Here is a 56,901-nt window from a genome sequence, read left to right as displayed (position 1 = left end):
AGCAGGGCACCGCGCTGATGATCGTGGTGCTGCTGGCCGTGGTCGTGGCGCTGCTCGCGCGCACGACGACCACGCCCGCCGCCGCGTTCGCGCTGCTGGCGATGGCCGGGATCGCGCTGCTGCCGCCCCCGCTGACCGGGCACTCGGCCTCGGCGGCCAACCACGAGGTCGCCGTCACCGGCGTGGCGCTGCACGTGGCCGCGGTCGCGCCGTGGGTCGGCGGCCTGGCGGTCGTCGGCGCCCACGCGCTGCTCGGCCGCGACAAGCTGCCGATCATGGCCGAGCGGTACAGCCGGGCGGCGCTGTGGTGCTACCTCACCGTCGGCGCCAGCGGCCTGGTCAACGTGGTCTCCCGGCTGCCGGACCCGTCCGAGCTGCTCACCACCGACTACGGCCGGCTCGCGCTCGGCAAGATCGTCGCGTGGGCGGTGCTCGGCTGGTTCGGCTGGTGGCACCGCGAGCGGACGCTGCCGGCGCTGCACGACCGCAAGCCCCGCGCGTTCGCCCGCTTCGCCACCGTCGAGGCCGCCGTCATGGCCGCCACCATGGGCCTGGCCGTCGCGCTGGCCCGCACCGCGCCGCCGCCGGTGACCGGCACCGAGTCGGCGATCAAGACGCAGCTCGGCTTCGACATGCCGCCGCACATCAACCTGGAGCGGCTGGCGACCCTCTGGCACTTCGACCTGTTCTTCGCCGTCCTCGTCATCGTGCTCGGCGGGCTGTACCTGGCCGGCGTGCTGCGGCTGCGGCGGCGCGGCGACGCCTGGCCGGTCGGCCGCACCGTCTCCTGGTTCTTCGGGCTGCTGACGATCGTCGTCGTGACCCAGACGGGCGTCGCCCGGTACGCGCCGCTCCTGTTCAGCGTGCACATGGCGCAGCACATGGTGCTGAACATGCTGACGCCGATCTTCCTGGTCGTCGGCGCCCCGACGACGCTGGCGCTGCGCGCGCTGAAGCCCGCCAAGGTCCGCGGCGACCGCGGCCCGCGCGAATGGCTGACCGTGATGCTGCACAGCCGGTTCGTCCGGTTCATCGCGCATCCGGCGTTCGCCACGATCCTGTTCATGGGCAGCACGTTCGCCCTGTACTTCACGCCGCTGTTCGAGGACCTCATGCGGGACCACCTCGGGCACATCGCGATGATGGTGCACTTCCTGGCGTCCGGCTGCCTGTTCTTCTGGGTGCTGCTCGGCGTGGACCCGGCGCCCCGGCAGCTGCCGCACCCGATGCGGCTGCTGCTGCTGTTCGTGACCATGCCGTTCCACGCGTTCTTCGGCATCGCGCTGATGAACATCAACCAGGCGCTCGCGCCCGGCTGGTACAACGCCGTCAACCCGCCGTGGGGCACCACGATCCTGCACGACCAGCACACCGCCGGGTCGATCGCGTGGGCGTTCGGCGAGGTGCCGACGTTCGTCGTCCTGCTGGTGATGGCGTTCCAGTGGTACGCCGACGACCAGCGGCAGGCCCGCCGGATGGACCGCAAGGCCGACCGCGCCGCCGAGCGCACCGCCCGCGGCGAGGTCGGCGGCGAGGAGGACGAGCTCGCCGCCTACAACGCGCGGCTGGCCAAGCTCGCCGAACGCGACCGGCTCGCCGCCGACCGCGCGCGCAGGCCCGCCGGGCGGGCCGCCGAGCCCGCCGCCGAACCCGCCGCCGACCAGCCCGAGCCGTGACCCGGCCGCCGGCTCCCCCGCACGGGGGAGCCGGGCCGGTCGCGCGGGGGAGTGCCCGGCGCCGGCGCTCTGCCAGGATCGGGGTGTGTCCGGAGTCCTGCGCCCGCTGATCGAGCGGACGACCTGGCGGCGCTGGTCCCACCTGGTCGTGGGCGGCGCGCTGCTCATGCCGTACTGGTTCCTCGGGCTGAGCCTGTCCCCGTTCGTGGCCGGCGACGGCGCCATCGCGGCGGCGCTGATGCTGCTGCTGTTCCCGGCCGCCGCCACGTTCGTGACCGGGCTCGTCCCGACGGTGCGGCTGCTGGAGAGCTCGCTGGCCAAGGAGCTGCTGAAGGGGCCGTCGGAGGCGCTGGTGCCCGGGTCGGCGGCCACCCGGGAGAGCCGGGTGCGGGCCGGCGCGTGGTTCACCCTGCACCTGTTCGCCGGCGTGGTCGTCAGCGGGCTCAGCCTGGTCGTGCCGCCGCTGGCGTTCGTGCTGGTCATGGCGCCGGTCGTGGACTGGGACGAGCGCTTCCTCGGCGGGTGGGCCCGGCCCGGGACGTGGCAGGAGTGGGCGGCGCCGCCGGCCGGGATCGCCGCGGTCGCCGTGCTGCTGGCCCTGATCGTCGGGTCGGGCGCGCTGCTGGCGCGGCTGGCGCCGCGGTTCCTCGGACCCACGGCGGCCGAGCGGCTCGCCGAGATGGAGGCGCGGGCGGTCCGGCTCGCCGAGCGCAACCGGCTGGCGCGCGAGCTGCACGACTCGGTCGGGCACGCGCTCAGCGTGGTGACGCTGCAGGCGGGCGCGGCCGGGCGCGTCCTGGACACCGACCCCGGGTTCGCCCGCGAGGCGCTCGGCGCGATCGAGGAGTCGGCGCGCGCGGCGCTGGAGGACCTCGACCACGTGCTCGGGCTGCTGCGCGAGGACCGGTCCCGGCCCGCGCCGCAGCCCACGCTGAGGGACCTCGGCCGGGTGCTGGAGCAGACGCGGCTGGCCGGGGTGAGCCTCGACGCGCGGGTGGACCCGCAGGTCGAGCAGGTGCCCGCGGCGGTCTCCCGGGAGGCGTACCGGATCGTCCAGGAGGGCCTGACGAACGCGCTGCGGCACGCGGGCAAGGTGCCGGTGCGGCTGCGCCTCGGCGTCGCCGGGGACCGGCTGGAGATGGAGATGAGCAATCCGCTGGGAGCGCGCGGCGCAGGGAGGCGCCACGGCGGCGGCCGCGGGCTCGGCGGCATCCGCGAGCGCGTCACCGTGCTGCGCGGCGAGATGACCGCCGGGCCGGACGGCGACCGCTGGCGGGTGCACGTGTCGCTGCCGCTGACCACCGTCCAGTGAGGCGCCGTTCGGTGAGGCGCCGTCCGGTGAGGCTGGGTGGCGGCGGTGTTCCATGGGCGTGCGGGTATTCGTGAGAGGGTCCGGGACATGACGATCAAGGTGCTGCTGGTCGACGACGAGCGGCTGATCCGGGCGGGGCTGGCGGCGATCATCAACGCCGAGGACGACCTGGCCGTGGCCGGCGAGGCGTCCGACGGGGCGGAGGTGCCGGACGCGGTGGCGCGGCTGCGCCCCGACGTGGTCCTGATGGACGTGCGGATGCCGCGCCTCGACGGGATCCAGGCGACCCGCCACGTCCTGGACACGGTCCGCGAGCCACCGAAGATCATCGTGGTCACGACGTTCGAGAACGACGAGTACGTCTACGACGCGCTGAAGGCCGGCGCGAGCGGGTTCCTGCTGAAGCGGACGCGTCCCGAGGAGATCCTCCAGGCGATCCGGATGGTCGCCGGTGGCGACAGCCTGCTGTTCCCCGCCGCGATCCGGGAGCTGGCGGCCGTGCACGCGGGGCCGTCCGGCGGCGGGCGGGCGGCGCGCTGGCACGGGCAGCTGACCGAGCGGGAGGCGGACGTGCTGCGGCTGGTGGCCAAGGGGCGCTCCAACGCCGAGATCGCCGGGGAGCTGTTCGTGAGCCCGCAGACGGTGAAGACGCACGTGGGCAACATCCTGGCCAAGCTCCAGGCGCGGGACCGCACGCAGGCGGTGATCTTCGCCTACGAGACCGGCTTCATCACCCCGGGCTGACCTGCCGTGCCGTCCGGGCGGCGGGCTCTTCTAGAGTGGAAGAACGAGATTCTAGAACGAGCCTCCAAGAAAGGACGGCGATGGGCGCGACGTCTTCCGAGCACACCCGGCACTGGTTCGCGGGTGTCCCGCACTCGCTCGACTACCCGGACGTCCCGGTGGGCGCGATCCTGGCGGGCGCCGCGCGGCGCTGGGGCGACCGGACGGCCCTGCACCACGCCGGGCGCGACCTGTCGTTCGCCGAGCTGGCGCGCGCGTCGGCCCGGTTCGCGCACGGCCTGATCGCGCGCGGCATCGGCCGCGGCGACGTCGTGGCGCTGCACCTGCCGAACGTCCCGCAGTTCGCGATCGCCTACTACGGGACGCTGCTGGCCGGCGCGACGTTCTCCCCGTGCAACCCGCTGCTGCCGCCGGACGAGCTGGCCTTCCAGCTCGGCGACTGCGGCGCGGTCGCCGTCGTCACGCTCGACCTGCTCGCCGGCTCCGTCGCGGAGGCCCTCGACCGGACGAAGGTCCGCACGGTGGTAGTGGCGGGCTCGGGCGGCGGCCCGGCGGACGTGGCCGGGCTGTGCGGCGGCGCGTTCGCCGAGTGCGGGGTCGCGTTCGAGGAGGTCGGCGCGGGACGGCCCGAGGAGTTCCCCGAGGTCGAGATCGACGCCCGCCGCGACCTGGCGCACATCGCCTACACCGGCGGGACGACCGGCCGGTCCAAGGGCGTCATGCTCCCGCACCGCAACGTCGTGGTGAACACGCTCCAGTTCGCCTGCTCCGGCACCGGATCGGTGCCCGAGCTCGACGGCCACGGCGGGCTGACGGTCCGTTCGGTCGGCCCGGACGGGGAGTACCCGACGCCGCTCGGCGAGGGCGTCATCGTCAGCGTCGCGCCCTGGTTCCACGCGATGGGCACGGTCGGCTACCTGAACTCCCAGTTCATGACCGGGACCACGATCGTCAGCCACCCGCGGCTGGACGTGCCGGCGTTCCTGTCCGACATGGGAACGTGTACCCGCGCGAGCTGGAGGAGAAGCTGCTCGCCCACCCGGCCGTCGCGGGCGCCGCCGTGGTCGGCCGCCCCGACCCGAAGGCGGGCGAGCTGCCCACCGCGTTCGTCGTCCGCTCCGGCGAGGTCACCGCGGAGGAGCTGATGGAGTACGTCAACGCCGCCGTCGTGCACTACAAGAGGCTTCGCGAGGTCCGCTTCGTCGACGAGATCCCGGTCTCGGCCGCCGGCAAGATCCTCAAGAGGGAGCTGCGCGAGTCGCTGTGACGGTGATCAGAGCCGGAACACCCGGACGATCAGCGGGGTGTTCATCACCGTGTGCGGGACGAACGCGTGGTACGCCCAGACGTGCACCCACGCGTTCCCGGTGCGGACGGTCGCCCAGGTCTTGAACATGCCGGGGCCGAAGTAGGTCGCCAGCAGGAAGATCACCGTCAGGGTGCCGTGCGCGGGGCCGTCCCACAGCGTCCAGCCGTCCCAGACGTGCAGCGCCGCGTAGGCGACCCCGCCGAGGATCACGGTCGTCGCGGTCGAGCCGGTCAGCAGCGCGATGCGCGGGACGAGGACGCAGTAGACGAACACCATCGCGGGCAGCACGGCCCCGGCCAGGTACAGGGCGAACGTCAGCGGCAGCCCGGTCGCCAGCTGCCGGGCGCCGAGGTGGAACGTCTCCGGGTGCATCGCCAGGTACTGGACGGTCGCCTCGATGGCGAGGACGGCGACGATCACCCTGGTGTCGCCGCGCCGGTCGGAGGAGACGAGGTTGAGCGACCGCGCGGGATACCGGCGCAGGAAGAACAGCACCGGGACGACCGCGAACACGACCAGGCAGTAGGCGGCCCAGATGATCGCCTCGGCCGGGACGACGCGGTCGCGCGTCCCGTACATCGAGCCGTCGAGGTGCAGCGAGAACGGGTGGTATCCGAGGCCGCGCCCGAGCGCGTAGCCGCCGATCAGCCCGGCGACGCCGTAGGCGGTCAGCCAGAGCGTCTCGCGCAGCGCGGCCGGACGGGCGGGGGCCCGCGACGCCTGGTCGGGGATCGGGCGCTTGCGGGTCAGCCAGTACACGACGCCCATCAGCGCGAAGACCTCGACGAACCGCGTGTTGAACTCCACCAGCCGGTGCCCGGTGGCGCGGTCGGGGTCCATGGGCCAGTCGAACGGGACGGTCCCGCCCGCGATGGCGACCGCGGCGGCGTTGGCGGCCGCCCAGCAGACGAGCGCGATCCGGACGCTCCGCTCGCGCAGCAGCCGGAGCGGCCAGGCGGGGCCGGTGGCGCGCGGGGGATCGGTCGGGCCGGTTCGGGTGAGGGTCATGACCGCCTCCGGAGGCGCGCTGGGACGCGAACGATGTAGCAGGGGCGTGCTAACAAAAGCCAAGATAACATGGCCGTGCTAAAAAAGCGCCCGCCGGATCCTCAATCGCCGCTTACACCTTGTTTACCTGCGAGTAGCTACAAAAGAGGCAAGAGATGCGAAGGCGACGATCGGGGGATCATGGACGCCTCGACCCTGTCCGAACTGCGCAAGCCCCGCAGCTATCCGGCCGTCTCGGTGCTGATGCCCACGCACCGGGCCGCGCCCGGCAACCGCCAGGACCCGATCCGGCTCCGCAACCTGCTCGCCGAGGCGCGCCGCCGGCTGCACGAGGACGTCCGGGTCACCGGCGGCACCGCCGACCACGTGGTCCGCGCGCTGGAGCGGGCCGCCGGCGAGATCGACCTGCGGCACGCCGAGGACGGCCTGGTCCTGTTCGCCGCGCCGGACGGCGAGCACCACGCGTTCACCGTCAGCCAGCCCGTCGACGAGCGCGTCGTCGTCGACACCGGGTTCGCCACCCGCGACCTCGTCGCCGCCTACACCCGCGCTCCCCGCTACTGGCTGCTGTCGCTGTCGGACCAGTGCACCCGGCTGTGGGACGGGCGGCGCGAGGAGCTCACCGAGCACGTCCGCGACGGCTTCCCCATCGCACCCGAGCCGCTCGACGAGGCCGGCGCGGGCCGGATGGACCGGCGCAGCGCCCGCGACGGCGCGGACGAGCCGCACCGGCGCGCCGCGCGCGACGCAGCGCACGCCCTCGGCCGCGTCCTGGTCCGCGACCGCCGTCCCGTCATCGTCGCCGGCGTCACCCGCCACCAGGCGTTCTTCGACGAGGCCGCCGGGCCGCACCTGCACGTCGCCGGGCGCGTCGACGGCAGCTACGAGGGCGCCGCGCCGAGCACCCTCGTCGAGGCGGCCCGTCCGGCCCTGCACGCCTACGAGGACCTGCGCGAGGTCGGGGTGCTCGCCGAGTTGGAGGCGGCGCGCAGCATCCAGCGCTACGCCGCCGGGCTGCTCGAGGTCGCCCGGCTCGTCGAGGAGGGCCGCGGCGAGCACCTGGTGGTCGAGCGCGGCTACTACGCGCCCGCCGTGCGGACCGACGGCGAACTCGTCCCGGTCGACGGCATGCCGGGCGTCCTCAAGGGCGCGGACGTGGTCGACGACGTCGTGGACGACGTCATCGAGACCGCGCTGGAGTACGGCGGCGAGGTGACGTTCGTCTCCGACGGCTTCCTGATCGACCACGACCGCATCGCGCTGGTCACCCGCTACTGACCGCAGGACGGGTCGTGCCAGGCGACCCAGCCGACCGGCGACCGGCTCGCGTACGGGCGCCAGCCCGCCGGGTGCGCGGGCCAGGTCGCGTCGGGGGACGTCCCGTTCGGGCGCGCCACGACGACCGTGCAGACGCCGGGCGCGGGCCGTTCGCGGCGGACGTCGATCCGGCCGACGCGCGTCCACCACACCGGATGGACGAGCATGGTCCGGACCGTCCAGTCGACCGAGGCGTCCGCGAGCACGCCGCCCCTCGGCGCGCCGGGCAGCGGCGAGGCCGGCCGGACCCGGTCCGGCGCCGTCCCGAACAGGAACGCGAGCGCCGCCAGGTTCGTCACCGCCAGCGCGCCGGCCGCCGCGACCACCCCGGCCCTGGGCAGCCGGACCAGCACGAGGAACCCGCACAGCAGCCCCAGCGCGGCGAGCGACGCCGCCGTCAGGTGCAGCGCGCCGCGGTCGCCCGTCAGGAACGACGTCTCGGGGAAGTCGAACCCGATGAACGTGTAGGTGCGCAGCCGCTCGCCGGCGTAGAGGTGGACCCACAGGCCCGTCGCCGCGACGACCGCGGCGGCGACCGCGACCAGCCCGGCCGCCCGCCGCAGGCCCGCCCGTATCAACGCCGCTCCACCGGCCAGGGCGTAGACCAGCGCCACGCACGACAGGTACCGCCCGTACGCGTAGTTGCCGACGCGATGCTCGTCCGGGAGCGCGGCGGACGAGGCGTACGCGATCCCGAACGTCACGGCCAGCAGCACCGCCGCCATCGCGCGGTCGGCCGGGAGCGCCCGCCGCCGCACCAGCACGGCGATGACGGCGACGAGCCCGATCGCGCCGAGCCCCCACGTCGAGACGGCCAGGTACCAGATCTGCCCGGCCGCCCCCGACAGCGCCCACGCCTGCCCGTCGCCCGTGGTGAGCCGCCACTGGAGGATCGCGCCGAGATTCCGGATGCCCGACGGGTACAGCGTGGCGCGGAGGTGCCCGTTGAGGGCCGACGCCACCGCGTAACCACCCGCAACGACCGCCAGCCCCGCGGCCCCCGCGGCGACGACGGCCCGCCGCCGCCGGACGGCACCGACCACCGTGAGCCCCACCAGCGCCGCCACATGGACCGCCAGCACGACCTCACCGCGACTGTGCACGCCCACCGCGAAAGCCGCGACCCCACTAGCCAGCCCCACGTCCCGGCCGATACCGGCCCCGCTCAGCCGACCAACGGATTCCAGGTACCTCGCCCCGCGAACCGGACCCCCCAGCGAGTTCAGCCGCTGCGATCGCGAGCGAAGCCAAGTTCGAGCCTGCGAGAACTTGATCGCGGAGCGAGGCCCCCAGGGCCGAGCCGGAGCGATGCAGCGATCGCGCGCAGCGCCCGCCGAAGGAAGGCGCTCCAGCGCCTGACGCCAAGGGCGCTGCAACAAACACAGCCATGCCAGGACGATGGTCGGGAGGACGGCGTCGGCGAGCGCGAACTCGCCGAAGAACGTCGTGGCGGGCAGCAGCGCGGCGCCCCAGGCGAGGGGGAGCGCGGCGCGGCGGGACAGGCCGAACCGCCGGGCCGCGAGGTGGCCGAGCGGGAACAGCGCCGCGCCGATCACCGCGTTGATCGCCAGGACGATCGTGTAGACGGTCGCCGGGTCGTGGGTGAACCAGTACGCCGGGGTGAGCAGCAGCGGGTATCCGCCCTGGTAGAAGGTGTGCCCGGACAGGTCGCCGCCGTGCCCGCCGGCCAGCAGGCGCGCGGCCAGCAGGTAGCCCGTCTCGTCGGGGTTGGCGACGGGGCCCGTCCGCGCGCGGCCGAACCACAGCCGCACGCACACCTGCGCGGCGAATCCGGCGGCCATCAGCCACGGCGGCCACCGCCGGGCCGGGCGGCGCCGGGCGCGCGGGGGAGCGGCGGCAGCGGCGGGGGCGGACCGCCGGACCGGAACGATCTCGAGCGTCATGCGTCCCACGCTGGCGACCGGACTTCATGACCTTGTCCATGAAATGTCCGGATCTCGTGACACGGCTTGGGGGCCGGTGCCCGATAGGCCCAATAATGTCCAGGTGGCGAGCATTCTCTTCGTGGAGGACGATCCCTCGGCGCGGACCGCGCTGGAGCTGGCGCTGACCCGCCAGGGACACCGCGTGACCTCGCGCGCCACCGGGGAGGACGGCCTGGAGACGCTGCGCGCCCGCCGCCCGGAGATCGCGATCCTGGACGTGATGCTGCCGGGCATCGACGGCATCGAGGTGTGCCGGCGGATCCGCCGCACCGACCCGCTGCCGGTGATCCTGCTCACCGCGCGCGGCGACGACCTGGACGTCGTGCTCGGCCTGGAGGCGGGCGCCGACGACTACGTGGTGAAGCCGGTCGAGCCGCGGGTGCTGGACGCCCGGATCCGCGCGGTGCTGCGCCGCGCCGAGCAGACCCGCGTCGACCGGTCCGCCTACGGCGACCTGGTCATCGACCGGGCTTCGCTGAAGGTCACCAAGGCGGGGACCGACGTCCGGCTCACCCCGACCGAGCTGCGCCTGCTGCTGGAGCTGGCCCGGCGGCCCGGGCAGGCGCTGACCCGCCAGCACCTGCTGGCCGAGGTGTGGGAGCACACCTACCCGGGCGACTCGCGGCTGGTGGACGCCTGCGTGCAGCGGGTCCGCGCCAAGATCGAGGACGAGCCGGCCGAGCCGCGGCTGATCGAGACCGTCCGGGGCTTCGGCTACCGGTTCACCGCGCCGTGAGGCGGCTGCGCCGGCTCACCGGGCTGCGGGTCCGGCTCGCCGCGGCGTTCACCGCGGTCGCGCTGCTGTCGTCGGTGCTCGCGTCCGGCATCTCCTACGTGCTGCTGCGGCGGGTGATGCTGCAGCGCGCGCAGGACGCGGTCCTCACCGACGTCCGCAGCGTCCTCGCCCAGCGGACGCCGAGGAACCTCCCGCCCGACACCGAGCCCCTCCTCGCCGCGCAGCTGAAGGACGCGCTCGCCGGGCCGGGACGCAAGATCGCCGCGGTGCCCGTCCCGCTCGACGGCAGCGCCGCCATGCCGCGGCCCGGCTCGCTGGACGTCCCGGTCAGCGAGGAGTTCGCGCGGCGCGCGATGCGCGGCATCGTCTTCCAGCGGCTGGTGCGCAGGAGCCGCCCCAGCCTGGAGGGCATGCCGTACCTGCTGGTCGGCGCCCGGGTCCTCGGCTACGAGACGACGGTGGACGAGCCGGAGCGCACCACGCCGCCCATGGTGTTCGTCTCGGTGAGCCTCGCCCGGGAGGCGGCGGATCTGCGCACGTTCACCCGCGTGCTGGTGGTCGCCGACGTCGCGGCGCTGGTGGCGGCGCTGCTGCTCGCGCTGCTGGCCACCCGCGGGGTGCTGCGGCCGGTGCGCCGGCTCGGCGCGGCGGCCCGCGCGCTCGGCCAGGGAAGGCTGGACACGCGGGTGCGGGTGCGCGGCAGCGACGAGCTCGCCGACCTCGCCCGCACCTACAACCACGCCGCCGCCGCGCTGGAGCGGACGGTCACCGAGCTGCGGGCGATGGAGGCGGCCTCCCGGCGGTTCGTCGCGGACGTCTCGCACGAGCTGCGCACGCCGCTGACCTCGATGATCGCGATGACGGACGTGCTCGCCGAGGAGGCGGGCGACGACGGGGGAGCGGCGCGGCTGGTGGCCGAGGAGACCCGCAGGCTCGGCGGCCTCGTCGAGCACCTGATCGAGATCAGCCGGTTCGACGCGGGCGCCGCCGCGCTCGTCCTGGACGACGTGAACGTGGCGGACGCGGTCGCCGGGACGCTGTCGGCGCGCGGCTGGGCGGACCGGGTGGCGGTCGCCGGGCCGGCGGACCTGTTCGTCCGCGCGGACCCGCGCCGGCTCGACGTCATCGTCGCGAACCTGGCCGGCAACGCGCTCAAGCACGGCGGCCCGCCGGTGTCGGTGCGCTTCGGCCCCGCCGCCCGGGACCCCGGCGGTGAACCGGGCGTGCGGATCGACGTCGCCGACCGCGGTCCCGGCATCCCGGACGACCTGCTCCCGGTGGTCTTCGACCGGTTCGTCAAGGCGGAGGCGGCCCGGTCGCGCAGCGAGGGCAGCGGGCTCGGGCTGTCGATCGCGCAGGCGAACGCCGTCCTGCACGACGGGACGCTGGAGGCCGCCAACGCGCCGGACGGGGGAGCGGTGTTCACGCTGTGGCTCCCCGCCCGGCAGGCCGCGGAGGAGGAACGCGATGCGTGACCGGCTCGCCTGGACGATCGCGGCGGCGGCGCTGGCCGCGGCGGTGACGGCGGGCTGCGGCGTCCGGCCGACCGGGGTCATCGACGCGGGCCAGCCGGTGGAGGCGGCCGGCAACTCCGGCACGATCACCGTGTACCTCGCGCAGGGCAAGAAGGTGGTGCCGGTGGTGCGCCCCGGGCTGCCGGGCAACCCGTACCTGGGGCTGAACCAGCTCAGCGTCCGGGTCACCTCCGGCGAGCGGCTCCAGGGTCTGCACACCGAGGTCGACCACCCGCTGGAGGGCCGCCTGATCCGCATCGTGTCCCAGCCCGACGACCCGGGCCGGCTGGTCGTCGACCTGCCGGACACGGTCCCGCACCGGCCGGTGCACTGGTCGCGGACGGCGCTGGCCCAGATCGCCTGCACCGCGCAGGCCGTGCCGGGCGTCAGCAGCGTCGAGCTGTGGAGCGCGCCGGGTGCCGACGGCAACGGATGGGGAACCGTGCGGTGCGGTGACTTCGACGACATGCGCTGACCGGGGCCCGCCCGGCCGGCGTCAGCCCCGGGTGAGCCAGTTCGTCGCGACGTCGCCGAGCACCGACCGGACCGCCAGGATCGCGATGCCGAGGATCAGCAGCGGCCCGACCACCCAGTGCTCGACCTTGCCGTTGGTGCGCGGGATCAGCGGCACCTCGATCCGCCACGGCAGCGGCCAGAACACCGGGCATCCGCGCGGTGTCAGGCAGTCGCCGGCGACGTGCGCCAGGCAGCCGAGGGTGACCGCGAACCCGACGAAGCTCATGTCGATGTTGTGCATCAGCCAGACCGCGATCAGCGCGAGCGCGCAGTCGGCCAGCGCGGACTGCGGCTCGCGGCCCTCGAAGTCGAGGCCGACGCCGCGCAGCCCCAGCCCGACGATCATGAACAGGCAGGCCCACCACGCGTACACGTAGTGCGTGGCGAGGGTGTCCATCGCCCACCCGATGCCCACCGCGAACAGGATCGAGTGGGTGGCGTTGCGGTGCCCGCCCGACAGCTTCCCGATCCACTTGCACATGTGGTGGGTGATGGGCCCGTAGGTGTTGGCGATGCGCCCGTTGTGGTGGTCGACGTCGGGCAGGATCGCCGCGCCCGCGCACACCACCGCGCCCGCGGCGATCTGCTCGGGCGACAGCGACACCGCGTGGTCGCCGAGCAGGCTCTCCTGGGCGATCACCGGCACCGCGGCGAGCCACGCCAGCGCCCCGCTCAGCGCGTGCGTCTTCCCCATCATGGCCGTTCCCCCGCTTTCCGCACACCGTCCGCCGCCCGGTTCAGGGCGGGACTCTAGCCCGCTACTGATCGTTTTCAGCGGCGGCGCGCCGAAGCGGATGCCACGTCCCTTTGATGCGGAATGCGGGGCGGCGGTTCCGCCTCAGGCGGAGAGATCGTCGTGGCGGGCGCGGGCGGTGACGACGGCCGCCACGTTCTCCTCGGCCCACTCGGTGACGGCCTGGATCGGCTTGTGCAGGGACATCCCCAGGGGCGTCAGCGCGTACTCGACGCGGGGCGGGACCTCGGCGAAGACCTGCCGGGTGACCAGGCCGTCGCGTTCCATCGTCCGCAGCGTCTGGGTAAGGACCTTGGGGGTGACGCCGCCGATCAGGCGGCGCAGCTCGGTGAAGCGGCGCGGCCCCTCGGTGAGGCAGAGCACGACCAGCACCGACCACTTGTCGCCGATCCGGTCGAGGAGGAGCCGGGTCGGGCAGCCGGGATCGAACGCGTCGCCTCTCATGGTTTCCAGAGGGTACCAATGGCACGTTGAAGTAACCGGTATCCGATGGATACCTTCACGCTCGGCACGGACATTCGAGGAGGACGACATGAGGATCCTGCTGATCGGCGCGACCGGGATGATCGGCCGCCGGGTCGCCGACGAGGCGCGCCGCCGCGGCCACGAGGTCACCGGCGTGACCCGGAGCGGCGCCGAGGGCACGCGGACGGCGGACGCCGCCGACGCCGCCGCGGTGGCCGCGCTCGCCAAGGGCCACGACGCGGTGGTGGTGGCGATCTCGCCGCCCCGCGACGGCTCCGACCCCGAGGGGCCGGTGCTGGAGGCGGGACGCGCCGTGCTGGACGCGGTGCGCCGGGCGGGGGTCCGGCGGCTGGTCGTGGTCGGCGGCGCGGGCAGCCTGGAGGTCGCGCCGGGCGTCCGGCACGTGGACGAACCGGGCTTCGTCGAGGCGTACAAGCCCGAGGCGCTGGCCCACGCCGCGCTCCTCGACGTCATCCGCGCCGAGGCGGACGACCTGGACTGGACCTACGTCTCGCCCGCGGCGGTGATCGAGCCGGGCGAGCGCACCGGCACGTTCCGCGTCGGCGGCGACCGGCTGCTGCGCGACGCCGAGGGCAACAGCCGGATCAGCGCCGAGGACTACGCGGTCGCGCTGGTCGACGAGCTGGAGAAGAACGAGGCGATCGGCCGCCGCATCACGGTCGCGTACTGAGCCGTCGCGTACTGACTCGTCGCGTGCCGGTTCTCAGCGCTTGCGCGCGGGCGACTCGATCAGCCGCCAGGCGCCGGACTCCTCGCCCGGCTCGTACGGGGAGTCCAGGCGCTTGGCGACGACGCCGGGCAGGCCCTGCGCGGCGGCGGTCTCCCGCACCGCGTCGCCGTCGCCCGGGTACCACGGCGCCGTCTGCCACCGCGGGCCCGACAGCTCCAGCCCGTCCAGCCGCTCCCGGCGCTCGCGGTAGGGGACGCCGAGCAGCGGCCGCCCGTCCAGGTGCGGCACATCGAAGATCATGTAGGTCTCGCGGCCGTCCAGCACGGCCAGCTCGCCGTCCAGCACCGCCGGGCGCGCGCCGAGCTGGCCGCCGAGCCGCGGGCCGAGCCCGCCGGGGCCGTCCACCGCGCGGCCCCGGCCGTCGGTGAACCGCGTCCGGCCGCCCTCCACGTACGCCAGCAGCCGCTTGCCGCCCCACGCGAACTCGAACCCCCACGCGTCCTGGTCGCGCGGCAGCCGGGCCCTGGGCGCGGGCCGCATCGGGCGCAGCGCCTCCGGCAGCGGCTCGGCGTCCGGGTCCGCCGGCGGATCCATCCGGTGGATCATCCAGTTCCTGCCGCCCGTCCGGAACAGCACGTACCGGCCCGACACCCGCGAGCCGTGCACGACGACCTTCACCTCGCGCTCGGACCACTTCTCCGTCTCGTACGTCCCGCGGTCCCAGATCGTCACCTTGCCGCCGCCGTACTCGTCCTGCGGGATCTCGCCCTCGAACGTGGCGTACTCGAGGGGATGGTCCTCGGTGTGGACGGCCAGGTGGTTCGTCTCCGGGCTCCATGGCAGGCCCTTCGGCACGGCCCAGGACACCAGCACCCCGTCGCGCTCGAAGCGCAGGTCCCAGTGCAGGCTGGACGCGTGGTGCTCCTGGACGACGAAGGTGTCGTCGTCGCCGTGCGGGAGCGCCTTCTCGTTGGGGACGGGCTCGGGCGTCTTCCGGGGGTCGCGCTTGCCGCGGTACTCGGCGAGCCGGTCGCCCTTCCGCGTGCCCTTCGTGCCCTTCTTCTCCGTCACGCCCGCCACATACCCGCGATCAGCGGATGAAGACGGCGTAGTCGGCGAGGTCTCCGGTGAGCTGCGGCGGCAGGCCCGCCACCACCGACATCTCCTCGGCGGACATGAACCCGCCGGTCTCGGCCCGCACCCGCTCGATCTTCTCCGCCAGCTCCGGCGTGATGCCGGGCAGCAGCTCCAGCGCCTCCGCCGGCGCGTGGTTGACGTCGACCAGGCCGCCGTCCTTGTACTGGCGCGGCAGGTCGGGGCGGCCGATCCGCAGCTCCTTGGCCAGGCCCGGGTCGGCCGCCGCCAGCTCCCGCGCCTTCTCGCGCAGCAGCCGCTGCCGCCGCACCCGCTCCACGACGGCCTCGTTGTCGATGCCCGACAGCCCGTGCGGGTCGAACACCCGCCGCCGGATGAGGAACGCGTGCCCGCAGCCCACCACGGCGAGGACGAACAGCAGCACGCCCACCGCCTGCTGCGTGCCGTCCTCCTTGCCGATGTCGGGCAGCAGGTACAGCATCAGCGCGAACACGCCGATGTAGACCGCCGACGACACCAGCAGGTGCGCGCTGCGCCGCCACAGCGCCGCGGCCGCGAACGTGAACGGCGTCGCGTACCCCAGCGTCAGGAACGGCAGCGCAGCCCATGTCACGCTCAGCGCGGCCCGCCCCGGCGGCATGCTGTCGGACGGAACCCTCGGCTCGTACGGCGCTGGCGCGTTCATCTGGCGGATTCTCCCGGCCGGGTCGCAGGCTGAACGGGACTCTAGGTCGACGGTGGGGTCACGGGAGGGTGAGGATTTCGTTGCCGTCCTCGGTCACCAGCAGGGTGTGCTCGAACTGGGCGGTGCGCCTGCGGTCCTTGGTGACGACGGTCCAGCCGTCGTCCCAGATGTCGTAGTCGTGGGTGCCGAGGGTCAGCATCGGCTCGATGGTGAACGTCATGCCCGGCTCGATGATCGTCGTGGCGTTCGGGTCGTCGTAGTGCGGGACGACCAGGCCCGAGTGGAACGTGGTGCCGATGCCGTGCCCGGTGAAGTCGCGGACGACCCCGTACCCGAACCGCTTGGCGTAGGACTCGATGACCCGCCCGATCACGTTCAGCGCGCGCCCCGGCTTGACCGCCCGGATGCCCCGCATCGTCGCCTCGCGGGTGCGCTCCACCAGCAGCCGCGACTCCTCGTCGACGTCGCCGCACAGGAACGTGGCGTCGGTGTCGCCGTGCACGCCGTCGATGAACGCGGTGATGTCGACGTTGATGATGTCGCCGTCGCGCAGCACGGTGTCGTCGGGGATGCCGTGGCAGATCACCTCGTTGATCGAGGTGCACAGCGACTTCGGGAAGCCCCGGTAGCCGAGGGTGGAGGGGTAGGCGCCGTGGTCGAGCATGAACTCGTGGCCGATGCGGTCCAGTTCGTCGGTGGTGATGCCCGGCCGGACGTGCCTGCCGACCTCCTCCAGCGCCTGCGCCGCGATCCTGCCGGCCACCCGCATCCGCTCGATGATCTCGGGTGTCTTGACGTCCGGCTCGCCGGTCTTCGGCCGCTTCTTCCCCACGTACTCCGGGCGCGGAATCTGCGCCGGGACCTTGCGCATGGGGGAGACGGTGCCGGGTCGGAGAAGCTGGGTCGTCATAGTGATGGAGTGTAGTCAGCGGCATCGCGGCAACGAATCCCCGCGCGAGCCATGATCGGAAGGAGTGCCGATGGCCGGTGACGAGGGTGACTGGTGGTTCTGCCTGAAGCACATGAAGGTCGAGCACGGGCCGGGGTGCCCGAACAAGGACCGGATGGGCCCGTACCCGGACGAGAGCGCCGCCGCCGGCGCGCTGGCGCTGGCCCGGGAGCGCAACGAGGCCTGGCGCAAGGACAACGAGGACTAAGGGACGACGAGGACCAGCGGACTAGTCGACGGTCGGGCCGGTCACCGCCTCGAGCAGCCGCGCGAGGCGGTGCCGCAGGCCGCGGGCGCCGCGCGCGGGCTCCTGGCCCGCCGCGGCGCTCACCAGGTGCTGCGCGCCGTCGAACGACAGCAGCGCCTCGCCCGGCGGGACGGTCAGCGCCTCGTGCGCCAGGCCCTCCAGCTCGCGGTCGCCGCCGTCGAGCGCGAGGATCGTCGCGCCGACGCGGCGCGCGTCGTCGACCCGTTCCAGCAGCGGGGCGGGCGCCGCGTCCTCGGCGACGACGAACAGCGTCTCGCCGCGCCGCGCCTCCTCCAGCCGCGCCAGCCCGATGCTCAGGTGGGGCGGCGCGTCCTGCGGCGGCGACCAGCGCACCAGCGTGGGCGCCAGGCCGGGGGCGTCGCCGAGCCGGGCCTCGTCGTCCAGGTGCGCGGCGAGGTGCCACGGGTCCTCCGCGGGCGTGCCGACCAGCAGCAGCCCGCCGGGGGTGCGGGAGGTGACCCGCAGGGCGCGCCCGAAGTCCTGGGTGCGCTCCAGCCATCCGGTGGCGGACAGCACCTCGCGCAACATCACGATCTGCTCGGCGTCCACCGCACCATGGTGCCGCACGCGGCGCGGGCGCCACGCCGGTTTCGCGCGACCCGGGAGGGCGCCGCGAAGCCGCGCAAAGGCCGCCTGGCAGACTCGGCGGCATGACCGAACAGCAGCAGAAGACGCCCTACGACCTCCCCGACGTGACCGGCCTGACCATCGGCATCCTCGGCGGCACCGGGGACCAGGGCAAGGGCCTGGCGCGCCGGTTCGCGCTGGCCGGCCACCGCGTGGTCATCGGCTCGCGCAAGGCGGAGCGGGCGCAGCAGGCCGCCGACGACCTCGGCGCGGACCTGCCGGTGTCGGGCGCGGAGAACGCGGCCGCCGCGGGCGACGCCGACGTGGTGATCGTCGCGGTGCCGTGGGACGGGCACAAGGCGCTGCTGGAGTCGCTGCGCGAGGTGCTCGCCGGCAAGATCGTCGTGGACTGCGTGAACCCGCTCGGCTTCGAGAAGGGCAAGGGCGCGTTCGCGCTGCCGGTCGAGGAGGGCAGCGCCGCCGAGCAGGCCGCGTCCGTGCTGACCGAGAGCCGGGTCGTCGCCGCGTTCCACCACGTGTCCGCCAAGCTGCTGCTCGACCCCGAGGTGGACGGGATGGAGCTGGACGTCCTCGTCCTCGGCAACGACCGCGAGGCGACCGACCTGGTGCAGGCGCTCGCCGGGCGCATCCCGGGCATGCGCGGCGTCTACGGCGGCCGGTTGCACAACGCCGGCCAGGTCGAGGCGTTCACCGCCAACCTCATCTCGATGAACCGCCGCTACAAGGCCCACGCCGGCCTGCGCATCACCGACGTCTGAGGCGGGCGCGGGAGCGCGTTCGCCGGCGGGGATGGCGCGTTCCGGCCAGGAAAGGCGACAATGGCGGGAGCGGTAGCCGACCGCGGCGCGTCCAAGTGCTGACGTTGGAGCATGGACGAGACGGGCGGGCGCGGCGCACGGCGCCGGTGTCCGCCGTGGGGGATGGCGCGGCGGTTCCGCCGCACCGGCTCCGGCGCCGCCTATGATCGGCATGCGACAGGGCAGGTGAAGATGAGGCAGATCCGGTCCGCGGACCCGTGGAGCACGTTCCTGGCCCCTCCCGGGCGCGCCGCCGGTGCCGGGGAGCCGGGCGCGCCGGGCGCCCCCGAGGCCCCGCACGCGCGGGGCGACTTCGGCAAGGCGGACGCGGGCGGGACCGGCAGCGACGCCCATGTCCGAGTGCTCGACCAGTTGCGGTCCGCGAGCGGGCCGCTGTCGCTGGCGGAGATCAGGCACGCGACCGGGCTCGGGCTGCTCGAGGTCGCCGACGCGGTCGAGCGGCTGCACGACCGGGGGCTGGTCGCGATCGAGCGGGAGATCGACGAGGTCGTCCGGCTGACCGGGCGGTGATCGGGCCCGGATGGTCGGTTACCTCGTCGCGGTCTCGCTGAGCTGCCTGGTCGGCGTCGCCGAGCTGGTCAGCCGGTACCGGGACCGCCCCACCACGCTGGTCCGGGTGCCGAGCACCTGGGCGTACGTGCTGATCAACGGGGCGGCGGGCGCCGGGTCGCTGCTGCTCCTGCACACCTTCGGCTGGCGGTTCGGGGTGGCGTCGCCGCACGTGGCGGCGGCGACGCAGGTGCTGGTCGCCAGCCTCGGCTCGATGATGGTGTTCCGCAGCGCGGTGTTCACCGTCCGGGTCGGCGACGAGGACGTCGCGGTCGGGCCGAGCACGCTGCTGACCTCGCTGCTGGCCGCCGCGGACCGGGGCGTCGACCGGATGCAGGCCAAGACCCGCGCGCAGGAGGCGGGGGAGATCATGCGCGGGGTCTCGTTCGCCAAGTCGAGGCTGGCGCTGCCGACGTACTGCCTCGGCCTGCTGCAGAACGTCTCCGCCGAGGACCAGGCCGACCTGCGCACCGCGGTGGACGCGCTCGCCGGCAGCGAGATGACCGACGGGCAGATGGCGCTGAACCTGGGGCTGCTGCTGATGAACGTGGCGGGGCCGGACGTGCTGCGCTCGGCCGTCGAGACGCTGCGCGACGAGATCGTGGCGGACGGCCCGCCCCGGGTCCCGGTGCCCCGCAACGGCCAGGCCGGCGCGGGCCGGGCCGGCGACGGCGAACTGGTCCGCTCGAACCCGGACCAGTGACGCGGGACGCCCGTGCGGCCGCACCGGGCGAGGCGCGGCCGCACGGGCGCCGCCCCGCCACCGGGGTGGGTCGGTGACGGGGCCGGGAGTGGTCGGGCGGGTGCCGGGACCCGTCAGCCGCGCGGACGGGTGACGGCGCCGGTGCCGGTCACTTGTAGGTGTGCTCGGGCGCCGGGTAGGTGCCGTTGACGACCTCTTCGGCGTAGGTGCGGGCGGCGTCGCCGAGCACGGTGCCGATGTCGGCGAACTTCTTGACGAACTTCGCGGTGTGCGGGGTGAGGCCGGCCATGTCCTGCCAGACCAGCACCTGGGCGTCGGTCTGGTTGCCGCCGCCGATGCCGATCGTCGGGATGGACAGCGACGCGGTGACGCGTCCGGCGAGGTCCTCGGGGACGCACTCCAGCACGACGGAGAACGCGCCGGCGGCCTCCAGGGCCTTGGCGTCGGCCATCAGCTCCTCGCCGGCCTGGCCGCGGCCCTGCACCCGGTAGCCGCCGAAGACGTTCACCGACTGCGGGGTGAGGCCGAGGTGGCCCATCACCGGGATGCCGGCGGCGACCATCGCCTCGACCTGCGGCAGGATCCGGCGGCCGCCCTCGACCTTGACCGCGTGGGCGCCGGTCTCCTTGAGGAAGCGGGTGGCGGCGGCGAGCGCCTCGGGGACGCCGGTCTGGTACGAGCCGAACGGCAGGTCGGCGACCACCATCGCGCGCTTGGAGCCGCGGACGACGGCGGCGGCGAGGGGGACCAGGTCGTCGACGGTGACCGGGATGGTCGAGTCGTAGCCGTAGACGACCATCGCGGCGGAGTCGCCGACGAGCAGCACGGGGATGCCGGCCTCGTCGAAGATCCGCGCGGTGAGGGCGTCGTAGGCGGTGAGCATCGGCCACTTCTCGTGCCGCTCCTTGGCGGCGGCGATGTCGCGTACGGTGACCCTCCGCCCGCCGGTGCCGCCGTAGAGGGCGGTCGGCTGTGCGGGCGGCGCTACAGATGAAGACATGCAGAACCTCCGGTCTTGAGGCGCCACGGTGGCGTACCCAGACGGATTCGATGGTGCCACTTGGAAAACGATTCGGGTAGTCCCCGAGATTCCCGGAATTTCCGGGCGCGGGCGGGAACAGATTACGAAACGCTACGGTTGCGTATCGGTGGCGGGCGGCGTACGCTCCTTACGAAACGAGACGTAGCCGTATCGCATTCCCCCGTCCACGACCCAAGGAGCACTGTGGACTCCCAGACCGTCCAGCGGCGCCGGTGGTACATCCTCGGCGTCCTGACCGTGAGCCTGCTGGTGGTGGTGCTGGACAACACCATCCTCAACGTCGCGCTCAAGACCATCGCCGACCCGGAGAAGGGCCTCGGCGCCACCCAGAGCCAGCTCGAGTGGTCGATCAACTCCTACACGCTGGTCTTCGCCGGGCTGCTGTTCACCTTCGGCGTCATCGGCGACCGGATCGGCCGCAAGCGCGTGCTGATGGGCGGCATGGCCGTGTTCGCCGTCGCCTCGCTGGCCTCGGCGTACGCCCAGTCGCCCGACCAGCTCGTCTACGCCCGCGCCCTGATGGGCCTCGGCGGCGCCGCGATCATGCCGCAGACGCTGTCGATCATCTCCAACGTCTTCGAGCCGCACGAGCGCGCCCGCGCCATCGGCATCTGGGCCGGCGCCGTCGGCCTCGGCGTCGCCATCGGCCCCCTCACCGGCGGCCTGCTGCTCGCCCACTTCTGGTGGGGCTCGGTCTTCCTCATCAACGTGCCGGTCATCGCCGCCGGCGTCACGCTGATCGCGTTCCTGGTGCCCGAGTCGCGCAACCCGAACCCCGGACGGCTCGACCCGATCGGCGTCGTACTGTCGGTCGTCGGCCTGGTCGTCGTGTCGTACGGCATCATCCAGGGCGGTGACAAGGGCGAATGGCTGACCCTGAGCACCCTCGGCCCGATCCTCGCCGGCCTCGCCGTCCTCGCCCTGTTCGTCTGGCACGAGGCCCGCACCGCCTCGCCCGCCTTCGACGTCCGGCTGTTCAAGGACGCCCGCATGTCGGCGGCCGTCGCGTCCATCGCGCTGTGCTTCTTCGCCGCCACCGGCGTGTTCTTCTTCACCAGCTTCTACATGCAGTCCGTGCGGGGGCTCAGCGCGCTGGAGTCCGGCGCGATGGTGCTGCCCTTCGCCGCCGCCCAGCTGATCTTCTCCCCGCGCAGCGCCGCCATGGTCCGCCGGTTCGGCGCCAAGGCCGTCTGCACGTCCGGGCTGCTGCTGGTCACCGTCGCGCTGGCGAGCTACCAGTTCGTCGGCACGGACACCCCCATGTGGATCCTCGGCGCTATCTTCTTCGTGCAGGGCGCGGGGATGGCCAACGTGATGCCGCCCGCGACCGAGTCGGTCATGTCCGCTCTGCCGCGCGAGAAGGCCGGCGCCGGATCGGCCGTCAACAACGTCGCCCGCCAGGTCGCGGTCGCGATGGGCGTCGCCGTCCTCGGCTCCGTCGTCGCGTCCGTCTACCGCGGCGACCTGCACGACCGGCTCGCCGCGCTGCCCGCCGGCGCCCGCCAGGCCGCCGGCGAGTCCATCGAGGGCGCGCACGCCGTCGCCGCCCGGATGGGCACCGCGGGCCAGGGCCTGGTCGGCCCCGCCGACACCGCGTTCGTGCACGCCATGCACACCGCGTCGATCGCCGCGGCCGTGGTGTCCTTCATCGGCGCGCTGGTCGTCCTGAAGTGGATGCCCGGACGCACCGCCGCCCCCGTCGAGGACAAGCAGGCGGCGCCGGAACCGGAGAAGGCGCACGTGTGAGAACGTGAGCATGCCATGAACGACACGACGACCAACCGCGCGCCTGGACGCCCGCGCAGCGAGCGGGCCGAGAAGGCCATCATCGAGGCCACCCTGGACCTGCTCGCCGCGGAGTCCGGGGTGGCCGGCGTCTCCATCGAGGCGGTGGCCGCCCGGGCCGGCGTCGGCAAGACCACCATCTACCGGCGCTGGCCCAGCAAGGAGGCCTTGATCGTGGACGCGCTCGGCACGGCGAAGGGCGAGATGCCCCGGCCGTCCGGCGCGTCCGCGCGCGAGGACCTCACCGAGATCGCGCGGACCTTCGCCGCCGAGCGTAAGAAGCGCTACTCCCGCTGCTTCTGGAACGTGGTCGGCAGCGCCGAGAAGCATCCCGAGCTGTACGCCCGGTACAAGCAGGACGTCATCGAACCGCGCCGCGCCGTCATCCGCGAGGTGCTGCGGCGCGGCATCGGGACCGGGGAGCTGCGCGCCGACCTCGACGTCGAGGTCGCCATCTCGATGCTGACCGGGTCGCTGTCGACGAAGACCCCGCAGGACGCCTTCCCCGAGGGGTACGCGGACACGGTCGTCGACGCCCTCCTGCGCGGGATCGGCGCCCCGTCCTGACCGGATCCGGCGCCCCTCGGCGGGGGCGCCGGGCGGCCGCTCCCCCGGGAGACGGGGCCCCGGAATCCGCGTACAGGACGGTTTTCGGCGCGGTAACCGTGATCTTCTCCCGCCGATCACGCGTCATGCCCCATACTGTCGCTGAGTAGTGCTAAGACGACCGGCTGTCTGGAGCGCGTCAGGTGAGATCCGTCATGGCGCCGCGAGGCGATGCGCCCGCCACCGATTCGGCGTCCCGGACCCTGGTCCTGGGCGTGGACGGGGCCCGGCGGATCGTCCAGTGCGGTCCCAACGCCGCGGCCGTCATCGGCCGCGCCCCGCAGGAGCTGATCGGCCGGCCGGCCGCCGACCTCGTCGCCGAGGAGGCCAAGGCCGAGCTCGAGACGCTGCTGGAGGCGCTGGCCGCGGGCCAGGAGCGCACCGCCGTGCTGGCCGTCCCGCGCGGCGACGGCGGCCCGTCCCCGGACGCGGTCGTCACCGCCCAGCCGATGCTCGGCGGCGAGAGCGGCGCCGGCCCCGCCGGCCTGCTGTACGTCCGGGTCCCGCTGCCGCCCAGCGAGCGCTACCAGGACCCGGCCCTGATGCGCCGCGCCCTGATGGACGACCAGCTCACCCGGTTCGGCGCGTCCCTCGACCTCGACCAGTCCGCCCGCGGCCTCGTCGACGTCGTCGTCCCGCACTTCTGCAACGCCGCGTCCGTGCTGGTGCTGGAGAGCCTCGTCGCCGCCGACGAGGTGCACAGCGAGTCCGGCGCCGCGGTGCTGCGCCGCATCGCCGTCACCTCCGACGACGGCAACCCCGCGTGGGGCGCCACCTTCCCCGTCGGCGAGGTGCTGGTGTTCCCCGAGGGCACCCCCTACCGCCAGGTGATGGAGACCGCCCAGCCCGTCCACCTGCCGCACATCGACGCCGACGCGGCCGGCGACATCGGCGACAAGTGGCGCCGCCGCCCCGCCGGCGACCTGCTCGCCGACGTGTCCATGGTGCTGCTGCCGATGATCGCCAGCGACACGCTGCTCGGCTTCATCGCCTGCACCCGCATCCCCGGCTTCCGCAAGTTCGACGCCTACGACGTCGAGATCGGCATGGAGTTCGCCGCCCGCGCCGCCATCGTCATCGACAACGCCCGGCAGTTCAGCCGCGAGCGCTCCACCGCGCTCGCGCTGCAGCGCAGCCTGCTGCCGCTGCGGCTGTCCGCGCCGTCCTCGGTCGAGGTCCGGCACCGCTACCTGCCCGGCAGCAAGCTCGTCGAGGTCGGCGGCGACTGGTACGAGTCGATCGCGCTGCCCGGCGCCCGCGTCGCCCTCATCGTCGGCGACGTCGCCGGGCACGGGGTGCGCGCCGCCGTCACCATGGGCCGGCTGCGCACCGCCCTGCACACCCTCGCCAACCTCGAACTGCCGCCCGCCGACGCCCTGCACGTCATGCACGAGCTGATGATCGAGCTGGGCGAGCAGGAGCCGCACTTCGCCACCTGCGTGTACGCGGTCTACGACGCCACCACCGGCACCATCGAGATCGCCTCCGCCGGGCACCTGCCGCCGCTGCTGGCCGGCCCGTCCGGCGACACCGAGTACCTGACCGTCCCGCCCGCCCCGCCGCTCGGCGTCGCCGGCGGCGCCGCCATCGAGAGCCGCGAGTTCACCGTCGAGGACGGCAGCCTGTTCGTCATCTACACCGACGGCCTGGTCGAGAACCGCGGCCGCGACATCGACGACGGCCTCGCCCGGCTCAAGGGCATCTTCGGCCCCGGCGCCGTCGACCGCCCGATGGAGGACCTCGCCAAGGCCACCCTCGCCGGCGTCTACGCCGACCAGCACCGCGACGACATCGCCGTCCTCATCGCCCGGCTGCGCCGCATCCCCGAGGACCGGTTCGTCTCCTGGACGCTGCCCGCCGACCCCGCCGCCGTCCGCCGCGCCCGCGGCCTCGTCCGCACCCGGCTGGAGGAGTGGGGCCTGGACGAGCTCGACTACACCACCGAGCTCCTCGCCTCCGAGCTCATCACCAACGCGCTGCGCTACGCGCCCGGCCCCATCGAGCTGCGCCTGCTGTTCGAGCGCACGCTCGTGTGCGAGGTTCTGGACCGGTCCGCCGCGCTGCCCCGGCTCCGCCGCGCCGAGGACGACGACGAGAACGGCCGCGGCCTGCTCGTCGTCAGCCAGCTCGCGCACCGCTGGGGCACCCGCCGCACCGCCGCCGGCAAGGTCGTCTGGTGCGAGCAGACCGTCCCCGGCATCGACCCCGACCCGGTCGACCTCGACTCCGCCTGGCCCGGCGAAAGCCACCACCGAGGTTGATTGCAGTGTTGATTGCGGTGTTGATTGCAGTGCCCTTGGCGGTCAGGCGCTGGAGCGCCTTCCCTTCGGCGGGCACTGCGGCGATCGCTGCATCGCTCCGACTCGCCCAGGGGCTCGCTGCGCGATCAAGTTCTCGCAAGCTCGAACTTGGCTTCGCACGCGATCGCAACGCTGAGGTCCCCGCGGGCCAGGGCTAAGGACGCTCCCCTTGCGGTGAGCGCGTGAGCGGCCCGCGCCCTCCGGCGGCGTGAACCTCGGCCACCGGGCACGCCCGACGGTCGGCAGGCTGTTTCGCGCGGAGCGCCGGCGGAGCGGGAAACGGTCTGCCGACCGTGGCGGGGGTTCCAGGGGGTCGCCCCCCTGGGAAGACACAGTCAGCACTCCCGCCAGCGGGTGGTGATGGGGAGGCGGCGGTCGCGGCCGAAGTTCTTCGGGGTGATCTTGGGGCCGGGCGGGTACTGGCGGCGCTTGTACTCGGCCAGATCGACCAGGCGGATGGCGCGGTCGACCAGTTCGGGGTCGTGGCCGGCGGCGACGAGGGCGTCGCGGCCGAGGTCGCGTTCGACGTAGTCGGCCAGCAGCGGGTCCAGGAGGGCGTAGTCGGGGAGGCTGTCGATGTCGCGCTGGCCGGGGCGCAGCTCGGCCGACGGCTCCTTGTCGATGATCACCTGCGGGATGGGCTCCTGCGCGAACGGGTGCAGGAACGGCAGGTCCGCGCCCCGCCGGTCGGCGGCCTGGGCGTTGCGCCAGCGGGCGAGGTCCCAGACGGTGGTCTTGAAGACGTCCTTGATGGGGCCGAAGCCGCCCGCGGAGTCGCCGTAGAGGGTGGAGTAGCCGGTGGCGAGCTCGCTCTTGTTGCCGCCGGTCAGGACGAGGTGGCCGTGCTCGTTGGACAGGCCCATCCACACGTTGGCGCGGATGCGGGCCTGGAGGTTCTCGGCGGCGAGGCCGTGCAGGTCGAGCTCGGCCTCGAACGCCTCGACCATCCCGGCGATCGGGACGGTCCGGGCGTTGATCCCCTGGCGTTTGACGAGGTCCTCGGCGTCGGTGACGGAGCCCTCGGAGGAGTAGCGGCTCGGCAGCAGGACGGCGTGCACGTTCTCGGGGCCGATCGCGTCGGAGGCGATGGTGGCGACGAGGGCGGAGTCGATGCCGCCGGACAGGCCGAGGATGACCGAGCGGAAGCCGTTCTTGCGGACGTAGTCGCGGGTGCCGAGGACGAGCGCCCCGTACACCTCGGCCATGTCGTCGATGGGGTCGGCGACCGTCTGCGGCCGGACCGGGTAGGCGGGCAGCGGGTCGGCGGACAGCGCGAGCCGGTCGATGGTGATGGTGGTGCCGTCGTGCGCGTCGACCGGGATGCGGCCCGGCTCGGCGGCCGGGTCGGCGGCGGGCAGCGCGAGGTCGGCGACGAGGAGGTGGTCGGTGAACTGGGGCGCGCGGGCGAGCAGGGAGCCGTCCGGGCCGACGATGACCGAGTCGCCGTCGAAGACCAGCTCGTCCTGGCCGCCGACCATGTTGACGTAGGCGAGCGCGCAGCCGGCCTCGCGGGCGCGCCCGGCGCACAGTTCGAGGCGGACGTCGTCCTTGTTGCGCTCGTAGGGGGAGGCGTTGAGGACGAGCAGCAGCCCGGCGCCGGCCTCGCCGGTGACGCTGACCGGGCCGCCGTCCTGCCAGAGGTCCTCGCAGATGGCGGTGGCGACGTCGACGCCGTGGACGCGGACGACGGGCAGCCGGTCGCCGCGCACGAAGATGCGGTACTCGTCGAACACGCCGTAGTTGGGGAGGTGGTGCTTGGCGGACCGGACGAGCACCTCGCCGCCGTGCAGCCACGCGGCGGCGTTCAGCGGCAGGCCGGACGGGTGCCCGGCGCGGACCAGGCCGACCGGCGGCCGGTCGAGGTATCCGGTGACGACGGGCAGGTCTCCGAGGCCCTCGTCGGCGAGCCGAGCGGCGACCCGTTCCAGGGCGCGCCGGGACGCCTCGACGAAGGACGCGCGCAGCGCGAGGTCCTCCACCGGGTATCCGGTCAGCATCATCTCGGGGAAGGCGACCAGGTGCGCGCCCGCGTCCGCGGCGCGGCGGGACCATTCCACGATCAGGTCGGCGTTGCCGCCGAGGTCGCCGACGGTCGGGTTCACCTGCGCGAGCGCGATCCTGAGCTGTGCCACGGCTCCAGCCTAGTTCGGTCGGAGTGGTGTCGTCACTATGACGAGAAGGTGGGGTGGATCACCGCCGCGCGGCGGCGCCGGATCGCCGGGGCCAGCGCGAGCTGCCCCGCGGCGGCGCCGAACGCCAGGCCGGAGCAGCTCAGCCACAGCAGCGCCGGCCCGCCGGCGCCGAGCAGCTGCGTCCCGCCGAGCGGCGCCAGCAGGAACCCGCCCGACCAGGCCATGCCGTAGAGGCCGCTGTAGCGGCCGCGCAGGTGCGGCGGCGCGAGGTCGGCGACGACGGCCTGCAGCACGGACGCGGCGGTGATCTCGCCGAGCGTCCAGACCACGATCGTCGCGGCGTAGCCGGGCAGCGAGGAGACCGTCGAGGCCAGCCCGTAGCCCGTGCCGACCAGCACGAACCCGGCGGCCATGACCAGGCTGTGGTCGTGCCGGCTCAGCCACGCGCCGACGAGCGGCTGCACGATGATGATCAGCACGCCGTTGGTGGCGAAGGCGATGCCGTAGTCCTGCGGCCCGAGCCCGACCTCCCGCATCGCCAGCGGCATCGTCGTCATGCATTGCATCAGCACGAACGTGTAGCAGAGCAGGACGGCCGCGTACCCGACCATGACCCGGTCGCGCAGCACCCGGCCGAACCCGCCGGGAGCGGCGTCCGCGCCGGTGCCGCGCACCCGGGTCTCGGGGACGGCGCGCCACACCAGCAGCCCGAACGCCGCGCAGGTCAGCGCGTCGATCCAGAACAGCCACAGGAAGCCCTGCCGGGCGAGCGTGCCGCCGAGCACCATCGAGACCGCCCAGCCGAGGTTGACCGCCCAGAACAGCAGCCCGAACGCGCGCGGCCGCTCGGCCGGGGAGATGACGTCGGCGACCATCGCCTGCGCCGCGGGACGGTACATGTCCAGGAGCAGGCCGAGGACGAGCGCCGCCGCCGTGATCATCGCGATGCCGTGCGCGTAGCCGAGTGCCAGCATCGCCGCGCCCGTGCCCACGGTCGCGAAGGTCAGCGTCACCCGCCGGCCGAGCCGGTCGGCGAGCGCGCCGCCCGCGAGCTGCCCGGCGAACGAGCCGACGCCGAGGACCGCCATCACCGCGCCCGCCTGCCCGAGCGACAGGCCCCGCGCCGTCGTCAGGTACAGGCCGAGGAACGGCTCGACCATCGTGCCGAGCCGGTTGAGCAGCGTGCCCGCCCACAGCACCCAGAACGTCCGGGGCAGGCCGCCGACCCGGGGCCGCAGGAACGCCGCGATCCGGCCCGGCGGACCGACAGGAGTGTCGTCCAATGTGGTCACTTGCACGATGGTCCGGGAACGCCTCGGACATCGGCATTGATTTAGTGTGGGCTAAATGACCGGGACCGCGTCGTGATCGAGTTCGTGTTCGCGCCGGACGACGCCGCCCGCGTCCGGTTCGCGTTCTCGCCGCTGCTGGAGCTGGTGCGCAGCGTGCGGGTGCTGGCCGACCCGTCCGGGCACGCGCTGCACCTGCCGTGGGTGCACGGCGTCCGGCCCCGGCTGCGCGGGCTCGACCTGCGGCCGCTGCTGTCGGCCGTCCCGTCCTGGGGGTACATCCCGGACTTCCTCACCCCGCCGCCGGACACGCCGCTGCCCGACCTGGACGCCGAGCTGGAGATCGTCCGCAACACGCCGCCGGAGGTCGTCGCCGCCGAGCTGCTGTGGACCGAGCCGGGCCGCCGGGCGGACCCCGCGCGGCCGGCGATGGCCGCCGAACCCGAGCGCACCCTGGAGACCCTCGCCGGCCTGCTCGAACGGTACTGGTCGGCCGCCGTGGAGCCGTACTGGCCGCGGCTGCGCGACCTCCTGGAGGGGGACGTCCTGCGCCGCACCCGCGCGCTCGCCGCGCACGGCGCCGCCGGGGTCTTCGGCGACCTGCACGAGGACGTGTCGTGGCGCGCGGGCACCCTGACCATCGACCGGCGCTGGGACTTCCGCGGCGAGCTGCTCGGCCGCGGGCTGCTGCTCGTCCCGTCCGCGTTCGTGTGGCCGAACGTGTCGGTGATGGTGCCGCCGTACCAGCCGATGCTCAGCTACCCGCCGAACGGCGTGGCGACGCTCTGGGAGACCGGCCGCGACCGGGGAGCCGGCCCGCGCGCGCTCGCCGCGCTCATCGGCCGCCGCCGCGCCGACCTGCTCACCGCGCTCGCCACGCCCGCCTCCACGACGGAGCTGGCCGGACGGATGGGCGTGACGGCCGGCGCCGTCAGCCAGCACCTCGGCGTCCTGCGCGCCTGCGGCCTGGTCACCGGCCACCGCCTGGGCCGCCGCGTCCTCTACGCCCGCACCCCGGCCGGCGACGCCCTGACCGCCACAGCCCACGGAAACCCCTCGCCGACCGAAGGATGATCGTCCGTAACACCGACCACGCGCGGGCCGAGGCGTCGCGATCGCGTGCGAAGCCGGATTCGAGCGAAGCGAGAATCCGATCGCGCAGCGAGGCCCCAGGGCCGAGTCGAAGCGATGCAGCGATCGCCGCAGAGCCCGCCGAAGGAGGGCGCTCTAGCGCCCGACGCCAAGGGCTCTGCAATCAGACAGAGCGTCCAGTCTGAGCTGGGTGGGGGTGGTGGATTCGTAGCGGCCGGACTCGGCGAGCCAGTCCAGGTGGGCGCGCGGGGTGTCGAGCAGGACCTTGACGACCTGCGCGGCGGCGGCGCGCTGCGCGACCGTCAGTTGCAGCCGGTCGAGCATCTCGGGCAGCCGGCGGGCGGCCTTCCACGCCTGGTCCACGCGGGCGACGATGCGGTCGGCCACGGCGGCGGCGGCCTGGTCGGGGCTGAGGGAGTGCGCGGCGGCCAGAACGGCAGGCAGGCCGTGCACGTCGTCGCGGGCGCTCTCCATGTCGTGCGAGGCGAGGTCGTTGGACCAGGCGACGACGTCGGCGACGCTCTCGGTGAGGGTCAGCCAGCACGGCGTGCGCAGCAGCCGCGCGGGCAGTTCGACGCCGAGCACCGGTTCGACCAGGTCGTACAGGAACGGGCCGCAGGCGCGGCGACGCAGCGGCAGGTACTCCGCCGGGGTCGGGACGTGCCGGATGCGCCGGTTGACGGCCTCCTCGGCGCAGCCGTCGCGGTGCGCCTCCAGTTGCAGCATGAACCGGCGGCGCCAGTCCCGGCTCATCCCCTTGGCCGTGGCCTGCCACAGCTCGACGAGCGCCGACTCGAGCGGGCGGGCGCCGGGGCGGGCGTGGCCGCGCCGCATCGCGCGCAGCAGGTCGTCGTACAGCGCGTGCACGGCGCTGCCGCTGTCGGCGAGCGGCGGATGGTCGAGGGTGTCGTCCAGCGCGAGCGCCCAGGTGAGCCAGCGGGCGAACAGGTCGACGGCGGCGAGGTCGGCGTCCGGGAAGACGCGGGCGGCCAGCCGCTCGCAGCGGGCGCGGCCGAGCGGCGAGGTGTCCGGATCTCCGAGCACCAGGCCGCGGCCGCGCGCCCAGGCCTCCACCTGCGCGCCCAGCTGCCAGGACTCCGGGTGCATGGCCGACGGGGCGGCCAGCGCGGCCGCCCGGTCGGTCATCGAGAGAAGAAGAGAGATGTCCACGACGCGGTCCACGCTAATGATCACCGGGCGGCCCGACCATGATCGCAACGTCAATTCTCGGGAAACGCCGGGCGCGGTCGGTCAGGGTGGAGTATGCCGTTCGCCCAGGCCGGCATGGCATAGTTCGGTGATCGCGAAGAGCTCGACTCAGGAGGAAACGTGTCCAGACGGACCACACGTTGGGCACTCGGCGCCGGTGTCGCCGCCCTGGCGCTGACCGCTTCGGCGTGCGGCGGCGGCGACGGCGCGACCGTGCAGGGCGTCAAGCTGATCAAGAAGGGCGCGCTGACCTCGTGCACCCACCTGCCGTACCCGCCGTTCCAGGTGGAGCAGGGCGGCAAGGTGGTCGGCTTCGACGTCGACATGATCGACCTGGTCGCCAAGAAGCTGGGCGTGACCCAGAAGGTCGTCGACACGCCGTTCGAGACGATGAAGACGGGCGCGGCGCTGAACGCCGGCAAGTGCGACATCGTCATGGGCGGCATGACGATCAAGCCGGACCGGGTGAAGTTCATGGACGTCAGCGAGCCCTACTTCGACGCCACGCAGTCGCTGATGGCCAAGAAGGGCAGCGGCATCACGAGCCTGGACGACGTCAAGTCCCGGAAGCTGAAGCTGGGCTCGCAGGCCGGCACCACCGGCGAGGACTTCGTCAAGGGCAAGGGCTTCGACCCGTCCTCGTTCGACAACTCCAACGCCGAGCTGGACGGCCTGCGCACCGGCCAGGTGGACGTGATCGTGCAGGACGACCCGGTCGTCAAGGGCTGGCTGAAGGACCCGGCGAACAGCAGGTACGAGATCGTCGCCAACCTCAACACCGGCGAGCAGTACGGCTTCTGGATCCGCAAGAACCACAACAAGAAGCTCGTCGAGCTGACGAACCAGGCGATCGAGCAGGCGAAGAAGGACGGCACCTACAAGAAGATCTACGAGAAGTGGATCGGTCCAATGCCGGCCGCCGCCGGTAAGCCGTCGTGACCGTGGACCAGGCGGCCAGCTCGGCGGGCTCCGGCGGGCTGTCCCGCCGGGCCCGCCGGCGGGCGTCGCTCGGAAGCCAGTACGGCCTGTTCGCCGTCGTCGTGGTGCTGGTCGCCGCGCTGGCGAACTGGTCGCAGCTGCACGCGAACTTCGCCAACTGGCAGGTCGCGAAGGCCCTGTTCCCCGACATCATCACCGTCGGGCTGCGCAACACCGCCGTCTACACGGCGGTCGGGTTCGGCATCGGGCTGGTGCTGGGCCTGGTCGTCGCGCTGATGCGGCTGTCGCCGGTGCTGCCGTACCGGTGGTTCGCGACGGCCTACATCGAGACGTTCCGCGGCCTGCCGCTGCTGCTGATCTTCATCTTCGTCGGCGTCGGCGTGCCGCTGGCCTTCCCCGGCACGAACATCCCGGGCGGCGCGGTCGGGCAGGCGGGCCTCGCGCTCGGGCTGGCGGCCGCCGCGTACATGGCCGAGACGATCCGGGCCGGCATCGAGGCCGTCCCGCGGGGGCAGCTGGAGGCGGCGCGCTCGCTCGGCATGTCGCAGGGCCGGGCGATGCGGTCGATCATCCTGCCGCAGGCGTTCCGGATCATCATCCCGCCGCTCACCAACGAGCTGGTGCTGCTGTGCAAGGACTCCTCGCTGGTGCTGTTCCTCGGCATCACGCTGGAGCAGCGCGAGCTCACCAAGTTCGGCCGGGACCTGGCCGGCCAGCAGGGCAACACCACGCCGATCATCGTGGCCGGCATCTGCTATCTGATCATCACGATCCCGCTGAGCCTGCTGGCCAGGCGGCTGGAGGCGCGGCAGCGCAGGGAGCAGCGATGACGATACCGGACCAGACCGGCGCGGGCCGGGCCGTCGAGATCGGCGGGCTGCGCAAGTCGTTCGGCGCGAACGAGGTGCTGCGCGGCATCGACTTCCACGTCGAGCGCGGCGAGGTGGTGTGCGTCATCGGCCCGTCCGGGTCGGGCAAGTCGACGCTGCTGCGCTGCGTGAACCTGCTGGAGGAGCCGACCGCGGGCACGGTCCGCGTCGGCGGCGTCGAGGTCACCGACCCCGACGTCGACATCGACGCGGTGCGCCGCCGGATCGGCATGGTGTTCCAGTCGTTCAACCTGTTCCCGCACCTGACCGCGCTCGGCAACGTGACGATCGCGCAGCGCAAGGTGCTCAAGCGGGACAGGGCGGAGGCCGAGCGGATCGCCCGGGAGAACCTGGAGCGGGTCGGGCTCGCCGACAAGGTGGACGCCTACCCGGCCAAGCTCTCCGGCGGCCAGCAGCAGCGCGTGGCGATCGCCCGCGCGCTGGCGATGGGCCCGGAGGTGATGCTCTTCGACGAGCCGACGTCGGCGCTGGACCCCGAGTTGGTCGGCGACGTGCTGGGCGTCATGCGCGGCCTGGCCGAAACGGGGATGACCATGCTCGTGGTCACCCACGAGATGTCGTTCGCGCGCGAGGTCGCCGACCGGGTGGTGTTCATGGACGGCGGCGTGGTCGTCGAGGAGGGCCCGCCGTCGCGGGTGATCGCCGACCCGGAGCACGAGCGGACCCGTGCTTTCCTGTCCCGGGTGCTCGATCCGGCCGCCACCCGGGTGGAAGGCTCCGCTCTGTCGGATAAGTTCGGAACCGACGAGCCGAACGCGTAACGTCGCGGTAACAGCGGCCGGGCATACTGCAAGCCGGGCCGGACAGTGCGGCCGGCACCGCGTCACCGAGGGAGAGGGCTTTGGACCGTCAGCAGGAGTTCGTGCTCCGCACGCTGGAGGAGCGCGACATCCGCTTCATCCGGCTGTGGTTCACCGACGTGCTCGGGTTCCTGAAGTCGGTGGCCGTGGCGCCCGCCGAACTGGAGGGCGCCTTCGGCGAGGGGATCGGCTTCGACGGCTCGGCGATCGAGGGCTTCGCCCGGGTGTACGAGGCCGACATGATCGCCAAGCCCGACCCGTCCACGTTCCAGGTGCTGCCGTGGCGCTCGGAGGCGCCCGGCGTCGGCCGGATGTTCTGCGACATCCTGATGCCGGACGGCACGCCGAGCTTCGCCGACCCGCGCTACGTGCTCAAGCGGGCGCTGGCCCGCGCCGCCGATCTCGGGTTCACCTTCTACACCCATCCCGAGATCGAGTTCTTCCTGCTCAACGACAAGCCGGAGGACGGCCGCGAGCCCGACCCGGCGGACGCGGGCGGCTACTTCGACCACACCCCGCACAGCGCGGCGCACGACTTCCGGCGCAACGCGATCATGATGCTGGAGTCGATGGGCATCTCGGTGGAGTTCAGCCACCACGAGGGCGCCCCCGGCCAGCAGGAGATCGACCTGCGCTACGCCGACGCGCTCACCACCGCCGACAACATCATGACGTTCCGGCTGGTGATGAAGGAGGTCGCGCTCGACCAGGGCGTGCACGCCACGTTCATGCCGAAGCCGTTCACCGAGCATCCCGGCTCCGGCATGCACACCCACATGTCGCTGTTCGAGGGCGACCGCAACGCGTTCTACGAGCCGGGCGCGGAGTTCAAGCTCTCCAAGGTCGGCCGCGCGTTCATCGCGGGCGTGCTGCGGCACTCCGCCGAGATCACCGCGGTGTGCAACCAGTGGGTCAACTCCTACAAGCGGCTGTGGGGCAACGTCGGGTCCGCGGCGGGCGCCGGGGGAGAGGCCCCGTCCTACATCTGCTGGGGCCACAACAACCGGTCGGCGCTGGTCCGGGTGCCGATGTACAAGCCGCACAAGGGCCACTCGACCCGCATCGAGTTCCGGTCGCTGGACACCGCCGCCAACCCCTACCTGGCGTTCGCGGCGATCCTCGGCGCCGGCCTCAAGGGCATCGAGGAGGGCTACGAGCTGCCGCAGGGCGCCGAGGACGACGTGTGGGCGCTCACCCCGGCCGAGCGGCGCGCCCTCGGCATCGAGCCGCTGCCGCAGAACCTGGACGAGGCCGTCCGCGCGATGGAGCGCAGCGAGCTGATGGCCGACGTCCTCGGCGAGCACGTGTTCGACTTCTTCCTGCGCAACAAGCGCCAGGAATGGGAGGACTACCGGCGGCAGGTGACCGAGTTCGAGCGCAAGAGGCTGCTGGCGGTGCTCTGACCGGAATACGGTTGGAACGTGAGCGAGCCGTGGACCTCCGACCGCCGTCCCTCCCTCGCCGGCCGGCTGGCGCGGCTCGGCTTCACCGACGCCGCGCGCGTCGAGCGGCTGCTGCGGGAGGCCGAGCGGGACGCCGGCACCGGGATCGGTGACGACCTCCTCGACGCCCTCGGCGGCACCGCCGATCCCGATCTCGCGCTGAACGGCCTGCTGCGCGTGCTCGCGTCCGCCGACGAGCGCGGCGCCGGGGCCGACCTGCGCGCCGCGCTGCGCGCCGAACCGGGCACCCGGGAGCGGCTCGCCGCCGTCCTCGGGGTCAGCGACGCCCTCGCCGACCACCTCGTCCGGCATCCCGGGCACTGGCGGGTGCTGCGCGACGACGGGACCCCGGGCGAGGGCGGCCGCCCGGCGGCGGGCGCGCTGCGCGCCGCGCTGCTGGAGGCCGTGGGCGCCGACCCGTCCGCCGAGGACCCGGTGGCGTCCGGCGCGGGCCACGAGGCCCTGGTGGCGCTGCGCGCCGCCTACCGGGCGCGGGTGCTGTCGCTTGCGGGCCGCGACCTGATCGGCGCCGCGGACGTCGCGGAGGTCGCCGCGGAGCTGGCCGACCTCGCCGCCGCCGCGCTGGAGGCGGGCCTGGCGATCGCCCGCGCCGAGGTCGGCGGGCACGCCGCCTGCCGGCTCGCGGTGATCGGCATGGGCAAGTGCGGCGGCCGCGAGCTGAACTACGTCAGCGACGTCGACGTGATCTTCGTGGCGGAAGCGCGGGAGGGCGAGGGCGAGGACGCCGCGCTGCGCACCGCGACCCGGCTGGCCTCGGCGATGATGCGGGCCTGCTCGGCCTCGACGCGGGAGGGCGCGCTCTGGGAGGTGGACGCGGCGCTGCGTCCCGAGGGCAAGGCCGGCCCGCTGGTGCGCACCCTCGCCAGCCACCGCGCCTACTACGAGCGGTGGGCCAAGACCTGGGAGTTCCAGGCGCTGCTGAAGGCCCGGCCCGTCGCCGGCGACCCGGGCCTCGGCGCCCGCTACCTGGACGCGATCACGCCGATCGTGTGGAAGGCCGCCGAGGGCGAGGGCTTCGTCCAGGACGTCCAGGACATGCGGCGCCGCGTCGAGAAGGACCTGGACCGCCGCACCGGCGACTCCGAGCGGCAGCTCAAGCTCGGCCCCGGCGGGCTGCGCGACGTCGAGTTCGCGGTCCAGCTGCTGCAGCTCGTGCACGGCCGCGCCGACGAGACCCTGCGCAGCCCCAATACGCTGGACGCCCTCGCGGAGCTGTCCCAGGGCGGCTACGTCGGGCGCGACGACGCGGCGGCGCTGACCTCGGCGTACCGGTTCCTGCGGCGGGTCGAGCACCTGATCCAGCTGCACCACCTTCGCCGCACCCACCTCGTCCCCGACGACGAGGCGGACCTGCGGCGCCTCGGCCGGGCCCTCGGCCTGCGCACCGACCCGGTCGGGGAGTTCACCGCGCTGTGGCGGCGGCACGCCCGCGAGGTCCGCCGCATCCACGAGAAGCTGTTCTACCGGCCGCTGCTGCGCGCCGTGGCGCGGCTGCCAGGGGAGGAGGCCCGGCTCACCCCGGAGGCCGCCCGCACCCGGCTGGAGGCGCTCGGCTACGCCGACCCGGCGGGCGCCCTGCGGCACATCGAGGCGCTCACCTCGGGCGTGTCGCGGCGCGCCGCGATCCAGCGGACGCTGCTGCCGGTGATGCTCGGCTGGTTCGCCGACGCGCCCGACCCCGACGCCGGGCTGCTGGGGTTCCGGCAGGTCAGCGACGCGCTCGGCACCACCCCCTGGTACCTGCGGCTGCTGCGCGACGACGTCAGCGTCGCCGAGCGGATGGCGTGGGTGCTCGGCTCCAGCCGGTACGCCACCGACCTGCTGCTGCGCGCCCCCGAGGCCGTCGCGCTGCTGCGCGGCACCGACGCGCTGGCGCCCCGCCCGCACGAGGCGCTGCGCGCGGAGCTGCTCGCGGCGGGCCGCCGGCACGCCGAGGGCGGCGGGCCGGCGGAGGAGGCGGTCGCGGTCGTGCGCGGGCTGCGCCGCCGCGAGCTGTTCCGGGTGTCGGTCGCCGACCTGCTCGGCCTCGCCGACGTGGAGACGGTCGGGGCGGCGCTCACCGACATCGCCGCCGTCACGATCGAGGCCGCGCTCCGCGCCGCCGTCAGCAAGATCGAGATGGAGGCGCGCGAGCCGCTGCCGACCCGGGTGGCGGTGGTCGCGATGGGCCGGTTCGGCGGCCACGAGCTCGGCTACGGCAGCGACGCCGACGTGATGTTCGTGCACGACCCGCTGCCCGGCGCCGAGGAGCGGGCGGCCGGACGCGCCGCGCACGCCGTCGCCGAGGAGCTGCGCCGGCTGCTCGCCCTGCCCGCCCCCGACCCGCCGGTGGACATCGACCCGAACCTGCGGCCGGAGGGGCGCCAGGGGCCGCTCGTCCGCACCCTCGCCTCGTACGCGGCGTACTACCGGCGCTGGTCGCAGCCGTGGGAGGCGCAGGCGCTGCTGCGCGCCGACCCGGTGATCGGCGATCCGGGGCTGTGCGAGCGGTTCCGGGCGCTGATCGACCCGATCCGCTGGCCCGAGGACGGCATCGGCGAGGACGCGCTGCGGCAGGTCAGGAGGCTGAAGGCGCGGATGGAGTCCGAGCGGCTGCCGCGCGGCGTCGACCGCCGGCTGCACATCAAGCTCGGCCCCGGCGGCCTGTCGGACGTGGAGTGGGTCGCGCAGCTGCTGCAGATGCGGCACGCGCACGCCGTCCCCTCGCTGCGCACCACCCGGACCCTCGCGGCGCTGGAGGCGGCGGCGGAGGCCGGGCTGCTCGACCGCGGCGACGCGGAGGTGCTGGCGGAGGCGTGGTGCCTGGCGACCCGGATCCGCGGCTCGATCATGCTGGTGCGGGGGCGGGCGTCGGACCTGCTGCCCACCGACCACCACCGGGAGCGCACCGCGGTCAGCCGCGTCCTCGGCTACCCGGGGACGGGCGACCTGCTGGAGGACTACCGGCGGCACGCCCGCCGCGCCCGCGCGGTCGTCGACCGCGTGTTCTACGGGGCGGAGGACTGAACGCTGGACCGGCCCGGCGCGCGGGAGGCGCCGCCGTGCGGGTGCCGGATCCGCTGGACGGCCCGGTCCCGCAGGTCGATGACCGGCTGCGGGCAGCGGGCGTACAGCAGCCAGGCCACCCCGAGAGCGCCGCCGATCAGCGCCATCCCGACCACGGCGTCCAGCACGTAGTGGTTGGCGGTGGACAGGATCACGAACACCGTCGTGGCCGGGTAGAGCACGCCGAGCACCTTCGCCCAGCGCTGGGAGACGAACTTGACCAGCACGAACCCGCACCACAGCGCCCAGCCGGCGTGCATCGACGGCATCGCCGCGTACTGGTTGGTGAGGCTTCCGGACGCGTCGCTGGAGTACAGCCCGAAGGAGTGCAGCGCGGTGACCGGGTCGACGAACCCGGCGCTGTGCAGGAACCGCGGCGGCGCGAGCGGGTAGAGCCAGAAGCCGATCAGCGCGAGCGCGGTCGCCGCCATGATCCCGGTGCGCAGCCAGCGGTACTCCCGCGGCCGGTACCGGTACAGCCAGACGACGACCAGCGCCGTCAGGATGAAGTGCATGGTGGCGTAGAACATGTTCGCGGTGCGGGCCAGCCACGGCACGTTGATCAGCATCGTGTTGAGGCCCAGTTCCACGTCCAGCCCCAGCACCTTCTCCACGTGCAGGATCTGGTCCGCGTGCGAGAACGCCGGGCCGGTGCCGTCCTGGACCAGGACGACGCGCGTCAGCGTGTAGCCCGTGTAGAAGAGCACGAGCAGCAGCAGTTCGCGCCACACCGGCGGTGCCGTGAGCACCCTGGGCCGCCTCGTCGCGGCGCTGCGTCGCGGCTCACCGCGCCGGGACGCTACGGTCCGGCCGCGGTGCGCTGCTGGGGGGGCGGATTGAGCCATGTTACCTATCTTTGCCTCGCGGCCCCCTTCGTGAGATCACCGCCGCGAATGGTCTTCGTCTCAGACCTGAGTAGTACGACCCTGACGCGGTATCCGGACTTTCGGGGGAGGGGACCCCGGTATGCCGGGGTCCTGCCTTCCTCTGGAGCCTGTAGGAGCACGGAGCACTGTGGAGTGTGGAGCCTGTGTGATCTATCAGGAATCAGCATAGGAGGCGCTGGGTAGATCACGACCGGCCCCCCGTGAACGAACGGGGGGACGAATGACGTCGATCGGGTCCATACCCGGCATTGCGGCGATAGGCGGTGCCGGGTTGGCCGCTTTCGGACTGATCTCCTCCGCCGGAGGGACGGCCCGATCCGCACCGGCGCCGGCGGTCCGCGCGGCCGCCGCCGCGACCGGCGCGCCCGCCCCGAAGCCGGAGTGGCGGCGCTGCACCGGCCTGCCGGCCCCCGAGCCGGGCGCCTCGCAGGCCCGGTACCGGTGCGCGACCCTGAAGGTTCCCCTGAACTACGCCGACCCCGCCTCGGGGACGATCGACCTCGCGCTGCTCAAGATCCCCGCGACGGATCCGGACCGGCGGATCGGCTCGCTGCTGTTCAACTTCGGCGGGCCCGGCGGCGACGGCGTCGACACCCTCGCCCAGGCCGCGTCCGAGTACACCAGCCTCAACACCCGCTACGACCTCATCGGCTTCGACCCGCGCGGCGTCGGCCGCAGCGCCCCCGTCACCTGCGTCGACGACCGGACGATGGACCAGCTCACCGCCGAGGACGACACGCCCGACACCACCGCCGAGGAGACCGCCTACCTCGCGCGGCGCGCGTCCTTCGCCAAGGCCTGCGAGGCCGGGTCGGGCCGGCTGCTGCCGTACGTCGGGACGCTCAGCGCCGCCCGCGACATGGACGCGATCCGCGCCGCCGTCGGCGACTCGAAGCTGAACTACTTCGGGATCTCCTACGGAACCTGGCTCGGCGGCAACTACGCCCACCAGATGCCCGGCAACGTCGGGCGCGCCGTGCTGGACGGCGCCGTCGACACCAGGCTCGGCACCGCCGACCTCGGCCTCCAGCAGGCCGCCGGGTTCCAGCGCGCCCTGGTCGACTTCGGCGCGGCCTGCGCCCGGCTCGGCGCGAAGTCATGCCCGCTCGGCGGCGACGGCGAGGCGGTCGCCGCGACCACCGCGAAGATCCTCGACGGCCTCGACCGCACGCCGCTCGCGACCTCCAGCGGCCGGAAGCTCACCCAGAGCCTCGGCGACACCGGCGTCGCCGCCGCCCTCTACACCAGGCAGGCCTGGCCGTACCTCGCGCAGGGCCTCGTCGACGCGGTCAAACGGCGCGACGGGTCGCTGCTGCTGATGCTCGCCGACCTGCAGAACGGCCGGAAGCCCGGCGGCGCCTACGACAACCTGACCGCCGCCAACACCGCGATCACCTGCGCGGACGGCACCGACCGCTACACCACCGCGGACGTCCGCCGGCTGATGCCGAAGTTCCGCAGCGCCTCGCCGGTCTTCGGGCCGTCCATGGCGTGGGGCCTGCTGCAGTGCACCGGATGGCCGGTCAAGGGCGACGACGCGGCGCGCGAGGTGTCCGCCCCGACCGCCGCGCCGATCCTGGTCGTCGGCAACATCGGCGACCCCGCCACCCCGTACGCGTGGGCGCCCGCGCTGGTGAAGGAGCTCGGCGGAAGCGCCGCGCTCCTCACCCTCAAGGGGGAGGGGCACGGCGCCTACGACACCGGCGACGCCTGCGTCCGCCGCACCGTCGACGCCTACCTGATGGAAGGCACGCTCCCGGCGAAGGGCGCCACGTGTGAGTGAACCGGTGGGATCAGACGATCTGCTCGACCTTCATCGGCTCCTTCAGCGCGTTCCCGACCGTGCAGTACCGCTCGTGGACGCGCTTGGCGACCGCCTTCAGCACGTCCTCGGCCTTCGCGTCGCCCTCGGGAAGCTCGACGTCGTAGGTGACCGTGATCGTCCCCAGCCTGCTGGTCTCGACCTTGTCCGCCTGGACCGTCGCGGCGAGCCGCGCCATCCGGTGCCCGCGCTGCGCGGTCAGCGGCTCCACGGTCACCAGCTCGCAGCCGCCGAGCGCCGCCAGCAGCAGCTCGACCGGCGTGAACGCCCCCTCGGTGTCCCCGTCCCCGATGGCGACGCGGGCGCCCCGCCCGTTGCCGGCCTGGAAGCCGTCCTCGGTGCGCTCCACCCTGACCTCGGCCATGTCATCCCCTCCGATCGTCGGCGGCCCGTGGCGGGCCCGCCTGCCCGAACACGCCGGGCACGGTGCTTCTTCCCGCGATCACGGCGCCGCGTCCGGCTCTGCGTCCAGCTCTGCGTCCGCGGCCGCGCCGGGCACGGTGCCGAGGCGCTCCTGCTCCTCCTCGACGATCCGCCGCGCCAGCTCCTGCTCGGAGATGTCGAGCGCGTCCGGCGTCCGCTCCGCGAGATCGCTGCGGCGGGCGTACTCGTCGAACAGCCGTGCCTTGCCCCGCAGGATCCGGAGCATGCGCTCGTCCACCCCGCGCGGGGTGAGCAGCCGGTGCACCTGGACGGTCCGGGCCTGCCCCATCCGGTGCGCGCGGGCGATCGCCTGCTCCTCCATGGTCGGCTTCACCTGCGGCTCGCAGATGATCACGACGGAGGCGGCCTGGAGGTTCACCCCGACGCCGCCCGCCTGGATCTGCGCCAGCAGCACCGCGTGGCCCGGCTCGGCGGTGAAGTCGTCCACGAGCCGCTGGCGCCGCGCCGCCGGCGTCGAGCCGGAGATCGGGCCGCGCGCCGCCGGGCCCACCATGAGCTCGACGGCCGCGAGGACGTCCCGGAAGTAGGAGAAGACCACGACCTTCAACCCGTTGCGGTCCGCCTCGTCCACCAGCTCGAGGAGCCTGGCCAGCTTCGCCGACCGCTTCGGGTCGGCGTACGCGGCGCGCCGCATCGCCATGAAGTTGCCGTCCGCGACGGCCTGCCGGTAGGCGGCCTCGTCCGCGGCGCTGAACTCCTCCCACTCCTCGATCTCCTGCACCTCGGGCAGCTCCACCAGCACGTCCTGCTGGTTGCGGCGCAGGTACGCGGGCGCGACCGCCGCCCGGAACGCGCGCGGCCCCACCGCCGCGTCGCTCGGCCGGATCGACGGGACGAGCTCGGGCCGCAGGTGCCCGACCAGGGTGCGGAACTCCTCGACGCGGTTCTCCATCGGCGTGCCGGTGAGGAACAGCACCCGCTCCACGCGCGCGCACCACGCGGCCACCGCCTTGGACCGGCGCGTCTCGGGGTTCTTGGCGTAGTGCGCCTCGTCCACCACGAACATCGCGACGGGCACCGCGTCCGGGACGTCCAGGGCGTGGAGGGTGTCGAGGGTGGTGACCGCGATGCCGCCCGCGTCCGCCCAGTCCGCCAGCGCCGCCGCCCGGCCGGCGCCGTGCACGGGACGCGCCGCCAGCCGGCTGCGGTCCTCGATCTCCCGCACCCAGTTGATCATCACGCTGGCGGGGCACGCCACCAGGAAGTGCGTCGCGCCCTCCGCGCGCAGATGCGCCATCGCCGCGATCGCCTGGACCGTCTTACCGAGCCCCATCTCGTCGCCGAGCACCACCCGGCGCTGGGCGAGCGCGAACCGCGCCCCGAACGACTGGTAGCCGCGCAGCGACACCCGACGGTACGTCTCGTCCAGCGGCTGCGCCTTGACCCGTTCGGCCAGGTCGTCCGGCAGGAATCCCTCGGCCGCCGCGCGCTCGGGCCCGACGGCCGCCAGCTCGGCGAGCAGCGTCTGGTAGTCCGACCCGCGCAGCTCGTAGTCGATCCACGCCTCGTCCGCCGACACCGCAGGACGCAGCAGGTCCACCGACGCCTGCGAGATCAGCAGGCGCTCGTCGCGGGCCCGCCCGGCCGTCTCCGCCAGCTCCGCGATCGCGGCGCGGGCCCGCTCCCGGCGTGCCGGACCGGCGAAGACCCGCCGCCACCACGACGCGGCGGGCCGCGCGTCGTGCACCAGCGGGCTCAGCCGCTCGTCCAGCTCCTCGGCGGCCCGGCGGGCACGCGGCAGATCGGGGCCCGCGTTCACCAGCCGGTGCAGCGCCACGACCAGCGCGGTCGTCGCCGGATCCCGCCGTCCCGCGTCGATCCGGATGCCCGCCGCCCGCTCCGCCGCCTCGGCCAGGCTCCGCGCCGCCGCATGGATCTGCGCCGCCGTCTGCGGCCCGACGCCGGGGATCAGCTGCAGCCGGTACTGCGTCGCGTCCAGGACGTCCAGAACGGTGGTCAGCCCGGCCTGTTCGAGCGGCGTCAGGCGCAGGCGGCCGTCCGTCACGTCCTTCAACCGCGCGACCGGGATCTCGGCGAGCTGACCGCGCGCCGCCTCTGCCCGCAGCGGCGCCAGCGCCTCGTGCACCTCCGCCGTCGCCCGCCGGTGGTCGGCGATCAGGGCGCGGGCGGCGTCCAGCAGGGCATGGCCGCCCCGCAGGACCTCCCTCGGGTCGTCCGCCATCGCGCCCGCCGCTCCCTCCGCCGCGATCTCCCGGCACATGATGCCAGCGCGGCGCCCCTGCTTCGCCCTGGTGGAACCCGTTGCGTCCAGAAAGGTCCCCGAGCGTGACCGACGACCGCGAGGAGGAGCCCGGCCTGGCCATGTCGCTGGCCGGAAGCCTGTGGTTCCCGCTGCTGTTCTTCTTCGGCTTCCTGTTCTGCTACATGCTGCCGTTCCACTCCCCGTCGCCGCACGACGTGCGGGTCGCGGTGTCCCCGCCGGCCGTCGCGGCCAGGCTCGGCCCGGCGCTCGACCGGAAGGCGCCCGGCGCGTTCGAGGTCGTCCCCGTCAAGGACGCCTCCGCCGCGCGCAAGAAGATCCTCACCCGGCAGGTCGTCGCCGCCTACGCCGTCGAAGGACCCGCCCGCGCCACCCTCTACGTCGCCAAGGCCGACGGCACCTTCCTCGAACAGGCCGCCACCAGCACCTTCACCGCCGTGGCCCAGCAGGGCGGGCAGAGCGTCCGCAGCGTCGAACTCGTCCCCACCGCCAAGGGCGACGTCACCGGCACCGGCCTGTTCTACCTGTCCATGGCCTGGAACATCGCGCCCTACATCGCCGTCATGATGCTGATGCGCGCCGTCACCCTCAGCCGCGGCGCCAAGGTTCTCACCCTCGCCGCCATGGGCGCCTTCATGGCCGTCGTCGGCTTCTACATCGCGCTCGCCATGGACGTCGTCCCCAACAAACCCGTCGCCATCGTCTACGGCTTCCTGATCACCCAGGCGGTCGCGCAGTTCGCCTACGGGCTGGTGCCGTTCGTCCGCCAGTTCATCCCCGGCGTCGCCATCACGCTGTTCGTGCTGCTGTCGATCCCGTCCAGCGGCGGCGCCATCCCGTACCAGCTCGTCCCCGGGTTCTTCCGCGCCCTGCACCCCGTCATGCCCCTCGGCAACCTGCTGGACGCCCTGCACGGCCTGTTCTACTTCGGCAACGAAGGACTGCTGCGGCCCACCCTCGTCCTGTGCGCCTGGGTCGCCGCCGGCTTCGCGCTCGTCGGCTTCGGCGCCTACCTCCAGCACCGCAAGGCCGCTCAGGCCGAGCCCGGCGCCACCGCCGAGGAGGAACTGGTCGAGGACCCCACCTTCGAGGTCCCCGTCCCGCACGCCGTCAGCCCCGCCCACCACGAGCACTTCGGCGACGTGGTCCCCGGCCTCGTCGGCACCGTCCGCACCGCCTCCGGCGACCCCGTCGCCGACGCCCTGGTCACCGTCCTCGCCACCGGCGGCCACCAGCTCATGCGCACCCGCACCGACGACGAGGGCCGCTACGCCGCCGCGGGCCTCCCGGAGGACTTCGTCACCGTCCTCCTCCTGGCCCGCGCCCACACGCCGGCCGTCGCCCGCGTCCTGCTCACCGCCGGCCGCACCCACCGCCAGGACTTCGTCCTGGAGACCCCCGTCCACGGCGCCCACCCCGCCTAACCTGAACAAGAACCCTCGAAAGGCGGCGGGCCATGCTTGACGATCTGGGTGGGCGGCGGACCGGTGAGCGTATTCAGGTGCTGCGCGAACGCAGGGGGCTGAGCAGGCCGACGCTGGCCGGGCTGGTCGGCAAGTCCGCGTCCTGGCTCAAGGGCATCGAGACCGGACGCCGCCTCCCGCCGCGCCTGCCCACGCTGGTCAGGCTCGCCGAGGCGCTCGGTGTCGGCGACGTGGCGCTCCTCGCGGGCACCGACATGGACCTCGGCGGCGCGGCGACCATCCCGATGTCGTCGTTCGCGCGCATCCCGCACGAGGCGATCCCCGCCGTCCGCGACGCCGTCCGCGCGCCGCTGCTCACCCGCCCCGACGCCCGCGTGGACGTCGCGGCGCTCGCCGGGCGCGTCGAGCAGGCCTGGCGGCTGTGGCACGGCTCGCCCACCCACCGCACCGACGTGGGACGGATCCTTCCCGCGCTGGTCAGGGACGCCCGCGTCGCCGCGCGCGTCGCCGAGGGCGAGAAGCGCCGGGCCGCCAACGCCGTGCTCTCCGACGTCTACGCGCTCGTCCAGCACGAGGTCGTGTGGGCCGCCGAACCGGAGCTGATCTGGGTCGTCGCCGACCGGAGCGTGACCGCCGCCCACGAGGCCGACCGGCCGATCACCCTCGCCGGTGCCGCCTGGACTATGGCGATCGTCCAGCGGTCCATGGGCGACCTCGACGGCGCGCTCGATCTGGTCAACGAGGGCGCCGGCCTGCTGCGGCCCCGCCTGGAGGACGGCCCCGTCGAACTCCGTGCCATGTACGGCGCGCTCCAACTGCACGCCGCGATGACCAGCGCCCGTGACGGCCGTGAGGGCGACGCCCTCCGCTACCTCGACGAGGGACGGGCGACCGCCGAGCGCCTCCCGGACGGCTACCACCACCCGTGGACGCAGTTCGGCCCGTCCAACGTCGCCGTGCACGCCGTGTCGATCCAGGCGGACCTCTCCAGGGCGTCCAGTGCGCGCGACCACGCGCAGCGGATCGACCCGGACACCGTCCCGAGCCGTGAGCGGCGCGCGCGGCTGATGGTGGAGACGGCCCGCGCCTACCACCAGCGCCGCGACCACTCCGCCGCCCTCGACTGGCTGGAACGCGCCTACCCGGTGTGCAACGACTCCGTGCACTATTCGCCGCAAGCCCGGCAGATCGCGTCCGACGCCGTCGACCACGGCGGTCCGATGATCGACCGCCGCGCCCACACGTTCGCCCGCCTCCTCGGCCTGCCGGTCTGACGGGCGCGGGCAGCCCCCGCGCTCGCGGGGCGCACTTCGCACCCCTTGCGCACCGGACGCGCGGCGCGCCCATCACTCTGTGGCTCGACATCAACGCTCTCCGTAACCGACTTCAGGAGGGCAGTGATGGGTACGCCGGCACTTCAGAAACCGCCAGTCCTATTCACATGGGAGGTGTTCGCGGACGGCAGGCCGGGTGGGGTGACCGATGACCGTGAGGTGGCGCGGCGGCACGTCCGCGAGGGGCTGGCCGGGGCGCCGCCGGGGACGTGGGGGCGGGTGCGGCGGGTGGCGCTCTGCCCGCTCGGCCGCTCCGTCTACGTGGACCTCGGCCTGGTGGCCGAGGCAATGCCGCGACTCGGACACCATTACCTGGCGCGACGCATGACGGATCAGGACGCCGGGCACCTGGACCGGTTGGCCGCGGCCTTGACGCGGGCCGGCTGGAGCACGGAGAAGTGCTACGACGGGACGCCGCCGTTGCTGAGGGTGTTCCTGTCCGGGCGCGTCGGCGACAGCGTGCGGGTGAAACCGGGCGTGGGCGGCGTGCCGTGGTTCGTCTCGCCCACCGGACCGCGCCACCGGCACCTGCCTCACCACGGACTGGCAGACCTACAACAACGCCGTCTTTCTGAGCGGCTGCAACTCGTCCCACATCACCTATGCCAACGTCGCCGACAAGTACTACAAGTGGACCCGAACCACTCGGACCACCTAGGCGGACGCGGCGTTGAGGATGAGTTCGGCCAGGCGGCGGGCGTGGCGGGCCGGGCCGTCGGTGCCGAGGGCCTGGACGGAGGCGTAGGCGCCCTCGAAGGCCAGCGCCAACTGGTCCGCGACGGTGTCGGGGGCGGTGGCGCCGGCGGCCGAGGCGAGGTCGGCGAAGCGGGAGCGGACCCACCGTTTCGTCCCGGCGGCGGCCTGGTGGGCGGGATGGGCGGAGTCGGGGATCTCGGCGAGTGCCATGAGGAACGGGCAGCCCCGGCAGCGGTCGGGCTGGATCTGCTCGGTCTGCGCGTCGAACAGGGCGAGGATCCGGTCCCGGGCGGGGCGGCCCTCGTCGCTGGCGGTGGCGTCGAACCACTCCCTGTACAGGCCGTCCGCGCGGGTGACGTAGGCGGTGATCAGGTCGTCCTTGGACGCGAACAGCCGGTAGAGCGTCGTCGGCGCGACGCCCGCGGTGGCGGCGATCTTGTCCACGCCGACGCCCTTGATGCCCTGCCAGTAGAACAGGTCGTGGGCGACCTCGAGGAGGTGCTCGCGTGTCTCGGCGGCGCTGCGGCGCATCACCGGACCCCTTGCCGATCCCGACGCATGCCTCTACTGTACCGCTTTGTTAGGGAACGTTCCCTAACAAAGCGAAGGGAGTCTTCGGTGATCCTCGTGACGGGTGCGACGGGCAATGTCGGACGGGAAGCGGCGGCCGCGCTCGCGGCGGCGGGGGAACCCGTGCGGGCGCTGGTCCGGGGCGGTGCCCCGGCGGACGCACTCGACGGCGTCGAGTACGTCACCGGCGACCTGAACAAGCCGGAGACGCTCGCGCCCGCCCTGCGGGACGTCCGGGGGCTGTTCCTGCTGCCCGGCTACGAGGGGACGGCCGACCTGCTGGCCGAGGCGGGACGGGCCGGGGTCGAGCACGTGGTGCTGCTGTCGGGCTCGTCGGCGGAGTCGGGGGACATGAGCAACGCGGTCAGCCGCTACATGATCGAGTCGGAGACGGCCGTCCGCGAGTCCGGGCTCGCCTGGACGATCGTGCGGCCGAGCGGGTTCATGTCCAACACGTTCGAGTGGATCCCGCAGCTCAAGGCCGGTGACGTGGTGCGCGCGCCGTTCGCCGGGGTGCCGATCGCGGTGATCGACCCGGCCGACATCGGGGCGGTCGTGGCGGCCTCGCTGCTGCGGGACGGCCACCGGGGCCGCGTGCACCGGGTGACCGGCCCGGAGCCGCTGCGCCCCGCCGACCGGCTGCGGATCCTCGGCGAGGTTCTCGGCCGCGACCTGCGGCTGGAGTCCGTGCCGGACGACGAGGCACGCGCGGAGATGCTGCAGAACATGCCGGAGAAGTACGTGGACGCCTTCTTCGACTTCTACGTCGCCGGGTCGCTGGACGAATCGGTCGTCACCACCACCGTCCGCGACGTCACCGGCCGCGACACCCGGACCTTCGCGCAGTGGGCCACCGCGCACGCCGCGTCCTTCACCTGACCCGCGTCCCGGCCCTCGGGAACGCGAAAGGCCCGCGAGGGGTGACTCGCGGGCCTTCCGGAACGCCAATCAGACGTCGTAGTACAGCTCGAACTCGTGCGGGTGGGGGCGCAGGCGGATCGGGTCGATCTCGAACTCGTTCTTCATCGCGATGTAGGTCTCGATGAGGTCCGGGGTGAACACCCCGCCCTCGAGCAGGTAGTCGTGGTCGGCCTCCAGGGCCTCCAGGACCGCGGGAAGCGTGCCCGGGACCTGCGGGATGGCGCGGGCCTCCTCGGGCGGCAGCTCGTAGAGGTCCTTGTCGACCGGCTCCGGCGGCTCGATCTTGTTCTTGATGCCGTCCAGGCCCGCCATCAGCATCGCCGAGAAGGCGAGGTAGGGGTTGCAGGACGGGTCGGGGACGCGGAACTCGATGCGCTTGGCCTTCGGGTTCGAGCCGGTGATCGGGACCCGGATGCACGCCGAGCGGTTGCGCTGCGAGTAGACCAGGTTGACCGGCGCCTCGAAGCCGGGCACGAGCCGGTGGTAGCTGTTCACCGTCGGGTTGGTGAAGGCCAGCAGGGACGGGGCGTGCCGGAGCAGGCCGCCGATGTAGTGCCGCGCGGTGTCCGACAGGCCCGCGTAGCCGACCTCGTCGTAGAACAGCGGCGCGCCGTCCTTCCACAGCGACTGGTGGACGTGCATGCCCGACCCGTTGTCACCGAAGATCGGCTTGGGCATGAAGGTGACGCTCTTGCCGGCGGACCGGGCGACGCTCTTGACGATGTACTTGTAGAGCATCAGGTTGTCGGCGGTCTTCAGGAGCGTGTCGAAGCGGAAGTCGATCTCCGCCTGGCCCGCGGTGCCGACCTCGTGGTGCTGCATCTCCACGGCGATGCCGCACTCGATGAGCTGGGAGACCATCTCCGACCGCAGGTCGGTGTAGTGGTCCATCGGCGGGACGGGGAAGTAGCCGCCCTTGTACGGGGGCTTGGCGCCGAGGTTGCCGCCCGCCTCCTCGCGCCCGGTGTTCCACGCGCCCTCGATCGAGTCGAGGAAGTAGTAGCCCGCGTTCTGCTTGGTCTCGAAGCGGACGTCGTCGAAGATGTAGAACTCGGCCTCGGGGCCGCAGTAGACCGTGTCGGCGATGCCGGTGCCGCGCAGGTAGTCCTGGGCCTTGCGGGCGATGTTGCGCGGGTCGCGGCTGTAGGGCTCGCCCGTCAGCGGGTCGTGCACGAAGAAGTTCAGCACGAGGGTCTTGTGCTGGCGGAACGGGTCGACGACGGCGGTGGACGGGTCCGGCAGCAGGAGCATGTCCGACTCGTGGATCTCCTGGAACCCGCGCACCGACGACCCGTCGAACATCAGCCCGTCGGTGAAGACGCTCTCGCCGAAGTTCTCGACGGGGAACGTGAAGTGCTGCATCTTGCCCGGCAGGTCGACGAACCGACAGTCGACGAACTTGACGTCCTCGTTCTGGAGATAGCTCAGGACCTCTTCGGCGCTGCTGAACATCCAGCCTCCTCGGTGCGCTTTTTGGGCATCTCGCAGGTTACGGCGGGGCCGTTTCCCGGCCGTGTCCCATATGTTTCGGCTGTGTTACGCGGCGCGGGGGGACGCGGCGCCGGCCGTCCTGCTCCACGGGTCTCCCTCCCCAGGGGAGCCCGGTCGGAACCCGGCGGGGGACGGGATAGCGTAGAGGCCATGAGCGGTGGTAAAGAGCAGCAGGCCGCGGGGCCGCGGTGGACGCAGACGTGGCTCGGCGGGGCGCGCTCGGCCGGCGCCGACCTCGGCCGCCCGGGCGAGCGGCTCGGGCTGCCGGAGAGCGGGAGCGGGGCCATCGCGTCCTACGGCCGCCGGCTGGTCGCGCTGTTCCTGGACTGGGGGCTGTCGATGCTGGTCGCGAGCCTGGTGGCGCGCAGCCTCGACTGGTCGGCGCCGCAGCGCAGCCTGGCGACGCTGGCCGTCTTCGGGATCCAGGCGTGGGTGCTGACCGCCACGCTCGGCACCACCGCCGGCAAGCGGCTGTGCGGCATCCGGGTCGCGCGGCTGGACGGGCGGCCCGTCGGGTTCCTCATGGGGTTCGCCCGGACGGCCCTGCTGCTGCTGATCCTGCCCGCGCTGATCTGGGACCGCGACTACCGCGGCATGCACGACCGCGCGTCCAACACCGCCGTCGTGAACATCTGACCGGACGAACAAAAAGCGCCCCCGAGGGGGCGCTCTTCCGTTCCGCCGCTACCGCATCTTGGGCTTGGGGCCCTTGGGCATCTTGGCGCCCTTCGGGATCGGGCCCTTCGGCATCTGCATGGAGCGGGGCAGCGCCTGGAGCCGGTCGTTCAGCTCCCCGACCTGCGCCTTGGTGAGGTTGCGGGGCAGCTTCATCAGGTGCCGCTGCAGCTTGCCGACGGGGATCTGGTCCTCGTCGTCGCCGACCTGCACGTCGTAGATCGGCACCTGCTGCGCGGCGCGGGAGATGCGCCGCTTCTCCGCGCCGAGCAGCTGCCCGACCCGGTTGCGCGGGCCCTCCGACACGAGGATGACGCCGGGACGGCCCACGACGCGGTGCACCATGTCGAGGTTGCGGTTGCCGGCGACGGCCTCGGTGACCGTCCAGTCGCCGCGCATGTTCTTCAGCACCGCGGCGGCCGCGCCGGGCTGCCCGGCGATCACCTTGTACTGCGCGCGCTGCGCCAGCTGACCGAAGACGATCATGCCGACGGCGGCGGCGGCCAGGACGCCCAGCGGGACGAAGATCCACAGCCGGCCGATCACCAGCCCGATCACGACGACGACGATCAGGGTGCCGAGCGCCGACGCGGCGACGATCGGAAGGGCCTTCGGGTCGGCCTGGCGGAGCACCTGGGCGACCATGCGGATCTGCTTGAGGCGGCCCGGACGCTCCTGGCCCCCGTCCGCGGGCGTTTTCGACATGAACCCAAGGATAGTCGGCCGGGACCCCCGGCCGACCACCCGTCCCCGCTGTATTGATCGCTTCCGCGACTCGACCTGCTCGCCTGGCGGCTCGCAGGCCGATCGCTGCAGCGGCGAGCGCGGCATCGCTTCGCGATCTTCGCCCGGAGCTCGCCTCCGGCTCGCTCCGGGCTCAGGTCACGCGCTCGCGTGCGGGCCGGAGTCGCCGGTACGCGGAATCAGGCCTGCCGGGCCTCGATCGCCTGCTTGTAGAGGCGTCCGGCGCGGTAGCTGGACCGCACGAGCGGCCCGGACATGACGCCCGCGAAGCCGATCTCCTCGGCCTCGGCGTTCAGCTCGACGAACTCCTCGGGCTTCACCCAGCGCTCCACCGGGTGGTGGCGGGGGCTCGGCCGGAGGTACTGGGTGATGGTGATCAGCTCGCAGCCCGCCGCGTGCAGGTCGCGCAGCGCCGCCGAGACCTCCTCGCGGGTCTCGCCCATGCCGAGGATCAGGTTGGACTTGGTGACCAGGCCGTCCTCGCGGGCCCTGGTGATCACCTCGAGGGAGCGCTCGTAGCGGAACCCGGGCCGGATCCGCTTGAAGATCCGCGGCACGGTCTCGACGTTGTGCGCCAGCACCTCGGGACGGGCGGAGAACACCTCGGCGAGCTGCTCGGGGACGGCGTTGAAGTCGGGGATCAGGAGCTCGACGCCGCAGCCGGGGACGGCGGCGTGGATCTGCCGGACGGTCTCGGCGTACAGCCAGGCGCCGCCGTCCTCCAGGTCGTCGCGGGCGACGCCGGTGACGGTCGCGTACTTCAGCCCCATCGTCGCGACGGACTCGGCGACGCGGCGCGGCTCGTCCCGGTCGAACGCGGCGGGCTTGCCGGTGTCGATCTGGCAGAAGTCGCAGCGGCGGGTGCACTGGTCGCCGCCGATGAGGAAGGTGGCCTCGCGGTCCTCCCAGCATTCGAAGATGTTGGGGCAGCCCGCCTCCTGGCACACCGTGTGCAGGCCCTCGGACTTCACCAGGCCGATGAGCTCCCGGTACTGCGGGCCCATCTTCAGCCGCGTCTTGATCCACTCGGGCTTGCGCTCGATCGGGGTCTGGCTGTTGCGGGCCTCTACGCGCAGGAGCTTGCGCCCCTCTGGTGTCACCGTCGTCACCCGTTCAGGTTACGTCGCGATCAGCGCGACGGCACATCGGGCCGGCGCGGCCCGCGAGCGGTGGGCTCGACGCGGTATCGAGGCGATCTCGAAAGCGTGACGTTACCGGGTCCGCGCCGTCGATTCGCGTGTTTCGGCCCATGACCACCGGCGCTTCTCTCTAGGGTGACTCCCTGTCGTCACGCAACCGCGTTCGCATGGAGGACCGCAGTGGGTCTGGCAATGTCGTACCTCAGGGTGCCGCCGGTGCTGGAGGGTGAGCCGGATCCCGCCCGGATCGCCCGCCGCGTGTTCGGCGAGCCGGACTGGCGGCGCCGCGTCCCCGTCGCGCCGCTGGACGTCGGCGGCGCCTGGCAGGCGCTGCACTACCTGGTGACCGGCGACCCGTGGGAGGGCCGCCAGCCGGAGGCGGACGTGGTGTGCGGCGGCCGGCTGCTCACCGAGGACGGCGCCGACGAGCTCGGCATGGACGTGATCTACCTGGCGCCCGACCGGGTGAAGCCCGCCGCCGACCATCTGGCCGCGACGCCGTTCGGCGCCGTCGCGGCGCGGTTCGATCCGGCGGCCATGGCCCGGGCCGGGGTGCAGGACGCGGCCCGGATGGACCCCGCGGCCCGCGACCGCGTCCTGAAGCCCGCCTACGAAGGCGTCACCGCGTTCTTCCAGACCGCGGCCGACCAGGGCCAGGCCGTCTACAAGCTGATGTTCCCGACCGGCTGAACCGTTCGGTCAGACGCCGAGCTGCGCCGTCGTCCGGTGGAAGGTCCGCCGCCCGCCGAGCGCCTCGGCGAGGTGCCGCTCCACCAGCGGCGTGACCTCGGCGACGGTGACGTCCCGGCCGACCTCGCGGCTGAGGTTGGTGGACTCCGCGTCCCGGATCCCGCACGGCACGATCTTGTCGAACCAGCCCATGTCGTTGTCGCAGTTCAGCATGAACCCGTGCATCGCCACGCCGCGCGCCACCCGGATCCCGATCGAGCCGATCTTGCGGTCGGGGGTGCCGGGCACCCACAGCCCGCTGCGCCCCTCGACGGTGGCGGTCTCCAGGCCGAACTCGGCGCACACCGCCATCATCATCCGCTCCAGCAGCCGGACGTAGGAGACGACGTCCGGCGGGTCGGGCAGCCGCACGATCGGGTAGCCGGTCAGCTGCCCCGGACCATGCCAGGTGATCTTGCCGCCGCGGTCGACGTCCACGACCGGCGCGCCGGGGTCGCCGAAGGGGCGGTCGAGCGCCCCGGTCCGCTTGCCCGCGGTGTACACCGGCTGGTGCTCCATCAGCAGCACGGTGTCGGGGATCACGTCGTCGGCGCGCAGCGCGTGGGTGCGCTTCTGCAGCTCCCAGCCGTCGAGGTAGGGGACGGCCGCGGTCCCGAACCCCGCGTGGACGATGACCAGCCGGTCGGTCGCCGGCGCCTGCTCGGGGGGCGTCTCGGGTGCGGCCCCCCGCACGTCCAGATCACTCACGTCCGCCAGCCTACGTCGCCCGGCGATCGGTCCATCAGGGCGCGCGTCAGAGCGAGGCGAGCAGGCGCGGCTCGATCCGCGTCTCCTTCGCGGTGCCCGGACCGTCCGGCTCGACCCGGTAGGCGCCCGCGTCCTGCCGGTACGACACGGCCTGGACGAATTCGGTGCCGACGTAGTGCAGGCCGACCGACTCGTCCGCCGCGTACCCGCCGGGCAGCGTGCCCTCGCCGACGAGCTGCTGCAGCAGCGGGCGGCGCTGCGGGTCGCTGTCGTAGTGCACGCCGCACGAGTACGGCAGGAAGCCGAGCCCGTCGGTCAGCGGCCGCAGCTGCGGGCCGAAGGAGTCGGTGTTGCCGCCTGCGTGCCAGCACAGCGCGCCCGCGCTCTGCCCCGACAGCACCACGCCCTCCTGCCACGCCTCCCGCATGATCTCGTCGAGGCCGTGCAGCCGCCACAGCGCCAGCAGGTTGGCGACGCTGCCGCCGGACACGTAGACCAGGTCCTGGGTGAGCAGGTGCGCGCGCATGTCGGCGACGTTCGGCATCGGGAACAGCGACAGGTGGCTGATCTCGGCGTCCAGCTGGGAGAACCCGGCGTAGAAGCGCGCGACGTACTCGGCGCCGTCGCCCACCGCGGTCGTCAGGAAGCACATCCGCGGGCGGTCCTGCCCGGTCAGGTCCAGCGCGTAGCGCATCAGCGGGCTCGGCGCGATGCCCTCCCGGCCGTCCGGGACGAACGTGCCCCCGCCGATGGCGAGGATGTGCGGCTGTCCGTCGGTGCTCATTCGCCCTCCTCGTCGGCAAGCCCTTCGATGTCACCGTAGGGCCGCCGCCTGCGATCGGCCGCGACTTTAGCGAATCTTGGTCTCGCGCTGCCGAGCCCGGTACGGAGGCGCCCCGAACGGCGGTTACAGGACGGCCGCTACAGGACGGCCGCTACAGGACGGCCGCTACAGGACGGCCGCTACAGGACGGCGGCCAGCGCCGAGTCGACGTCCGGGTACCGGAACCGGAACCCGGCGTGCTCCAGCCGCCGCGGCAGAACCCGCTGGCTGACCAGCGGGCCCTCGTCGGCGAAGTCGCGCAGCGCGGCCCGCAGCACCGCCCTCGGGACCGCCAGCCGCGCCGGGCGGTGCAGCGCCCGGCCCAGCGCCGCGGTGTACTCGGCGTTGGTCACCGGGTTCGGCGCGGTCAGGTTCACCGGCCCCGACACCTCGTGGCCGATCAGGAACCGCAGGGCCGCGACCTCGTCGGCGAGCGCGATCCAGCTCGTCCACTGCGACCCGTCGCCGAGCCGGCCGCCGAGCCCGAGCCGGAACAGCGGCAGCGTCCGCCCGACGATCCCGCCGCCGCGGGCCAGCACCACGCCGGTGCGCGGGTGCACGACCCGGACCCCGGCCTCGCGGGCCGGCGCGGCGGCGGCCTCCCAGTCCCGCACCAGCGCGGCGAGGAACCCGCCGCCCATCGGGGACTTCTCGTCGGTCTCCCGGTCGCCGGTGTCGCCGTAGAAGCCGATCGCCGACCCGCACACCAGCACCGGCGGGCGGCGGTCCGCGGCGGCGATCGCCTCCGCGAGCGTCCGGGTGCCGTCGAGCCGGCTGTCGCGGATCCGGCGCTTGTACGCCTTCGTCCACGGCCGGTCGCCGACGCCCGCGCCGGCCAGGTGCACGACGGCGTCGGCGCCCTCCAGCGCGGCCGCCTCGACGCAGCCGTCGGCGGGGGACCAGCGCGCCTCGTCGGGCGCCGACGGCTCGCGGCGCACCAGCCGGACGACCTCGTGGCCGTCCTCCCGCAGCGCCCGCACCAGCGCCGATCCGATCAGGCCCGACGAGCCCGTCACGGTCACCCTCATGTCCCCACCCTACGGGGACGGCACCGGCGGACGGTGAGACTCTCACCGCGGTCCCGGGTTTCCGCCGGGACGTTCCCGGGGTTCCCCGGAGACGCGCGGGACCCCGCCGCCCGCGGGGGGCGGCGGGGTCCCGGGGGAGAGGACGGGTCAGAGGCCGAGGTCGGCCTCGAAGTTGCCCTCCTCCAGGCGGTGCTTGATGGTGCCGAGGAAGCGGGCGGCGTCCGCGCCGTCGATCAGCCGGTGGTCGTAGGTCAGCGCCAGGTAGGCCATCGACCTCACCGCGATGACCTCGCCGAGGTCGGGGTCGTCGATGACGGCGGGGCGCTTGACGACGGCGCCGGTGCCGAGCATGCCGACCTGCGGCTGGTTGAGGATCGGGGTGTCGAACAGCGCGCCGCGGCTGCCGGTGTTGGTCAGCGTGAACGTGCCGCCGGCCAGCTCGTCCGGGCTCACCTTGTTGGTGCGGGTGCGCTCGGCCAGGTCGGCGATCCGCTGCGCCAGGCCGCCCAGGTTCAGCTGCCCGGCGTTGTGCACGACCGGGACCATCAGGCCGCGCTCGGGCACGTCGACGGCGATGCCGAGGTTCTCCACGTCGTGGTAGGTCACCTCGTTGGTCTCGCTGTCGATGACGGCGTTGACCTTCGGGTGCGCCTTGAGCGCCTCGACCGTGGCGAGCGCGAAGAACGGCAGGAACGACAGCTTGACGCCCTCGCGGGCCTGGAAGTCGGCCTTGGCCTGCTCCCGCAGCCGCGCGATCTTGGTGACGTCCACCTCGACCACGGTGGTCAGCTGCGCCGACACCTGCAGCGACTCCACCATGCGGCGGGCGATCGTCTGCCGGATCCGCGACATCTTCTCGGTCCGGCCGCGCAGCGCGAGCTGCTCGGCGGGCGCGCCCTCGGGCGCGGGGGCGGCGTGCCGCCCCGCCGGACGGGCCGCAGCGGCGGCGGGCGCGGCCGGGGCCTGCGCCGGGGCGGCCGGGGCCTGCTGCGCCTGCTGGCGGGCGGCCT

The 56,901-nt window shown here is 73.5% G+C and carries 52 protein-coding genes (1 of these 52 only partly in view); 29 read left to right on the top strand and 23 right to left on the bottom strand.

Translation table 11 applies throughout. The annotated features are described in order from the left end of the window. The 5 genes from QP089_RS27090 to QP089_RS27070 form a co-directional block, all read left to right on the top strand. Positions 1-1,676: the 3' portion of a bifunctional copper resistance protein CopD/cytochrome c oxidase assembly protein gene (locus tag QP089_RS27090; RefSeq protein WP_285915091.1), read on the top strand. The gene continues 427 nt to the left of window position 1, outside the view; 1,676 of the gene's 2,103 nt are visible here — the last part of the coding sequence; its start codon lies off the left edge, out of view; it ends in the stop codon at positions 1,674-1,676. Positions 1,677-1,761: 85 nt separating this feature from the next. Continuing rightward, the gene (locus QP089_RS27085) at positions 1,762-2,988 is read left to right on the top strand and encodes a sensor histidine kinase (protein WP_285915090.1); all 1,227 of its coding nucleotides are present in this window, start codon (positions 1,762-1,764) and stop codon (positions 2,986-2,988) included. A gap of 87 nt (positions 2,989-3,075) precedes the next feature. After that, complete coding sequence (locus QP089_RS27080) at positions 3,076-3,732, top strand: response regulator (RefSeq protein ID WP_285915088.1); 657 nt, start codon at positions 3,076-3,078, stop codon at positions 3,730-3,732. A gap of 80 nt (positions 3,733-3,812) precedes the next feature. After that, positions 3,813-4,877, top strand: a complete 1,065-nt coding sequence (locus QP089_RS27075) for an AMP-binding protein (protein ID WP_285915086.1) — start codon at positions 3,813-3,815, stop codon at positions 4,875-4,877. Next, on the top strand, positions 4,793-4,999 hold the full coding sequence (locus QP089_RS27070) for an AMP-binding enzyme (protein ID WP_285915084.1): 207 nt from the start codon (positions 4,793-4,795) through the stop codon (positions 4,997-4,999). Before QP089_RS27075 ends, QP089_RS27070 begins: the two co-directional genes overlap by 85 nt. A gap of 6 nt (positions 5,000-5,005) precedes the next feature. Here the strand turns inward: QP089_RS27070 and QP089_RS27065 are convergent, their stop codons facing one another. Next, complete coding sequence (locus tag QP089_RS27065; protein ID WP_285915082.1) at positions 5,006-6,049, bottom strand: hypothetical protein; 1,044 nt, start codon at positions 6,047-6,049, stop codon at positions 5,006-5,008. A 180-nt stretch (positions 6,050-6,229) separates the two neighbouring features. Here QP089_RS27065 and QP089_RS27060 point away from each other — a divergent pair, with 180 nt between their 5' ends. Beyond that, entirely contained in the window at positions 6,230-7,327 is a 1,098-nt protein-coding gene (locus QP089_RS27060) for a baeRF3 domain-containing protein (RefSeq protein WP_285915080.1), read from the top strand. Here the strand turns inward: QP089_RS27060 and QP089_RS27055 are convergent. Then, positions 7,321-9,270, bottom strand: coding sequence for a hypothetical protein (locus QP089_RS27055; protein WP_285915078.1), 1,950 nt, complete (start codon positions 9,268-9,270; stop codon positions 7,321-7,323). The genes QP089_RS27060 and QP089_RS27055 overlap by 7 nt on opposite strands. A 103-nt stretch (positions 9,271-9,373) precedes the next feature. Between QP089_RS27055 and QP089_RS27050 the strand changes: the two genes are divergently transcribed. From QP089_RS27050 to QP089_RS27040, 3 genes are read left to right on the top strand one after another with little or no spacing between them, the layout of a single operon-like run. Beyond that, complete coding sequence (locus QP089_RS27050; RefSeq protein WP_285915076.1) at positions 9,374-10,048, top strand: response regulator; 675 nt, start codon at positions 9,374-9,376, stop codon at positions 10,046-10,048. Next, the gene (locus tag QP089_RS27045; protein ID WP_285915074.1) at positions 10,045-11,523 is read left to right on the top strand and encodes a sensor histidine kinase; all 1,479 of its coding nucleotides are present in this window, start codon (positions 10,045-10,047) and stop codon (positions 11,521-11,523) included. The genes QP089_RS27050 and QP089_RS27045 overlap by 4 nt, the downstream gene beginning before the upstream one ends. Next, a complete protein-coding gene (locus QP089_RS27040) occupies positions 11,516-12,037 on the top strand; it encodes a hypothetical protein (protein ID WP_285915072.1) in 522 nt (173 codons plus the stop codon). The genes QP089_RS27045 and QP089_RS27040 overlap by 8 nt, the downstream gene beginning before the upstream one ends. A gap of 21 nt (positions 12,038-12,058) precedes the next feature. Here QP089_RS27040 and QP089_RS27035 read toward each other — a convergent pair whose 3' ends face one another. Further along, positions 12,059-12,775 (bottom strand): metal-dependent hydrolase, encoded by a 717-nt coding sequence (locus QP089_RS27035; RefSeq protein ID WP_285915070.1) that lies wholly within the window; start codon positions 12,773-12,775, stop codon positions 12,059-12,061. 141 nt (positions 12,776-12,916) lie between these two features. Next, positions 12,917-13,276: a winged helix-turn-helix transcriptional regulator gene (locus tag QP089_RS27030; RefSeq protein ID WP_285915068.1), complete on the bottom strand. Its 360-nt coding sequence runs from the start codon at positions 13,274-13,276 to the stop codon at positions 12,917-12,919. Positions 13,277-13,364: 88 nt separating this feature from the next. Between QP089_RS27030 and QP089_RS27025 the strand changes: the two genes are divergently transcribed. After that, complete coding sequence (locus tag QP089_RS27025) at positions 13,365-13,988, top strand: NAD(P)-dependent oxidoreductase (protein WP_285915066.1); 624 nt, start codon at positions 13,365-13,367, stop codon at positions 13,986-13,988. A gap of 33 nt (positions 13,989-14,021) precedes the next feature. Here QP089_RS27025 and QP089_RS27020 read toward each other — a convergent pair whose 3' ends face one another. From QP089_RS27020 to map, 3 genes are read right to left on the bottom strand one after another with little or no spacing between them, the layout of a single operon-like run. Continuing rightward, complete coding sequence (locus QP089_RS27020; protein ID WP_285915064.1) at positions 14,022-15,059, bottom strand: DNA polymerase ligase N-terminal domain-containing protein; 1,038 nt, start codon at positions 15,057-15,059, stop codon at positions 14,022-14,024. Positions 15,060-15,078: 19 nt separating this feature from the next. After that, a complete protein-coding gene (locus QP089_RS27015) occupies positions 15,079-15,768 on the bottom strand; it encodes a ComEA family DNA-binding protein (protein ID WP_285915062.1) in 690 nt (229 codons plus the stop codon). 58 nt (positions 15,769-15,826) lie between these two features. After that, positions 15,827-16,678 carry a type I methionyl aminopeptidase gene (map, locus tag QP089_RS27010; RefSeq protein WP_285915060.1) on the bottom strand — a complete coding sequence of 284 codons (852 nt, stop codon included), beginning with the start codon at positions 16,676-16,678 and terminating at the stop codon, positions 15,827-15,829. Positions 16,679-16,748: 70 nt separating this feature from the next. Between map and QP089_RS27005 the strand changes: the two genes are divergently transcribed. Continuing rightward, on the top strand, positions 16,749-16,925 hold the full coding sequence (locus tag QP089_RS27005; protein ID WP_285915058.1) for a hypothetical protein: 177 nt from the start codon (positions 16,749-16,751) through the stop codon (positions 16,923-16,925). A gap of 21 nt (positions 16,926-16,946) precedes the next feature. On the opposite strand, the gene QP089_RS27000 is transcribed toward QP089_RS27005, so the two are convergent. Next, entirely contained in the window at positions 16,947-17,513 is a 567-nt protein-coding gene (locus QP089_RS27000; RefSeq protein WP_446474093.1) for a hypothetical protein, read from the bottom strand. Between the two features lie 122 nt (positions 17,514-17,635). Between QP089_RS27000 and npdG the strand changes: the two genes are divergently transcribed. From npdG to QP089_RS26985, 3 genes are all read left to right on the top strand, one after another. Next, the gene (npdG, locus tag QP089_RS26995) at positions 17,636-18,331 is read left to right on the top strand and encodes an NADPH-dependent F420 reductase (RefSeq protein ID WP_285915054.1); all 696 of its coding nucleotides are present in this window, start codon (positions 17,636-17,638) and stop codon (positions 18,329-18,331) included. A 231-nt stretch (positions 18,332-18,562) separates the two neighbouring features. Then, entirely contained in the window at positions 18,563-18,901 is a 339-nt protein-coding gene (locus tag QP089_RS26990) for a phenylalanine--tRNA ligase subunit alpha (RefSeq protein WP_285915052.1), read from the top strand. Between the two features lie 10 nt (positions 18,902-18,911). Next, positions 18,912-19,643, top strand: coding sequence for a hypothetical protein (locus QP089_RS26985; protein ID WP_285915050.1), 732 nt, complete (start codon positions 18,912-18,914; stop codon positions 19,641-19,643). 148 nt (positions 19,644-19,791) lie between these two features. Here QP089_RS26985 and panB read toward each other — a convergent pair whose 3' ends face one another. Next, positions 19,792-20,643 (bottom strand): 3-methyl-2-oxobutanoate hydroxymethyltransferase, encoded by an 852-nt coding sequence (gene panB / locus QP089_RS26980; RefSeq protein ID WP_285915048.1) that lies wholly within the window; start codon positions 20,641-20,643, stop codon positions 19,792-19,794. A gap of 225 nt (positions 20,644-20,868) precedes the next feature. On the opposite strand from panB, the gene QP089_RS26975 reads away from it, so the two are divergent. From QP089_RS26975 to QP089_RS26965, 3 genes are all read left to right on the top strand, one after another. Next, positions 20,869-22,431: an MFS transporter gene (locus QP089_RS26975; RefSeq protein WP_285915046.1), complete on the top strand. Its 1,563-nt coding sequence runs from the start codon at positions 20,869-20,871 to the stop codon at positions 22,429-22,431. A 15-nt stretch (positions 22,432-22,446) separates the two neighbouring features. Further along, a complete protein-coding gene (locus tag QP089_RS26970) occupies positions 22,447-23,037 on the top strand; it encodes a TetR/AcrR family transcriptional regulator (RefSeq protein ID WP_285915043.1) in 591 nt (196 codons plus the stop codon). Positions 23,038-23,231: 194 nt separating this feature from the next. Beyond that, complete coding sequence (locus QP089_RS26965) at positions 23,232-25,337, top strand: SpoIIE family protein phosphatase (protein WP_285915040.1); 2,106 nt, start codon at positions 23,232-23,234, stop codon at positions 25,335-25,337. Positions 25,338-25,711: 374 nt separating this feature from the next. Here the strand turns inward: QP089_RS26965 and QP089_RS26960 are convergent, their stop codons facing one another. Both QP089_RS26960 and QP089_RS26955 read right to left on the bottom strand, forming a co-directional pair. Next, positions 25,712-27,508: an NAD+ synthase gene (locus QP089_RS26960; RefSeq protein WP_285915038.1), complete on the bottom strand. Its 1,797-nt coding sequence runs from the start codon at positions 27,506-27,508 to the stop codon at positions 25,712-25,714. Positions 27,509-27,543: 35 nt separating this feature from the next. After that, positions 27,544-28,800 (bottom strand): MDR family MFS transporter, encoded by a 1,257-nt coding sequence (locus QP089_RS26955; RefSeq protein WP_353070624.1) that lies wholly within the window; start codon positions 28,798-28,800, stop codon positions 27,544-27,546. A gap of 72 nt (positions 28,801-28,872) precedes the next feature. Between QP089_RS26955 and QP089_RS26950 the strand changes: the two genes are divergently transcribed. Continuing rightward, positions 28,873-29,871, top strand: coding sequence for an ArsR/SmtB family transcription factor (locus QP089_RS26950; protein WP_285915036.1), 999 nt, complete (start codon positions 28,873-28,875; stop codon positions 29,869-29,871). A 153-nt stretch (positions 29,872-30,024) separates the two neighbouring features. Here the strand turns inward: QP089_RS26950 and QP089_RS26945 are convergent, their stop codons facing one another. Then, entirely contained in the window at positions 30,025-31,035 is a 1,011-nt protein-coding gene (locus QP089_RS26945) for a terpene synthase family protein (protein WP_285915033.1), read from the bottom strand. A gap of 183 nt (positions 31,036-31,218) precedes the next feature. Between QP089_RS26945 and QP089_RS26940 the strand changes: the two genes are divergently transcribed. The 5 genes from QP089_RS26940 to QP089_RS26920 all read left to right on the top strand — a co-directional run bounded on the left by QP089_RS26940 (position 31,219) and on the right by QP089_RS26920 (position 38,196). Continuing rightward, positions 31,219-32,037 (top strand): transporter substrate-binding domain-containing protein, encoded by an 819-nt coding sequence (locus tag QP089_RS26940; protein WP_285915031.1) that lies wholly within the window; start codon positions 31,219-31,221, stop codon positions 32,035-32,037. Next, positions 32,034-32,867: an amino acid ABC transporter permease gene (locus QP089_RS26935; RefSeq protein ID WP_285915029.1), complete on the top strand. Its 834-nt coding sequence runs from the start codon at positions 32,034-32,036 to the stop codon at positions 32,865-32,867. Before QP089_RS26940 ends, QP089_RS26935 begins: the two co-directional genes overlap by 4 nt. Then, positions 32,864-33,688, top strand: a complete 825-nt coding sequence (locus tag QP089_RS26930; protein ID WP_285915027.1) for an amino acid ABC transporter ATP-binding protein — start codon at positions 32,864-32,866, stop codon at positions 33,686-33,688. The genes QP089_RS26935 and QP089_RS26930 overlap by 4 nt, the downstream gene beginning before the upstream one ends. A gap of 80 nt (positions 33,689-33,768) precedes the next feature. Next, on the top strand, positions 33,769-35,130 hold the full coding sequence (glnA2, locus tag QP089_RS26925) for a gamma-glutamylpolyamine synthetase GlnA2 (RefSeq protein ID WP_285915026.1): 1,362 nt from the start codon (positions 33,769-33,771) through the stop codon (positions 35,128-35,130). A gap of 18 nt (positions 35,131-35,148) precedes the next feature. Continuing rightward, positions 35,149-38,196 (top strand): bifunctional [glutamine synthetase] adenylyltransferase/[glutamine synthetase]-adenylyl-L-tyrosine phosphorylase, encoded by a 3,048-nt coding sequence (locus tag QP089_RS26920; protein WP_285915025.1) that lies wholly within the window; start codon positions 35,149-35,151, stop codon positions 38,194-38,196. On the opposite strand, the gene QP089_RS26915 is transcribed toward QP089_RS26920, so the two are convergent. Then, a complete protein-coding gene (locus QP089_RS26915) occupies positions 38,178-38,984 on the bottom strand; it encodes a phosphatase PAP2 family protein (RefSeq protein WP_285915023.1) in 807 nt (268 codons plus the stop codon). The two genes, QP089_RS26920 and QP089_RS26915, sit on opposite strands and share 19 nt — an antisense overlap. 409 nt (positions 38,985-39,393) lie before the next feature. On the opposite strand from QP089_RS26915, the gene QP089_RS26910 reads away from it, so the two are divergent. Then, complete coding sequence (locus tag QP089_RS26910) at positions 39,394-40,905, top strand: alpha/beta hydrolase (protein ID WP_285915022.1); 1,512 nt, start codon at positions 39,394-39,396, stop codon at positions 40,903-40,905. A gap of 10 nt (positions 40,906-40,915) precedes the next feature. Here QP089_RS26910 and QP089_RS26905 read toward each other — a convergent pair whose 3' ends face one another. Both QP089_RS26905 and QP089_RS26900 read right to left on the bottom strand, forming a co-directional pair. After that, positions 40,916-41,308, bottom strand: a complete 393-nt coding sequence (locus tag QP089_RS26905) for an OsmC family protein (RefSeq protein ID WP_285915021.1) — start codon at positions 41,306-41,308, stop codon at positions 40,916-40,918. 78 nt (positions 41,309-41,386) lie between these two features. Further along, complete coding sequence (locus QP089_RS26900) at positions 41,387-43,570, bottom strand: DEAD/DEAH box helicase (protein WP_285915020.1); 2,184 nt, start codon at positions 43,568-43,570, stop codon at positions 41,387-41,389. Between the two features lie 104 nt (positions 43,571-43,674). Here QP089_RS26900 and QP089_RS26895 point away from each other — a divergent pair, with 104 nt between their 5' ends. Then, positions 43,675-45,033 (top strand): carboxypeptidase regulatory-like domain-containing protein, encoded by a 1,359-nt coding sequence (locus QP089_RS26895; protein ID WP_285915018.1) that lies wholly within the window; start codon positions 43,675-43,677, stop codon positions 45,031-45,033. 32 nt (positions 45,034-45,065) lie between these two features. After that, positions 45,066-46,307 carry a helix-turn-helix domain-containing protein gene (locus tag QP089_RS26890; protein ID WP_285915016.1) on the top strand — a complete coding sequence of 414 codons (1,242 nt, stop codon included), beginning with the start codon at positions 45,066-45,068 and terminating at the stop codon, positions 46,305-46,307. A gap of 714 nt (positions 46,308-47,021) precedes the next feature. On the opposite strand, the gene QP089_RS26885 is transcribed toward QP089_RS26890, so the two are convergent. Beyond that, positions 47,022-47,594: a TetR/AcrR family transcriptional regulator gene (locus QP089_RS26885; protein WP_285915015.1), complete on the bottom strand. Its 573-nt coding sequence runs from the start codon at positions 47,592-47,594 to the stop codon at positions 47,022-47,024. A gap of 87 nt (positions 47,595-47,681) precedes the next feature. Between QP089_RS26885 and QP089_RS26880 the strand changes: the two genes are divergently transcribed. Further along, positions 47,682-48,512 carry an NAD(P)H-binding protein gene (locus tag QP089_RS26880; RefSeq protein WP_285915014.1) on the top strand — a complete coding sequence of 277 codons (831 nt, stop codon included), beginning with the start codon at positions 47,682-47,684 and terminating at the stop codon, positions 48,510-48,512. A 69-nt stretch (positions 48,513-48,581) separates the two neighbouring features. Here QP089_RS26880 and glnA read toward each other — a convergent pair whose 3' ends face one another. Beyond that, entirely contained in the window at positions 48,582-50,006 is a 1,425-nt protein-coding gene (gene glnA, locus QP089_RS26875) for a type I glutamate--ammonia ligase (RefSeq protein WP_285915013.1), read from the bottom strand. A gap of 189 nt (positions 50,007-50,195) precedes the next feature. On the opposite strand from glnA, the gene QP089_RS26870 reads away from it, so the two are divergent. Beyond that, a complete protein-coding gene (locus QP089_RS26870; RefSeq protein WP_285915012.1) occupies positions 50,196-50,681 on the top strand; it encodes an RDD family protein in 486 nt (161 codons plus the stop codon). Positions 50,682-50,729: 48 nt separating this feature from the next. On the opposite strand, the gene QP089_RS26865 is transcribed toward QP089_RS26870, so the two are convergent. Together QP089_RS26865 and lipA are read right to left on the bottom strand one after the other, a co-directional pair. After that, positions 50,730-51,425: a DUF4191 domain-containing protein gene (locus QP089_RS26865; protein ID WP_285915011.1), complete on the bottom strand. Its 696-nt coding sequence runs from the start codon at positions 51,423-51,425 to the stop codon at positions 50,730-50,732. 218 nt (positions 51,426-51,643) lie between these two features. Then, positions 51,644-52,573, bottom strand: a complete 930-nt coding sequence (gene lipA, locus QP089_RS26860; protein ID WP_285915010.1) for a lipoyl synthase — start codon at positions 52,571-52,573, stop codon at positions 51,644-51,646. Positions 52,574-52,795: 222 nt separating this feature from the next. On the opposite strand from lipA, the gene QP089_RS26855 reads away from it, so the two are divergent. Further along, entirely contained in the window at positions 52,796-53,293 is a 498-nt protein-coding gene (locus QP089_RS26855) for a YfbM family protein (protein ID WP_285915009.1), read from the top strand. 9 nt (positions 53,294-53,302) lie between these two features. Here QP089_RS26855 and lipB read toward each other — a convergent pair whose 3' ends face one another. From lipB to sucB, 4 genes are all read right to left on the bottom strand, one after another. Next, positions 53,303-54,025, bottom strand: a complete 723-nt coding sequence (gene lipB, locus QP089_RS26850) for a lipoyl(octanoyl) transferase LipB (RefSeq protein WP_446474092.1) — start codon at positions 54,023-54,025, stop codon at positions 53,303-53,305. A gap of 61 nt (positions 54,026-54,086) precedes the next feature. Further along, positions 54,087-54,824, bottom strand: coding sequence for a Type 1 glutamine amidotransferase-like domain-containing protein (locus tag QP089_RS26845; RefSeq protein ID WP_285915007.1), 738 nt, complete (start codon positions 54,822-54,824; stop codon positions 54,087-54,089). 179 nt (positions 54,825-55,003) lie between these two features. After that, a complete protein-coding gene (locus QP089_RS26840; RefSeq protein WP_285915005.1) occupies positions 55,004-55,891 on the bottom strand; it encodes a TIGR01777 family oxidoreductase in 888 nt (295 codons plus the stop codon). A 147-nt stretch (positions 55,892-56,038) separates the two neighbouring features. After that, positions 56,039-56,901, bottom strand: an 863-nt coding sequence (sucB, locus tag QP089_RS26835) for a 2-oxoglutarate dehydrogenase, E2 component, dihydrolipoamide succinyltransferase (RefSeq protein WP_285915004.1), incomplete at its 5' end; no start/stop codon positions are given.

The organism is Actinomadura opuntiae, assembly GCF_030283205.1.
Taxonomy (GTDB): Bacteria; Actinomycetota; Actinomycetes; order Streptosporangiales; family Streptosporangiaceae; genus Spirillospora.
Note: the sequence above shows the minus strand (reverse complement) of the source record. Positions and strands in the feature narration are given on the sequence as shown.

Coding starts and splice junctions, on each gene's coding strand:
- QP089_RS27080 (WP_285915088.1), top strand. CDS start 3,076: ATGACGATCAAGGTGCTGCTGGTCGACGACGAGCGGCTGATCCGGGCG.
- QP089_RS27075 (WP_285915086.1), top strand. CDS start 3,813: ATGGGCGCGACGTCTTCCGAGCACACCCGGCACTGGTTCGCGGGTGTC.
- QP089_RS27065 (WP_285915082.1), bottom strand. CDS start 6,049: ATGACCCTCACCCGAACCGGCCCGACCGATCCCCCGCGCGCCACCGGC.
- QP089_RS27060 (WP_285915080.1), top strand. CDS start 6,230: ATGGACGCCTCGACCCTGTCCGAACTGCGCAAGCCCCGCAGCTATCCG.
- QP089_RS27055 (WP_285915078.1), bottom strand. CDS start 9,270: ATGACGCTCGAGATCGTTCCGGTCCGGCGGTCCGCCCCCGCCGCTGCC.
- QP089_RS27040 (WP_285915072.1), top strand. CDS start 11,516: ATGCGTGACCGGCTCGCCTGGACGATCGCGGCGGCGGCGCTGGCCGCG.
- QP089_RS27035 (WP_285915070.1), bottom strand. CDS start 12,775: ATGATGGGGAAGACGCACGCGCTGAGCGGGGCGCTGGCGTGGCTCGCC.
- QP089_RS27030 (WP_285915068.1), bottom strand. CDS start 13,276: ATGAGAGGCGACGCGTTCGATCCCGGCTGCCCGACCCGGCTCCTCCTC.
- QP089_RS27025 (WP_285915066.1), top strand. CDS start 13,365: ATGAGGATCCTGCTGATCGGCGCGACCGGGATGATCGGCCGCCGGGTC.
- QP089_RS27015 (WP_285915062.1), bottom strand. CDS start 15,768: ATGAACGCGCCAGCGCCGTACGAGCCGAGGGTTCCGTCCGACAGCATG.
- map (WP_285915060.1), bottom strand. CDS start 16,678: ATGACGACCCAGCTTCTCCGACCCGGCACCGTCTCCCCCATGCGCAAG.
- QP089_RS27005 (WP_285915058.1), top strand. CDS start 16,749: ATGGCCGGTGACGAGGGTGACTGGTGGTTCTGCCTGAAGCACATGAAG.
- QP089_RS27000 (WP_446474093.1), bottom strand. CDS start 17,513: ATGTTGCGCGAGGTGCTGTCCGCCACCGGATGGCTGGAGCGCACCCAG.
- npdG (WP_285915054.1), top strand. CDS start 17,636: ATGACCGAACAGCAGCAGAAGACGCCCTACGACCTCCCCGACGTGACC.
- QP089_RS26990 (WP_285915052.1), top strand. CDS start 18,563: ATGAGGCAGATCCGGTCCGCGGACCCGTGGAGCACGTTCCTGGCCCCT.
- QP089_RS26985 (WP_285915050.1), top strand. CDS start 18,912: ATGGTCGGTTACCTCGTCGCGGTCTCGCTGAGCTGCCTGGTCGGCGTC.
- panB (WP_285915048.1), bottom strand. CDS start 20,643: ATGTCTTCATCTGTAGCGCCGCCCGCACAGCCGACCGCCCTCTACGGC.
- QP089_RS26970 (WP_285915043.1), top strand. CDS start 22,447: ATGAACGACACGACGACCAACCGCGCGCCTGGACGCCCGCGCAGCGAG.
- QP089_RS26965 (WP_285915040.1), top strand. CDS start 23,232: ATGGCGCCGCGAGGCGATGCGCCCGCCACCGATTCGGCGTCCCGGACC.
- QP089_RS26945 (WP_285915033.1), bottom strand. CDS start 31,035: ATGACCGACCGGGCGGCCGCGCTGGCCGCCCCGTCGGCCATGCACCCG.
- QP089_RS26930 (WP_285915027.1), top strand. CDS start 32,864: ATGACGATACCGGACCAGACCGGCGCGGGCCGGGCCGTCGAGATCGGC.
- QP089_RS26905 (WP_285915021.1), bottom strand. CDS start 41,308: ATGGCCGAGGTCAGGGTGGAGCGCACCGAGGACGGCTTCCAGGCCGGC.
- QP089_RS26900 (WP_285915020.1), bottom strand. CDS start 43,570: ATGGCGGACGACCCGAGGGAGGTCCTGCGGGGCGGCCATGCCCTGCTG.
- QP089_RS26890 (WP_285915016.1), top strand. CDS start 45,066: ATGCTTGACGATCTGGGTGGGCGGCGGACCGGTGAGCGTATTCAGGTG.
- QP089_RS26885 (WP_285915015.1), bottom strand. CDS start 47,594: ATGCGCCGCAGCGCCGCCGAGACACGCGAGCACCTCCTCGAGGTCGCC.
- glnA (WP_285915013.1), bottom strand. CDS start 50,006: ATGTTCAGCAGCGCCGAAGAGGTCCTGAGCTATCTCCAGAACGAGGAC.
- QP089_RS26870 (WP_285915012.1), top strand. CDS start 50,196: ATGAGCGGTGGTAAAGAGCAGCAGGCCGCGGGGCCGCGGTGGACGCAG.
- QP089_RS26865 (WP_285915011.1), bottom strand. CDS start 51,425: ATGTCGAAAACGCCCGCGGACGGGGGCCAGGAGCGTCCGGGCCGCCTC.
- QP089_RS26855 (WP_285915009.1), top strand. CDS start 52,796: ATGTCGTACCTCAGGGTGCCGCCGGTGCTGGAGGGTGAGCCGGATCCC.
- QP089_RS26845 (WP_285915007.1), bottom strand. CDS start 54,824: ATGAGCACCGACGGACAGCCGCACATCCTCGCCATCGGCGGGGGCACG.
- QP089_RS26840 (WP_285915005.1), bottom strand. CDS start 55,891: ATGAGGGTGACCGTGACGGGCTCGTCGGGCCTGATCGGATCGGCGCTG.